Raw genomic sequence first — 49739 nt, 5'->3', positions numbered from 1 at the left:
TCCCATGCGGCGGCCCCACGCATGCACACCTGTCCGCCCATCAGCAGCGCCGGCAGCAGTTCGTGCAGCGCCACGTCGAAGTTGATCGTCGACGACTGCAGCAGCGTGTCCCGTGACGAAATGCCGTAGGTGCCGATGAAGTCCTCCAGGTGCAGCGAGAGCGCGCGCTGGCTCACCGCCACGCCCTTGGGCCGTCCGGTCGAGCCCGACGTGTAGATCACGTAGGCGAGCTGCTCCGGGTGGATCGATGCGGTGCGTTTGCGCAGCGCGCGCAGGGCACGCGGTGCATCCGGCCGGGCACGTCCGCCGGCAACCGCAGTGGCAGCTACATCGAACTGCCTATCGAACTGACCATCGGGCTGCCCATTGACCTGCCCATTGACCTGCTCATTGACCTGCTCATTGACCTGCTCATTGACCTGCTCATTGACCTGCTCATCCCTCTGGTCACCGCCCTGTTCATTGGCGTGTTCATTGGCGTGTGCACCAGCTTGATCACCAGTCTGCCTGTCGGCGTGTTCATTGCCGTCCTCACCGGCCTGCCCATCGACCGGTTCATCGACTGGCCCAACCTCCCCAATCCGCACCTGCACGCAGCCCTCAAGCACCGCCGACAGCTGCACCGCACTCGCTGCATCAACGATCACGCAGCGCACCCCCGCATCCTCAATCATGTCGCGCAACCGTGCCGCCGGATACGACGGGTCCAGCGGCACCTGCGCCGCGCCCGCCTTCCAGATCCCCAGCAGCGCCGCGGCCAGTCCCGCCGAGCGCTCAAGACACACCCCAACCCGGTCCTCGTGCGCCACCCCCGCGCGCATCAGCGCCACGCCCAGGCGGTCCGCCCACGCGTCGAGCTGCGCATAGCTGAGCCGCTCGTCGCCGCATATCACGGCCTGCCTGTCACCACACATCTGCGCACGCGACTCGAAACGCGCAACCGTCGGCACATACGCATACGACGCACGTTGCGCCGCGCTCGCAGCCCCCGCGCCTGCCCCCATCGACAGTTCACACAGACGCCGCTCGCCCGGTGCGCACATCTGTTCCAGCAGCTCCACGTAGTGACCGCTCACCCGCTCTATCGTCGACGCGTCGAACAGCGCCGTATTCCACGACCATTCGATCTCGATGCCCTCGCGCGGCAGGATCGACAGCGTCAACGGGTAATGCGTCGGATCCACCGACTCCGTCGCGACGATTTCCAGCGCGCCACGCTGGTCGCGCGCGGCCTCGTCGATCGGATAGTTTTCGAACACGAGCAGCGAGTCGAACAGCGATTCGCCCCCCTGTCCGGCCCATTGCTGGATGTGCGAAAGCGGCGTGTGTTCGTGCTGACGCAACGCAACGTTATGCGCCTGGATCGAACGCAACCAGGTAGACACCTGCTCGTCCGGTCGCGCGTCGACGCAAAGCGGCAGGCTGTGAATGAAAAGTCCAAGCATCTGCTGCGCGCCACGCAAGCCGGCCGGCCGCCCCGACACCGTCACGCCGAACGCCGCCTGTTGCCGATTGCCGTAACGCGCGAGCAACAACGCCCAGGCGCCCTGAGTAATCGTGTTCAGCGTCACGCCGAGCGTACGGCTAGCGTGCTGTAACAACTCCGACTGGCGCGCATCGAGTGCGATACGCCGTTGCGCGACACCGGGTTGCGGCGCCGCTGTGCGTCCGAGGCCGGATTGCAGCGTCGCGGGTTCGTCACGACGCGCGAGCTGCTCGCGCCACCAGGCTTCGCTGCCCGGTTGCGCCTGCAACCAGCGCACATAGTCTCGAAAGCGCGGCGCATTTGCCGGCAGCGTTCCTGCCTCACCTCCGACATTCGTCAAAGCGCGATACGTCTGGGCGATTTCGGACAACAGCTGCGCGCTGCTCCAGCCGTCCATCAACAGGTGATGATGCGTCCAGATCAGATCGTGCGCACCATCCGGCCGCTCGAACAACGTCACGCGCATCAACGGCGCGGCCTCGAAGCTGAAGCCCTTCTGCAGATCGTCGGCCCGCCACTGCGAAAGCCGCAGCGCATGCATATCGAGGTCCTGCGCGTGCAACGCGACGCGCTCGAACGGCAACCGTAACGCGCGTCTGACGACCTGCAGCGGCACGCCCTCGTATTGCCAGAAAAACTGCGTGCGCAAGATGTCATGACGCTCAACGGCCTGCTGCCACGCATTCTGCAGCGCGGCGACGTCGAGCGTGCCGATCAACGTCAGATGCAACTGGTTCGTATAGCTCTGCTGCGCCTCGTCGATGAGGCTGTGATAGAGAATGCCCTGTTGCAGCGGCGTGGCCGGATAGAGATCGGCCACATCATCGGGCAGATGCGCGGCCACTGTGTCGAACTGCGCGCGCGTGAGCGGCGCGAGGTCGAAATCGTGACGGGTCGGCACCGCCGGCATCGTCTCGCAATGCTCGATCAGACGCAGCACGCGCGCCTCGAAATCGCTCGCGAGGCGCACAATAGTCGCGTCGTCGACTACGTCGGGGCTGTAACGCCATGTGAGCGACAACCCTTCATTCGCGATCAGGCCGTTGACGTCGATCACATACGGCAGCGGCGAGCGCGCAGCAAGCGGCGCGCCCCCTGCTTCGGCCGCAAAATGAAACTGGCCGCCCTGCTCGAGCGACGTATCGAAGCGGCCCAGATAGTTGAAGCTCACCTGCGCGCGCGGCAGGTCAGCAAGCGTCCCAGCGCCACGCGTCGAGCGCGCGGCATCGGTCTGCGTGAGCCACATCCAGTGAATGCCGTCGAAGCGCACATCGCGCACGCGATCTTTCACATGCAGCAGCGCATCGGCCGGGTTGTCCGGCGCATCGATCCACAACGGATAGCGCGTCGTGAACCATCCGATCGTTCCGCTCAGATCGAGTTCGCCGACCGGATGCGTGCGGCCATGACTTTCGACGTCGATCAGCACGCCGGGCCGCTCACGCCAGGCACTCAGCGTCTGCGCCAGCGCCGTCAGCAGCAGTTCGTCCACCCGCAGTCGATAAACGCGAGTGGCGTGGTTCGACAGTCGGCGCGTGATGTCGGCGTCGAAGCCCACTTCACGGGTGCGGCTCGCACCAAACATAGCGGTGGTGCGAGCCTCATTGGACACGGGTAACCACGTGTCTGCATCAGCAAGCGCCGCGCGCCAGGCGGACGCGTCCGACATGACCGCATCCGATGCGGCATGCTCGCGTTGCGCCGCAACCCACGCGCTCCACGGTGTAGATGTAGCGGCGACGGTGTCGTCTGCTTCATTTTCATTGACAACGGCTGCGGCGTAGTCGCGTTCCAGTTCGCGCAACAGGATGCGCCACGACACCCCATCGACGCACAGGTGATGCACGACGATCAGCACACGTTCGCCATCGTCCATTTTCGCGTGCAGCATGCGGCACACCGGGCCGTGCTCGATGTCGAGGCTGCGTTGCGCTGCGTCGCACGCCTCGTCGAGACGGGAGACCGCGTCCGGCAATGCGCGTAGATCGAGGCTCTCGATTGCTGTGCCGCCGTCGAATGGCAGCACACGTTGTTGCCATTCACTCGCCTCCTCGCTGCTGTGTGCATCGGACGAACCGATGCGATTGACAGCATCGCGTGCAAACCGCAGGCGCAACGCGTCATGCCGCTTCTGCAGATGGCGCCATGCAAGTTGCAGCGCATGCACGTCGAGCGGCACTCCGGAAGTCAGCAGCACCGATTGATTCCAGTGCGATTCCCCACGCGGATGAAGTTCGAAAAACCACGACTGGATCGGCGTCAAAGGCATCGCGTCGTGACGTTCGATTGCCGTGCGCGAGCGCGGCTGATTGCGCTGCGCTTCGGCGACGGCTGCGAGTCCCGCGACAGTCGGATGTTCGAACAACTGACGCGGTGTGATATCCAGATTCGCTTCCTGAGCACGCGCAACGACCTGCAAACTGAGGATCGAGTCGCCGCCGAGCCTGAAGAAATCATCATGCGCACCAACACGTTCGACGCCCAGCACGTCACGCCAGATCTGCGCGAGTAACGCCTCGGTTGGTGTGGATGGTTCCACGTGTTCATCGGCAGGGGTTACATCCGGCGCCGGCAGCGCAGCACGATCCAGCTTGCCGTTGTGCGTCAGCGGCAAGGCGTCGAGCAGCACATACGCACCCGGCACCATATGCGACGGCAGCGCCTGCGCAAGCGCCTGTTCCAGTTGCGCGGCATCGCACGCAGTCTTTCCTTGCGGCACCACGTAGGCGACGAGCCGCCGCCCTTCATGCGCCAGCACCCGTGCCTCACGCACCATCGGCAGCACCGCCAGCACCGCCTCGATTTCTCCGAGTTCGATCCGGAAACCGCGGATCTTCACCTGCGCATCGTTACGGCCGATATAGACGATCCCGCCATCGGCTTCACGCCGCGCCACATCGCCTGAACGGTACAGTCGCGCGCCGTCCGCTCCCCACTGGTCCGGCACAAACCGCTCAGCACTCAGCCCCGGTCGCCCCAGATAGCCACGCGCGAGACCCGCACCGCCCACGTACAGTTCGCCCACCGCTCCGCGCGGCACCGGGTTCATGTCGTCGTCCAGCACGTGCAGCTGCAGATCGGCAAGCGCCTCGCCGATCACGCTGCGTGCACCCGCTCCCATCTCCTGTCTTTGCAGCCGACGGTACGTCACGTGCACCGTCGTTTCCGTGATGCCGTACATGTTCACCATCGCCGGCGCCTGCGCGCCGCACGCGTCGATCCATGCGCCCAGCAGCGACGGTTCGAGCTTCTCGCCGCCAAACACCACCACACGCAGTGCGTCGAGCGACGCGTCGCCCGCGCGACGGCATTCCAGATCGTGCTGCATCAGCGGCACGAACGCGGACGGTGTCTGGTTCAGCACCGTCACCCGTTCTTCGCGCAGCAGCGCATGAAAGGCACGTGTATCACGCGCACTCCAGTACGGCACGACCACGAGCCGTGCACCGTGTACCAGTGCGCCGAACAGCTCCCACACCGAGAAGTCGAACGCGTACGAATGGAATAGCGTCCACACGTCGTGCTCATCGAAGGCGAACTGCGCGCGTGTCGCCGACAGCAGGCGCGACATGTTCGCATGCGTGATGCCGACGCCCTTCGGACGGCCCGTTGAACCGGAGGTGAAGATCACGTAGGCGAGCTGCTGTGCGTCGATGGCGACATTGCACGCATCCGATGGCTCGTTGCCCACGCCATCGACCTGCACCCGTTCACAGCCGTCGAACACCGGATCGAGTTCCTGCAGCACGACACGCTGTACGCCCGCATCGGCGATCATGGCCGACAGACGTCCTGCCGGATAGGAAGGATCGAGTGGCACGTAGGCGCCGCCGGCCTTCAGCACACCGAGCAGTGCGGCCACCAGCGCGCACGAACGCTCGAGGCTCACACCAACGCGCTCGTCGCGCTGCACGCCGAGTGCAACCAGCCGATGCGCGATGCGGTTCGACCAGGCGTCGAGTTGTGCGTAGGTGAGCGATTCACCATCGCAGCACACGGCGATCGCATCGGGACGCATGCGTGCCTGCGCTTCGATCGATACCGTCACAGGTTCGAACGGTACCGCAATGTACCGTGCAGTCTCATCAGGCAACGCCACGCCATCGCCCAGCGCAAACGCACCAACACGCGTATCCGGCGCCCGCGCCGCCTCATCGAGTATCGACACATAGTGCGCAAGCAGACGCTCCACCGTCGATTCATCAAACACATCGCTCGCGAAGCTGAACGACAGATCGAGTGCGCCGTCGCGTTCCTCCGCGTGCAGCATCAGATCGTATTGCGTGCTGCCCGTGCCGGCGTCGATGCGCGTCGCCGATAGACCCGGCAGCCGCAGCGCGTCGATACCGTCGTCGACACGCAGATCGAACATCACCTGAAACAGCGGCGTTTGCAGCAGATTACGCTCCGGCTGCAATGCATCGACGATGCGGCCGAACGGCACGTCCTGATGCGCGTGCGCGGCCAGCACCCGATCCCGTACCTGCTCCGCGAGCTGAACAAAAGTCTCGCGCGCGCGCAGATCGCTGCGGATCACCAGCGTGTTGACGAAGAATCCGACAACGCCTTCCGTCTCGATCTGCTCACGTCCCGCAGCCGGAATGCCGACACGAATGTCCGGCGCGCCGGTGTAGCGATACAGCAGCACGTCGAAGGCAGCGAGCAAGGCCATGAAGAGCGTCACGCCCTGGCCGCCATAAGCGGCATGACCGTCACGCAGACGTTGCGCGACACCACGCGGCACGGTGTGCGACACACGGCCCCCGGCACCAGAACGTGCGTGACGCCGTTCGCGATCGACCGGCAACTCCAGCACCGGATGTGAGGTACCCAGCGTCGTGCGCCAGAAATCGAGTTGCGCGTCCAGCGCGGTTTCGTCAATACGCCGACGCTGCCAGGCAGCGAAATCGGTGTACTGGATCGGCAGCGAAGGCAACGCCGTGGCCTCCGATGCATCCAGCGCTGCCGCATAGAGTGCGCTGAAATCTTCGATCAACACCCGGATCGACCAGCCGTCGGCGATGATGTGATGCATCGACAGTGCCAGCACATGAGTCGTTGCATCGAGCGTGAACAAGCCGAAGCGTGACGACGGGCCGCCCAACAGATCGAAAGACTCCTGCGCGAAGGCGCGAAGCTGGCTATCGAGTTCGCTCGAGCGGTCCTGCAAATCGTATTCGCGCCACTCGAACTGATGCCCGACAGCCGCATCGGCAATCTGCTGACGCACGAGGCCACCCGCCTCCGTGAAATGCAAACGCAATGCGTCGTGGCGTTCAGCCAATGCGTCGAGCGCGCTGCGCAATGCGGGCAAGGACAGTTCGCCTTCCAGACGCAGCGCGCCGGCCACGTTGTAGGCGGCGCTGTCAGGTTCGAGCCGCCACAGCACCCACAGACGCTCCTGCGCATGCGACAGCGGTACAGGCTCGCCGGGTTTCGTGACACGAGGAATCGACACGTCCTGCGTCGCGGCAGACGACTCATCGGCGTGCGTCAGTTCGGCCAGTTCGTCGAGATAGCGAGCAAAGCGTTGCAACTCGGGATGATCGAAGACGGCCTGCAGCGGCACGTCGCGGCCCACCTCCCGACGCACGCGCGACAACACGCGCACAGCGAGCAGCGAATGTCCGCCGAGCCTGAAGAAATCATCATGCGCACCAACACGTTCGACGCCCAGCACGTCACGCCAGATCTGCGCGAGTAACGCCTCGGTTGGCGTGGTCGGTTCCACGTGTTCGTCGACCGTGGTTGCATCCGGTGCCGGCAGCGCGGCACGGTCGAGCTTGCCGTTGTGTGTCAGCGGCAAGGCGTCGAGCAGCACATACGCACCCGGCACCATATGCGACGGCAGCGCCTGCGCAAGCGCCTGTTCCAGTTGCGCGGCATCGCACGCAGTCTTCCCTTGCGGCACCACATAGGCGACGAGCCGCCGCCCTTCATGCGCCAGCACCCGTGCCTCACGCACCATCGGCAGCACCGCCAGCACCGCCTCGATTTCTCCGAGTTCGATCCGGAAACCGCGGATCTTCACCTGCGCATCGTTACGGCCGATATAGACGATCCCGCCATCGGCTTCACGCCGCGCCACATCGCCTGAACGGTACAGTCGCGCGCCGTCCGCTCCCCACTGGTCCGGCACAAACCGCTCAGCACTCAGCCCCGGTCGCCCCAGATAGCCACGCGCGAGACCCGCACCGCCCACGTACAGTTCGCCCACCGCTCCGCGCGGCACCGGGTTCATGTCGTCGTCCAGCACGTGCAGCTGCAGATCGGCAAGCGCCTCGCCGATCACGCTGCGTGCACCCGCTCCCATCTCCTGTCTTTGCAGCCGACGGTACGTCACGTGCACCGTCGTTTCCGTGATGCCGTACATGTTCACCATCGCCGGCGCCTGCGCGCCGCACGCGTCGATCCATGCGCCCAGCAGCGACGGTTCGAGCTTCTCGCCGCCAAACACCACCACACGCAGTGCGTCGAGCGACGCGTCGCCCGCGCGACGGCATTCCAGATCGTGCTGCATCAGCGGCACGAACGCGGACGGTGTCTGGTTCAGCACCGTCACCCGTTCTTCGCGCAGCAGCGCATGAAAGGCACGTGTATCACGCGCACTCCAGTACGGCACGACCACGAGCCGTGCACCGTGTACCAGTGCGCCGAACAGCTCCCACACCGAGAAGTCGAACGCGTACGAATGGAATAGCGTCCACACGTCGTGCTCATCGAAGGCGAACTGCGCGCGTGTCGCCGACAGCAGGCGCGACATGTTCGCATGCGTGATGCCGACGCCCTTCGGACGGCCCGTTGAACCGGAGGTGAAGATCACGTAGGCGAGCTGCTGTGCGTCGATGGCGACATTGCACGCATCCGATGGCTCGTTGCCCACGCCATCGACCTGCACCCGTTCACAGCCGTCGAACACCGGATCGAGTTCCTGCAGCACGACACGCTGTACGCCCGCATCGGCGATCATGGCCGACAGACGTCCTGCCGGATAGGAAGGATCGAGTGGCACGTAGGCGCCGCCGGCCTTCAGCACACCGAGCAGTGCGGCCACCAGCGCGCACGAACGCTCGAGGCTCACACCAACGCGCTCGTCGCGCTGCACGCCGAGTGCAACCAGCCGATGCGCGATGCGGTTCGACCAGGCGTCGAGTTGTGCGTAGGTGAGCGATTCACCATCGCAGCACACGGCGATCGCATCGGGACGCATGCGTGCCTGCGCTTCGATCGATACCGTCACAGGTTCGAACGGTACCGCAATGTACCGTGCAGTCTCATCAGGCAACGCCACGCCATCGCCCAGCGCAAACGCACCAACACGCGTATCCGGCGCCCGCGCCGCCTCATCGAGTATCGACACATAGTGTGCAAGCAGACGCTCCACCGTCGACGCATCGAACACATCGCTCGCAAAATCGAACGACAGATCGATACCGCGCTCGCTTTCCGCCGCATTCAGGCTCAAATCGAACTGCGCGGCATCCACATTGAGCGCCACACTTTCGACATCGAGTCCAGGCAGCGATGCACGATGCGACGGATGTTGCCGCAGGTTGAACATCACGTCGAAAAGCGGCGTACGGCCGGGTTCCCGCATCGGCTGCAACGCCTCGACCAGTCTGGCGAACGGCAGGTCCTGATTGCACTGCCCTTCGGCGAGGCGTGCCGACACCTGGTCGAGCAAGCCGGCATAGGTATCGCTCGCTCGCAGCGAAGTGCGCATCACAATCGTGTTGACGAAGAAACCGATCAGGCCGGTTGTGTCAGCGCCGTGCCGGCCCGCCACCGGCACACCCACGCGCACATCGCGCGAGCCGGTGTAGCGATGCAGCAGCACGTCGAAGGCAGCCAGTAACGCGGCGAATAGCGTGGTGCTGCGCGTGCCCGCGAAATGTTTCAGCGCATTCGCCGTCGCTGCCGGCACGCAGGCCGACACCGTACCGGCACGCGTGCCGGCCGCCGTGTCGCGCGCGCCGGTGCGGCTGCGGTCGAACGGTAACGCAAGCGCTTCCACGTCGACAGGCGCGAGCTGCGTGCGCCAGTAGTCGAGCTGCTCAGCCAGCGCCTCATCGTCGAACCATTCGCGTTGCCAGCGCGCGTAGTCGGCATACTGGATGCGCAACGGCTCCAGTTGCGCACGCGCTTCGAGCGTATGCGGCTCGCGATCATCCGACGTCACCGCGGCTTCGTACAGCGACAGGAACTCAGCAAACAGCACACCAATCGACCAGCCATCGGACACGATGTGATGCATTGAAATCAGAAGGCGCTGCTCGTCGCTTTCCGTTCGCACCAGATCGACACGCAGCAACGGTCCGTGTTCGAGATCGAAGGGCCGCCATGCAAGCTGGTCCAGCACAATCTGGATGGATGAGTCGCTCTGACCCGCAAGGCGCTGCTCCGCCCAACCGAATGCGGGCTCGTTGCTCACACGTTGACGCGGCTCGCCATCGACCTCCACGAAACGCGTGCGCAACGATGCGTGACGCGTCACCAGCGCGGCAAACGTGGCGCGCAATGCCGGCACATCGACCGCGCCTTTCAGGCGCAGCACGCCCGACATGTTGTACGCCGCGCTTGCCGGATTCAACCGCCACAGAAACCACAAACGCTCCTGCGCCGGTGAAAGCGGCGCGTCGGCTGACGCATCGTCCTGATCCGGCAATGCCACCACCGGCAACTGCGCGACGTCGAAACCATGCGCTCGCAGGCGCTCGCGAAATGCACGGCGGCGCTCGGGCGGCAAGCTCGCATAACGGCGCGAGATGTCGAGAAGCTCACCGGCATCATATGCGGGAGCAGTAGCAGTTGAAGCTGCTGCAGTTGCCGAGCCGGGAGACACCGTTTCATCCACTGCCAAAGACTTGATCAACGCATTCATTCGAGTTCTTCCAACCACGACTTCAAGGTTTGTTTGCCGACCGCACCGCTCGTTGCCGCCGCGCCCTGGCGCTCAGGCGAAGCGCTTGCGCCTGCCAGTTGCGAGGCCAGCGCGCGCACCGTCGGATGGGTCAGGACGAGCTTCGGCGAGAGCGACAGGCCCGCGCGGCGCGCTTTCGCGATCAGCTTCAGGCTCAGGATCGAATCACCGCCGGTTTCGAAGAAGTTGTCGAGCACACCAATGTCGCCGCGCTCCAGCACGTCATGCCAGATCGCCAGCAACTGCTCTTCGACGGCATTCGACGGCGCTTCGATGCTTCGCTGCTGCGGCGCTTCGTCCGCCAGCGCTTCGAGCGCGGCGCGGTCCAGCTTGCCGTTCTTCGTCAGCGGCAATTGCGCAAGCGTGACGATGCGCGCGGGCACGAGCGCATCGGGCAGCAAGGTCGCAAGGGCCTGCCGCAACGTTGCACCATCCAGCGCATCGCCGCATACGTAGCCGGTCAGACGGATACGCGCGCTTTCTCCAGCGCTGTCTCCGGCGCTGTCTTCGTTGCCCGCCAGCACCGCCGCATCGCGCACGCCGGGCAAGCCGCGCAGAACCGCCGCGATTTCGCCGGGTTCGATGCGAAAGCCGCGGATCTTCACCTGATCGTCGATACGTCCCAGCCATTCGATGCGCCCCGACGCCAGACGGCGCGCCCGGTCGCCGGTGCGGTACACACGCTCGCCCGCCGCCATCGGGTCCGGCACGAATCGCTCGGCCGTGCGGCCGGGCTGATTCAGATAGCCGCGCGCCAGCCCCGCTCCGCCGATGCATAGCTCGCCCGCCACGCCATGCGCTACCGCGTGGCCGTCGTGATCGACGATGACGAGACGCATTGCGTCGATCGGTTCATCGAGCGTCAGCGAAGCGGCTCGCGCCTCGTTGGACGCGACACCCGTAATGGCGCCGACAGTCGTCTCGCTCGGTCCGTAGTGATTCAGCAGCAGGCAGCGCGGCGCCAATTCCTGAATGCGACTGGCCAGCGAAACCGGTGTCGCTTCGCCACCGACGATCAAACACTGCCGCGGCAACACGCGTGCTGGATGTTGCGCCTGCAGCAGCGACGCGAGATGACTCGGCACGATCTTCAGCAGATCGATTTCATACTGGCCGATGTAGGCGGCGAACCGGTCCGGATCGAAGGCACAGTCTTCGTCGAGCGGATGAAGCGTCCAGCCTGCCCAGAGCGCGCCGAACAGCACCGTGTGCCCGAGATCTGCCGCCGGCGTCGAGACGTACGCCGCGCTTCTGACGGCGGCGGGCACACGCGCCACCAGCGAGCGCGTGTAATTGAGCAACGCGCCGTGGCTGATCGCGACGCCCTTCGGCCGTCCCGTCGAACCGGACGTGTAGATCACATACGCTGTCTGGGCGGGATGAACTGCACGGCCGGGTTCGACCCGATCGGCGAAGCCAGCGCCATCCGCGAAATAACGCGACGGCCGCACGGTCTCGACGTGTGCCGGCATCCACGATGGACGTTCGTCGCACACGCAAAGCGACGCACCGCAATCCTCGATCTGCCAGGCAAGACGCTGCGCGGGGTGGCCCGGATCCAGCGGCACATACGCGGCGCCGAGACGCCATGCCGCGAGAATGCCGGCCACGAGCGCGGGCCCGCGCGGCAGCAGGATTGCGATGTGAGGCTCCGCGATATCGCGCGGGCGTGGAGCCGATGCCTGTGCGTCCGGCACGGCCTGTGCGGCTGCGAGCCGTCGTGCGATCTGCCCGGACCACGCCCACAACGACGACCAACTGATACGTTCGCCGTTGAACACCAATGCGTCCGCCTCGCGCGTCCGATCGTCCGACGCACGCGCGGCGACAGTTTGCAGCAGCGTAGGCCCGGGCACAGAAGGCACGGAAAGCGCCGCCGCTAACGTCGATGTATCTGTCTGTTCATGCCAGCCGAGCGCGCCGAGTCGAGTCGCGGGCGAACCGGCCAGTTGCGCGAGCGCGGACTGGAACTGCTGCGACAGCGCGAAGACCGAATCGTCACCGATCACGTGACGGTCGTAGGCCAGCACCACTCGCGGCTGCGGGCCCGGCGACACGACAAGGCTCAACGCAAAATGATTGCGGCCGAACGTCTCCGCACCCTGCGCATTCTGCGCGAGCGGCAACTCGAGATGTGCCGCTCCGCGCAAGCCGTGCGGGTACTGCGTCATCCGCGGATCGATCGGGTAGTTTTCGAACACCACGACCGTATCGAACAGCGCCTGCTCGGCGCCGGCTTCGCTCACGGCCTGGATCGCATCGAGCGGCAGCAGTTCGTGCTCGCGCACGCTGCCGCTGTGACGCTGCAGCGCACGCAGCCAATCGACCACCGTACTCTCTGGACGAAGCTCGACACGCAGCGGCACCGTATTGATGAACAACCCGATCGACTGTTCGATACCGTCGAGCGGCGCACTGCGTCCGGCCGTCGTCATGCCGAAGACGACGTCGCGCTTGCCGCTGTGACGCGACAGCAGCCATGCCCACGCGCCCTGCATCAGCGTATTCAGCGTGACGCCGTGCGCACAGGTGCAATCGCGCAACGCATGCGTCAGCGCGTCGTCGAGGTCGGCGTGCTGTTCGGCATAGCGACTCCGGCCCGCGTCCGACGTCTCGCTTGTGCGTTCAGCCTGCGCTTGCGCGCGCCTCGCGTAAGGTACTGGTGTGCGCTCGTCGAAGCCGGCCAACGCATCGCGCCACCACTGCTCCGATACCTCGAACGACCGTTCCGCCAGCCAGTCGGCGTAACGGCCGAATCCTGGCGCCGCCACATGCTGCTGCGTCAATGCGGGTTTCGCATCGTCCGGTGCGGCGAGTCGCGCGTAATCCGCCGCGACTTCGTTGAACAATGCGGCAAGACTCCAGCCGTCCAGCTGAATATGATGGAAGCGCCATGCGAGCAGGTAGCGCTCGGCATCGGTGCGGATCAGCGCGATCCGCAGATCGGCGGCCTTCGCAAAATCGAATCCCTGTGCGTGTTCAGTACGCCATTGCGCCACGAGCGTGTCGCGCAGCGTCTGTCCATCCAGCCCGCGCCAGTCGCGATGATCCATGGCGAGCGCGGCTGACTTGCGCACCGCCTGCACGGGCACAGGCAGACCGTCCCAGTGAAAATCCGTACGCAGCATCGGATGCCGTTCAACGGCGTTCTGCCATGCCTGTTCAAACAGTTGGGGATCGCGGATCCCGTCGAGTGTGAACACGTGCTGCACATAGTACGGATCGGCCTCTGCGTGCAGCGCATGGGAGAGCATGCCACGCTGCATCGGCGAGAGCGGATGCAGGCTTTCTATCGCGTCGGGATTGCTGAAGCAGGCTTCAATGTGTGCCGCGTTTAATGCGGCCAGCGGGCTGCGTAACGCGAGTGCCGCTGCGGCCGACGATGCATCATCGTTCGCGCCATGCTCGCGCTCGCCGCCTTGCAGGTACGTGGCAAAGCGTTGCGTCAACGTATCCAGTTCGGCGGCATCGATACAGGCCGGATCGGCGTGCCAGTCGAACACCAGATCGCCATCGACGAGCATCGCGTCAAGCGTCAACCGAATCGTTGCGGCGTCCGGCCGGCGCGCCTGGCCCGTCATGCCGACCGGGTCCGCCGTGACCGACCAGAGCGGGCGTTGCGATGCCATGCCGGCAGCCGACACGTCGCCGAGATAGTTGAAGACCACTTCGGCACGCGGCAACGCGCGCGCCCCGTTGCGCAGTGTCGCGTCGGCGCTGTATTCGAGCATGCCCCAGCGCGCACCGTTCGCCGGTACGGTGGCAAGCGCCGCCGCAATATCTGCGGCATGCGCGCCGCGCGCGATCCAGAGCGGGAAGCGGCTGGTGAACCAGCCGACCGTTGTCGACAGATCGACCGATGCGGCACCCGGCAATTCGACCTGCCGGCCATGTCCTTCAATCTCGACAACGATCCCTTCGCAATGCGCCTGCCCGTGCGTGTCGTTGCTTTCGCACAGCGTGTTGACCAATGCGGCCAGTAGCACGTCGGGGCGACGGCGCGCCTCGTGCCATGCCGGGCTGACAATCCGTGTGGCCGCCATCCGTTGACGACGATGGTCCAGTTCGGCGAGCACCGTGTCTGTTCCAATGGTCGCGACGGCTGCGGACTTGATGGCAAAACGTGCTGACGATTTGGCTGCTTGCGCTAGCTGACGACGCCAGACATCGAGTTCGTCTGCAAGAACTGCAGCGGCCGTTGGTTGCTGTGCGGCATGCGTCTGCATCGACGCCCAGGCGCCGAACGATGTCGCTCGTGAACGCGACTCACCGTGTCGATAGAGCTGTTCAAGATCGCGCAGCAGAACGTGCCACGAGACCGCATCGACGGCGAGGTGATGAATCGCGATCAGCAGACGGTCGTGGCCCTCGCCGCGCAACAATGCTGCTCGCAGCAGCGGACCGTCCTGCAGCGAAAGACTGCCGTGCACCTGGTCGATCGTCTGCGACGCGTCGTCCGCGCCGCTGTCGAGTAGCAGCCGTACGCTGCGCGCTCGCCATGCATCGGTGGATTCGATGCGCTGCCGCCATTCGCCTGAAAGTGTCTGTGTGAACCGCAGTCGCAACGCGTCGTGCCGAACGACAAGCGCATGCAGCGCAGCTTCGAGGCGCGCCGTATCGAGCGGCTCGGACAGTTGCAGCATGGCCGCCTGGTTCCAGCGCGCCGGTGCATCCGGATAGTGCTCGAAGAACCACGCCTGAATCGGCGTCAATGGCACTGACCCGCCACGCGGTTCGTTAAAGAGCGCATCGTCGTGCGGAGTGATGTCAGCGTTTTCGTTCGCCACCAATTGCGCGAGACTGCGCACATCGGGTGCGGCGAAGACCTGCCGCGAGGTCAGGGTCAGGCCGGCGTCTTTCGCGCGCGCCACGAGTTGCAGTGACAGGATCGAATCGCCGCCCAGCGCGAAGAAGTCGTCGTCAAGGGCACAGTCGGGGCGATGCAGAACCTCGCGATAGAGCGTCAGCAGTTGCGCCTCGCGCGGGCTCATCCCTCCAGCCATCAATGCATCTGCAGGCACAGCTTCCGGCGGCTTCGGCAAGGCGCGGCGATCGAGCTTGCCGTTGGCCGTTAGCGGCAACGCGTCGAGCGGGATGAAAACACTGGGGATCATCACGGCCGGCAGCATTTCGGCCAGCACGCGCCGCAACGCTGCGGCATCGAACGGCGCGGCGTGCGCCGTGACCACGTAGGCGACCAGTTGCGGACCGACTTCGGCCTCGGAATCGGAATCGAAATCACCGGCCGGACGATGCGCAACAACCCATGCATCGGCGATACCCGGAGACTCGCGCAGAGCAGCCTCGATTTCGCCCGGTTCGACGCGCACGCCGCGAATCTTCAGTTGCTGATCGACGCGTCCGAGGAAGTCGAAGCTACCGTCCGCGCGCTGCCGGCACAGATCGCCGGTTCGATAGAGACGCGCGCCCGGTACACCCGAACGATCGGGCACGAAGACGGCCGCGCTGATACCAGGCCGGCCAATATAGCCGCGTGCAAGCGTCGGCCCACCGATGCATAGTTCGCCGACCCCGCCAACGGGAACCGCCTCGCCATGGCGATCCAGCAACACAGCCTTGCGATGCGTCAGCGCGCGGCCAACCGGCACCACGCCAGATTCCGTATCGCTAGCGGTGGTGGCATGCGCGAGCGCGACAACAGTCGTCTCGGTCGGCCCATAGGTGTTCACGAAACGCACGTGCCCGAGCGGGCCGCTCTGCCAGCGGCCCAGTAGATCGGCCGACACCGCTTCACCGCCCACCGTGATCGTGCGCAACAACGCGAGGCCGTCGACGTGCGTTCGACCCACAAGCGACGCTGTCCATTCACGCCAGTACGACGTCGGCAGATCGGCGAGCGTGACGCACTCGTCGCGCAGATACGCTTCGAGCATCTCGGGATCCCACGACGCATCGCCGCGCATCGCCACGGCAGCACCGACGGCGAGCGCCGGCCACAACTGCTCGATCGACGCATCGAAGCTCAGTGTCGAGAACTGCAACACGACATCATCGCGGCCGACCTCGTGCATCGCGATGAAGTCGTCGATATGGCTTGCGAGCGCGCGATGCGAAATTGCGACGCCCTTGGGCCTGCCCGTCGAACCCGACGTGAATACGACGTAGGCAAGTTGATCCGGATGCACACGTGCGCTGGCGTTGGCATCAACGTCCAAAGCTGAGGCAGTTGCGGCGTCACTGACCAGAATCAGCGTGCGACCGGCCAGCGCGGCGGCATGCCGTCGTGCATGAGCCTGATCGGTAATCACGATACGCACGCGGGCATCGTCGAGCATGTGCGCGATCCGCTCGGCAGGATACGCGGCGTCGAGCGGCACGTAGCACGCACCGCTTTGCATCGTGCCGAGCATCGCGGCAACCAGCGCCGGCGTGCGGCCTAACAGAATGGCGACCGATTCGTCGGCGTGGGCGCCGGCTGTGCGCAGCGCACCCGCGAGTTGCCCGGCGCGCACTGCCAGTTGCGCATAGCTGACCGATTCGCCATCGCAGCGCAACGCGGTGGCGTACGGCGTCTCGCGCACCTGACGTTCGATGCGTGTGGTCAGCGGCAGGAAGGCCGTCGCGCGTTCACACTGGTCGTCCAACGATGCAGCCGCACCGTCGACTTGCCACTGCGCGATTGCCATCGCCGGGTTCGCCGCGATCTGTTCGAGCAGCCCGACATAACGGCGCGCAAAGGCATCGATCGTGGCCGCGTCGAAGCGGCGCGCGAGATAGCTGAAAGACAGCGATACCCCGTCGCGCGCCGCCGTTACGTCCAGCGACAATTCGAACGGCACGTCACGCGCACGCAGATCGAGATCGCTCAAGGCGAGGCCGGCCGGCGCAACGGCATCCTGCAGCACCGCTTCCTCGAGGTTAAACATGATCTCGAACAACGGGCCACGCTCGCGCAATGCGTCGCTGACTCGCGGGAACGGCACGTCGGCGTGCCGGCGCGCCGTGAGCAGGCTGTCCTGCACCGCATCGACCAGCGACGCGAATGGCCTGGCACGCTCGACTTGCGCGCGCACTACCGTTGTATTGACGAAGTAGCCGACCACGTTCTCGAACGCCAGTTCGCGCCGGTTCGACACGGGCACGCCGATCCGGATATCGGACTGATTCGAATAGCGCTCGATCGCAACCGCGAAGGCGCTGAGCAGCACGGTGAACAGCGTCGTGCCTTCGTCGTTTGCAAGCTCGCGCAGCGCTACGGCCAGTTGCGCCGGCAGATCGACACGCAGACGGCCACCCTTTGCATGGCCTCCGCGCGGCAATGCATGCTGCGAGCGATCGGCGGGCAAGCGCGCGGCGGGACTCGCATCGCCTAGCGCTTCGCGCCAGAAGTCGAGTTGCTGGCGTTCGGCGTCCGATGCGGCAAATGCATTTTGCTGGGCGCAGTAGTCGGCATAGGTTGCCGTCGGCGATTCAAGATCGTCGTCCGACGTATACAGGCGCATCAGGTCCCGCATGATCACTGCGCACGAATGTGCATCCGCGATGATGTGATGAAGCGATAGCACGAGTGCATGCGAGCCCTCGACGCCGCGTACAAGATGCGCGCGGAACAGCGGGCCGCGCTCCAGATCGAACGGCGCATCGATCAGGGTCTGGATGCGGTCGTTCGTGTCGTTCGTGTCGTTGCGGGCATCCGTATTGACGATCTCGAGTTGTGCCGCGTGTGCGTCGAATGCAGCCCGCGGGTTCGCGCCGTCCGGCCGCACACGCATCGTCAGTTGCGGATGACGCTTCACCAGTGCCGACACGGCATCGCTCAACCTCGCCACGTCGAGCGCGCCGTCGATCTGGAACGCGCCCGACACGTTGTAGGCCGAACTGTTGGGCGCCTCGCGCCACAGGTACCACAACGCACGCTGTCCGGCGGACAGCGCCGAGGCATCGACAGCAGCCGCAATGCCGACCGGCGACACGCGTTCGCCTGAGGTTACTTCATGCGAGCTCTGGTCGAGCCACGCAGCCTGCGAGGCGATCGAACGCTGCGTGAAAACGAAATCGAGCGGCACGTCGCGTTTAAACGCAACACGGATGCGCGCGACCAGTGCGGTCGCCGTGATCGACTGGCCGCCGAGCGCGAAGAAGTCGACATCGCAGGACAAGCCGGCGTCGTCGAACACGGTTTGCCAGATCGACAGCAATGCCGCTTCAGTCGGCGTCCCGGCCTCCCGGCGCACACCGCCGCGCACAAGCGCGCCGGTCTCGTCGCGCGAGTAGCGTGCAAAGAGGTCGAGCGTCTGTTCGCGCCAGCCTTGTGCACAGGCGCTGCGCCTCAGTTTGCCGCTTGACGTGCGCGGCAGCGTGCCGGGTTTCAGGATCGCGATGGCGGCAACGGGTTCGCGATGCGCGTCGACGATGACCGCTTCGATCTGCGCAAACAGCGCGGCTTCGTCGAGATTGCGTGCGGTGACGCGTGAAATCTCCGCGGCGATGCCGATCCCCTCACCGTCCTTGCCTTGCGCAACCGCAAACGCCGCGATACGCCCGGGCCGCAGCGCGGCGACGCGGGCGGCTAGCGTCGCCTCGATATCCTGCGGGTAGAGATTCTGTCCGCGCACGATGATCAGATCTTTCACACGGCCGTTCACATACAGGCGCTCGCCAGACATGAAACCGAGGTCACCGGTACGCAGCCAGCGCTCGCCGTTCGCATCGCGGACGAACGTCTCGGCGCTCGCCTGCGGATTGTTCCAGTAGCCCTGCGCGACGCTCGGGCCGCCAAACCAGATTTCGCCAATGCGGCCGCTCTCGAGGTTCACCCCCGTTTGCGGATCGACGATGCGCACCGCGTGGCGCGCCTGCACGCGTCCGCCTTCGACAAGACGTGTAGCCCCGGCAAGCGACGCAGCATCGCTGGCATGGGCCCGCGCGGCGTGTCCCGCTGCAAGCGCGCTGCGTTCCGCGTCGAACAACGCGTAGCCTTGTCCCGCATCGACGCCGCTCACCAGCAGCGTCGCTTCCGCGAGCCCATAGCAGGGATACAGCGCGGTCGCGGCGAGCTTCGCTTCAGCGCCAATATGTGCAAACCCGTCGAGCGTCGCGGCGCGAATCGGCTCTGCGCCGCAGAATGCGACACGCCACGACGAGAGGTCCACACCGCTCAGTTGGTCTGCGCGCACGCGCTCAGCGCACAGTTGATACGCGAAGTTCGGACCACCGCTCACTGTTGCGCGATAGTGCGACACGGCCTGCAGCCAGCGCGCCGGCCGCTCGAGAAAATGAGCGGGTGACATCAGCACCACCGGAAAACCGACGAAGAGCGGAGCCAGCAGCCCGCCGATCAGACCCATGTCGTGATAGAGCGGCAACCAGCTCACCATGATGTCGTCCGCGCTGAAAGCCATTGCCTCGCGGATGGCGATTTCATTGGCGCTCACGTTGCCGTGGCTCACCATCACGCCCTTTGGCGCGGCCGTCGAACCTGACGTGTACTGCAGGAACGCGAGATCGTCGGCGGCGGGCGGCTGGACGGCAAAACCACCGGTGGCGCCCTGCTGCACCGTGTCCACCAGCAGCGTCGTACAACGCGTCGCCAGCGGCGAATCCGCGCTATCGACGAGATTCGACAGCAGCGCTTCGTGCGCGCGATCAGTGAGGATCACACGCGGCTCGCAGTCGTCGAACATCGCGCGCACCCGGTGCAGATGCTGTGGATTGGACGACTCGGGCGGATACGCGGGTACCGCGATCACGCCGGCATACAGACAACCGAGGAAACCGGCGACGTAATCGAGACCGGTGGGCAGAAGCAGAATCGCGCGGTCGCCGCGCTGCGCGTCGCGCGACAAACGCTCCGCGCAGGCCAGCGCGCGGCGATGCAACTGGCCGTAAGTGAGCACCTGTTCGTCGCGCTCGCCGTCCAAGAGAAAACGCACGGCGATGCGGTCCGGCTGCGTGGCGACGTGGCGCAGCATCATGCTCACAAGATCCTGCGCGGCCTCGGCAGGTGCAGATACGGCTGCCGCGATCGGTGCGCTAGTGTCCGCACCATCGGCCAGCACACGCCTGCTGCGCTTGAGGAACGGGCAGCGATCGCCGGCGGGCGTGTTTTCATCGGTGAGGAAATACTGCTTCCACTCCAGGTTGCCCGGGTCGCCGTAGAAACCGAGATCCGGATGCGCCGACACGTCGTCCCAGGTTTCGAGCCGCTTGCGCACCTGATTGCGCGCCTCACGGCCGATCACCTTGTTCGTGATCGTATCGACGAACACGCTGCGCGGCTGGAACAGCAAGACCATGCCGGGGCCGAGATTGCGGCTGTGACGCGTATGGAACGACGGGCACGCACAGACGACGAACATTTCCACGCCCGCGAACGAGAACTCCCAGTCTTCGTGCGAGGGTTCAGGCTGCGCGTCGGCGTTCGGATCGGGGTCGACGTTATGCAGCGTTTGCAGCGCGTTCCAGAACAGCGCGTGGTAGGCGTCGTGCGAAAGCGGCTCAGCGTCCGGCTCGAAGAACACCGCGATATTGTTCTTGCGATACTCGGGGCGCGAGGCCAACTCAGCGAAAGTCTGCATTGTTGCCGGCAGGTCCGAGATGTCTTTGCCGTTCACGAACGCATAGAACATCTCGCCGCGCCGTTCCGCCATGGTGCCGAAAAAGCACGGATAACCCGTGTCCATCACCTGCGTGCGCATCGTCTCGTACGACGCGTCGAGCCATGCAGGCAGCGTCACGCTTGCGCCCGTCTTCCTGCCTTCGATCACGCGGCTTGTCCAGTCGCCGGCGACGAAGCCCGCGTCGATACCGCGTTCGGTGTTGTCACCTGCTACCGATTTGTCTGCTTGCATTTCCTTCCTCGTGTTCCGAAAACGCCGACGCGCCCGCGCGGCCCAAAGGGCCGCACAAGGAGTGCGTCAGGACGTACCGATGCCGTTGCGCAGGCGAACGATTGCTATCCGCATGCGTACGGCGGGAATATTCGAGTGGGGAGACTCGGCGTCCTTCTGCGGGACGCCTGAAATGCGTGAACTGCGCTAACTACTGCGTCGTCACTGCGATGTTGTCGCGGCGGCGTGGCGAGCCGCAGCGTGGTGAACTGCGCGATGGTTCAGCGTGCAGGCGCCGAATCGAGTTCGGCCGTCAGGGCCTGAACCCAGTCGTCGGGAATGATGGGCTGGTGATACGTGCACTCGCCCGACACGACGGTCGAGCCATGCAGACGCCCGTCGGGGATCAGCACCATGTCGCCGCGATTCATCTTGAGCTGCATGCCGACGTTGCCCCAGAAAAGCATCTCGCCTTCTTCGATCGTGACGAGACGGTGGTCGTTATGCACGTGTGTCGTCGAACACATTTCGTGCGGCTCGACGAACGTCTCGCGGTCGATGTTGGGACATTCGGCGTCGATACGCGTGCTGATCTGCCGCGCAAAACCGCAATAGCGGTCGATCGCGGACAGCCAGCGCAGTTGTTCGCCGAGATCCCAGCGACCGCGCCCGGCGAGTTTGTCGCCGGCGTCGAGGCCCTGCAGGGCCTGCGCGTAGGCCAGCGGCCCGTGATGCTCGGCGACATGGGCGAGCGCGCGCTCGGCACGCGACACCAGTTCGGCCTTGAGCGCACCGGCATCGGCCGGACGTTTGCCGGCGGGCTGCAGATGCACGCATGCACGTTCGAGCGCGAGCCCGAACGCGAGCCATTCCGCCTGCGCGGCGAAGGCCGCACCGGTGAACGCAAACGCGCTGGACGGACGGCGGCCCAGCGCGCTCAGCAGATTGCATTTCGCGGTGCTGGTCGGCAAATAGAACTGCCAGTACGCATGCTGCTGGCCGGTCACACCACAGGCCGCCGCGACGCGTTCGAGCAGGCCATCGTCCGGAAAGCCGCCGTGCAGAACGGGCTGCGCGTCGTGCGGCAGCGTGGCGAAGAAGCCGCTCGCGTTCGCTTGTGCAAGCGTGCGGCGCTTGGTCGGCGCGAGCGCCCAGCGCTGAACCATGATGAAGCGCAGGCCCTCTTCGAGGTAGTCGTTGCGCATCAGCCGCTCGAACACGCCGTTCCAGAACGACAGTTCTGCATCGACGATGCGGCCCAGCTGCTCGCCGGCCGCCGCGAGACCGCGCGACGGATCGGCATCGGCGCTCAGATAAGAAAACGCATAAGCCTCGAGAAACGGCGCAATCTGCGCGCCGAGTGTTCGAACGTCGTCGCGGTAAAAATCCGCGAAACGCTGCCAGTCTTCCGGCTCGCGGCCTTGCGGCGCGCGCAGCACGTCAAGCTCGTAGATCGACAGCAGCGTGCGGTTCGACGCGAGCGCCGGCAGGCGGCTCACGTTATCGGCGCGCACCGGCTTCATGAATTTGAGGAACTCGAAATCTTCCGGCCGCAACGGCCGCCGATGGAAGTCGTCGTTCAGTACGAGTTCCTCGACGCTCGCGCTGCGGAACGCGTGAGCCTGCGCGAACTGCTTGATCAGCGAGACATAGTGCGCGCTCTGGCCGGCGAATGGAGTGAAGTCAAACAGGGGTGGCAAAGCTTGCGTCATGATCGGAAAATCCTGTCAGTTGCTGGAACCGGGTTTGAAGAAAACGGCAACGGCAATGGGCAAACGTTGGCGTTTGCACGATGAAGTGTGAGCGCCCGTCATGCCGCCATCGCGACCAGCACGCGGCGCTTGCCTTCGAACGGCGCGCGTCCGTGCGACATCAATACGTTGTCGAGAATCAGCAGGTCGGCGGCATGCCAGTCGAATGACAAAGTAGTGTCGCGATACACGGCGCGAATCTCGTCGAGCATGTGTGGGTCGATCGGTGTGCCGTCGCCGAAATAGGTATTGCGCGGCAGCGAAGCCTCGTCGACGAGTTCGAGCAGCGCCTCGCGGGTGTCTTCGGGCAGATTCGTCACGTGGAAAAGATGCGCCTGGTTGAACCAGACGGTCTCGCCCGTGACGGGATGGCGCCACTCCGATTGACAGATCTGGCGCGTGCGCAACGCTTCGCCGTCGTCGAGCCATTCGAAGCCGATGTCGCGTGCGCGGCAGAAACGTTCGACAGCGGCGTGATCGTCGGTGCCGAATACCTGTTGCCATGGCACGTCGAGACCATTGCCGAAGTTGCGCACGTACATGATTTTCCGGTCGTCGAAGCGCCGCCGCAGCGACGCATCGAGCCGCCGATAAACTTCGCGGCTATCCGCAATCGGGGTCTGGCCGCGACGCGTGGCAGGGGTCTCGCAGTAGAACAGAATGCGTGCCGGCCACTGTGTCGTGTACGACTGTTCGTTGTGCTGCTCGATCCACTGGCTCGCCGGATACTCGGTCGACGAGAACACGGCCTTGTCGACATGGGTACGCGGCGAGGAGCCGAATTCGTAGGCCTCGAGCGGTTCACCAAGCAATGCGGCGACCCGCTGCAACCCGTCCGCCCCCAACGCATCGAAACCGCGCAGCAACACGCCGCCGGTGTCCAGCAGCGCAGGTGTCAGCGAAGGAATCAGCGCGTCGATCGACTCCCCTGGCCGCGCCTGAATCACACGCAGGCGTGAGCCGTTCTGCTCAATCAGCTCGCCACTTGCATGTGGCACGTCACGATTCATCAAAGCGTCCATGACTCACCTTCGACGGGTGCGCGCAATCGTATGCGTGCGGCGGACAGCTCGCCGAGCACGGCGTCGATCACGGCATGGGCAGATTGCTCAATGTAGAAATGGCCGCCCGGAAACATCCGGCGGCTGAAGGCCGCGCGCGTGACGTCGGCCCATGCGTCGAGCGCGTTCGGGTTTTGCGAGACCAGATCGCTCTGACCGCCAAATGCGCTCACGCTGCAATCGAGCGGTGCGCGATGCGGGTCCGCAACGTAAGTGCCGCAGAGGTCGAAATCAGTACGCAACGTGGGCAGCGCGAACTCCATGAAATCGCGATCTTCGAGCAGTTCGGCGGGCGTGCCGCCCAGCCGGCGCAACTCGTCGACCATTGCATCGGCGGCACAGTCGCGCCAGCGCGTATCGATTTCGCGCTGCGACGGCGCCGTGCAAGCCGATACGCCGAGCCACACCGGCGAACGCCCGCTTCTCTCGCGCAACCGATGCGCTAACTCGTAACCGGCCAGCGCACCCATGCTGTGGCCAAAGATCGCGATATCGGCGGATGCGGCCGCGCGCGGCAGCGCCTCGACAAGTGCATCGACAAGCGCCGGCCACGATTGGGCTGCGGGTGTCGAACGTCGATTGCCGTGCCCTGGCGGATCGATCGGGCATAGCGTGATCCATGACGGCATCCGCGCGGACCAACTGCGGTACATCGCGCAACTGCCGCCGGCATACGGCAGACAGACCAGCGTGATCGGTGTGGACATGGGTCGCTCACGCCTGTCGCGTTAGTGCTGAGCTGTTGTCGCACCCGCGGCACCGGCGACGTCGGCGTCCATCGCCTGGCGCAAGCTCAGCGGACGCATGTCGGTCCACACCTGATCGATCCAGGCGAGGCACTCCTCCTTCTTTCCCTGTTTGCCGGCGAGCCGCCAGCCTGCGGGCACGTCCTTGTAATCCGGCCAGATCGAATACTGCTCTTCGTGGTTGATTACAACGTTGAAGGTGGTGTTCTCATCGCCCCAGCTCATCTCGCGCTCCTTTTGCAAATGCGAATCATTATTATTCAACATTTTTCATACGAGGTGCAAATGAATTTTTCATTTCCTTATCGCGGGGAAGAGAATGCGCTGAAAAACCGTGAGCAATGCAGAACGCTTTGACATGCAAACTGCATCAATCGCCCGATAGATAAGGTATCGAGGCGATTCGGCATCCTTAACGTAGCTGACATAGCATGCAGTATCGAGCGTGATTACAGGGCGAAAATAGGGGCCGTTGCTTGTCTTCAGTCGCCGTGCGGCGGCGGCACAACGAACGGCTGAACGCGCCGGTATGGCCTCTGTCTCCGGCCTGCGCGAAGCCTATTGCGCAAAGGCGTTTGTGCTGCGGGAGTGAGTCGAAAGGATAGAAATCAGGTGCAGCAAGAGAGGAAAGAAACGGGAAGGACCGGAATGAGAAAAGCCCCGTAAGTCGCTAGACTTACGGGGCTTTCTTTACTCAAACTCCTGGCGGAGACGGAGGGATTCGAACCCTCGATCCAGGTTTTGGCCCAGATGCTCCCTTAGCAGGGGAGTGCCTTCGACCTCTCGGCCACGTCTCCCAAACTTTCGGTTGCGCAGGGAGTCAGCGCAACGAAGCCAAGATAATAGCGGGCCGAACCGCGAAGGTCAATGTCTACCGCACATTTTTTGTGCCAGTTTTGTCATCGACGACGCAATTAATTCACATGACCTGCGTCACATGACCTGCGTGACACGACCTACGTCACATTGGCGCGCACACGGCCATGCAAGGTCACGCAAAAAGACGAGGCGCTCCTGTTCGTCCAACTCTGCGCCCCGCCCCGCGCAGCAATTACGCCTGATCCAGTTCGAACGCCTTATGCAGCGCGCGCACGGCGAGCTCCATGTACTTCTCGTCGATCAGCACCGAAATCTTGATTTCGGAGGTCGAGATCATCTGGATGTTGATGCCCTCTTCCGACAGCGTGCGGAACATCGTGCTCGCGATACCCACGTGCGAACGCATGCCGACGCCGACCACCGAGACCTTCGACACCTTCGGATCGCCCAGCACCTGCTCAGCCTGAACGTGCCCCTTCACCTGGCCGGTGAGGATGTCCATGGCGCGCTGATAATCACCGCGGCCGACCGTGAACGTAAAGGCCGTTTTGCCTTCGACACTCTGGTTCTGGATGATCATGTCGACGTCGATATTCGCGTCCGCCACCGGGCCGAGAATCTGATATGCGATGCCCGGCTTGTCGGGCACACCCATCACGGCGATACGAGCTTCATCGCGCTGGAACGCGATGCCCGAGATGACTGCTTTTTCCATGGTCTCGTCTTCTTCAAAAGTAATCAGGGTGCCCGACTTCATTTCAGTGTCGAGCGGGATCAGCGGATCGGTCAGGCTCGACAGCACGCGCGTCTTCACCTGATATTTGCCGGCGAATTCCACCGAGCGGATCTGCAGCACCTTGGAACCCAGGCTTGCCATTTCCAGCATTTCTTCAAACGTCACGCGATCGAGGCGGCGTGCTTCTTCCACCACGCGCGGATCGGTCGTGTAGACGCCGTCGACGTCCGTGTAGATCAGGCACTCGTCGGCCTTCAATGCGGCAGCGACTGCAACAGCCGATGTATCCGAACCGCCGCGGCCGAGCGTGGTGATGTGGCCGTCAGGGTCGATACCCTGGAAACCCGTGATCACCACCACTTTGCCCGCTTCGAGATCGCGCAGCACGCGCTCGCCGTCGATTTCGCTGATGCGCGCTTTCGTGAATGCGCTATCCGTTTTGACCGGCACTTGCCAGCCGGCATAGCTGACCGCGTCGACGCCGGCTTCCTGCAGCGCGATGGCGAGCAGCCCCGAGCTGACCTGCTCGCCGGTAGCGGCAATCATGTCGAGTTCGCGCGGGCTCGGCTGGCTTGTGATTTCTTTCGCGAGGCCGAGCAAGCGGTTGGTTTCGCCGGACATTGCCGACGGCACGACGACCATCTTGTGGCCGGCCTTGTGCCATTTCGCGACGCGCCTGGCGACGTTCTTGATGCGCTCGACCGAGCCCATCGAGGTGCCGCCGTATTTATGTACGATGAGTGCCATTGTCGTTCTGAACTGAAGGAGAAAACGCGCTGGCGCGCTGGAGACGACCGCACAAAAGCACAGGAGCGCAACGTCTTGTGAACGACGGCAAAGTGTGTGGCGGCGTAGATGCAGCGCGCGTGTAACACGCGCGGATTTGCCCGGGAATGATCGCTAGTGGCTTACCGGAAACGACGGATCACGCACGGAAACCGCAAAAGCGACGGCGAAATCGGGTCGGGCAAACAAGTTAAATTACCCGATCGGGCGCAAAAAGACAAGCCGAAATGCCCGTCGAATGGTCCCTATTCGCGGCTGAAAAGGCTTATCCGGTGTGGTTTTGCGCCCTGCTTTCGCGCCCTGCTCCGGGGATTCGCCGAATAGGTAAGTCGTGTGTCCGACCGGCCGGTCAGGCGATCAGCAGATCGTCACGCCAGATGATCCGGACGCGCTGGCCGGCCGCATCGATCTGCTCGGGCAACGCCGCGCGGTTCAGGCCGAGCAAGGGCACGAACAGCAAATCGTCGCCGACGTAAAGCAGCGGCACATCGCGCTTCCATGCCGGAATACCACGCTCCTGGAACAGGTTTTTCAGCGTGCGGCTCGGGCTGCTTTGCGCAGCGCTGGTACGCATCCGTTCGCCGCCGCTGCGCGAACGTGCGCTTAGCAATGCCCTGCGTAGCACGCTGACCGGAAGCGTATCGGGATCGTCCGACGCTGAATCGACATTGGAAGCGACGGCGACAAACACAAAAGTGCCGCGCCATTGCGGCAAACGCCAGATCGATTCACCCTGCCACGCGAGTTCGCTCACGGCGCGCTCAGCGAGCGCGGTTTCGTCAGCGGGGTCACTGCTATCGCCCGCCTCCCAGTAGATCAGACCGCGATAACTACGCAACGCCTGCCCTGCATGATCGATACGCAGGCTATGGCCTTCTCCGGCTTCCCCGACTTCGCGCAACTGCCGCAAAGCGTCGGTGAGACGCGCCGTCGATGCCGCAACGAGACCCAACGTGCGCATCCAGTAGCGCAGCAGGTTGAGCGCGCGATCGTCGTCGAGGGCGAGCAGCGCGTCATGGGATAGCGCACGGCCGTCATCGCGTACGGCTTCATTCAGATCGATGCGCGCGAGATCGTCGAGCAGACGCTGCGCCGATGCCGCATGCGCGGCCGTGCGCGCGAGCGCGTCGCGAAAGCCAGGAAAGTGGACGGCCAACGCCGGTGTCACCTCGTGACGCAATGCGTTGCGCGCGTAACGTGTGTCCGCGTTCGATTCGTCGTCGATCCAGCGCAGATCCCGGCCGCTCGCATACTGCTCGAGCTGCGCACGCAACAGATGCAGCAAGGGCCTCACTCGCACCGCGGAGGCGCCTGCCGGCAAGTACTCCGGCGCCATCGCCGCAAGTCCCGCGAGGCCTGCGCCGCGCAGCAGTTGCAGCAGCACCGTCTCTGCCTGGTCGTCCGCATGTTGCGCGAGCCATAGCGTGCGAACAGCGCGTGTTGCGCACATGGCGTCCAGTGCACGGTAACGCGCATCGCGCGCCGCGGCCTCGACACTCACACCCGCGTCACGCGGCACGTCGACACGCTGTGCCGCGAATTCAACGCCACGTTCCTGTGCAAAGGCTTCGCAATGCGCGAGCCACTCGTCGGCATGCGCACTGAGTCCATGATGCACATGCAGTGCAACGCAACGCGACGCGCCTGCGACACGCACCACCGCATCGAGTAGCACGCTCGAATCGACGCCACCACTGAACGCGACTGCAATGCGCGCATGCGCAGGCAACGCGGACAGCGCAACGCCGACCGCCTCGAGAACGAGGCGGTCGGCGTGCGAATCGGCGGTGGGAGTCACGTCGCTAGCGCTTTGCGCGCTGAAGGACGAAAGAAAACGCGCGCGGGCTTACGCACCCGGCGTCGTTTCCTTGAACTTGCCGTACGACATCAACCGTTCGAAACGGCGTTGACGCAGGTCGTTGATGCTCATGCCCTGGAACTGGCGCAGCGAATCGGCGAGCGCACGGCGCAACATCGCGGCCATGCCCTTCGGATCGCGATGCGCGCCGCCCAGCGGCTCGTTGACGATCTTGTCGATCAGGCCGAGCGCCTTGAGACGATGCGCGGTCAGGCCAAGCGCTTCCGCGGCTTCCGGCGCTTTCGCGGCGCTCTTCCACAGGATCGACGCGCACCCTTCCGGCGAAATCACCGAATAGGTCGAGAACTGCAGCATCAGCACGCTGTCGCCGACGGCAATCGCGAGCGCGCCGCCCGAACCGCCTTCACCGATGATCGTGGCGATCAGCGGCGTCTTGAGTTCAGCCATCACGTACAGATTGCGGCCGATCGCTTCCGACTGGCCACGCTCTTCCGCGCCGATGCCCGGGTAGGCGCCCGGCGTATCGATGAACGTGAAGATCGGCAAGCCGAACTTCTCGGCGAGACGCATCAGCCGTTCGGCCTTGCGATAGCCTTCCGGACGCGGCATGCCGAAGTTGCGCAGCGCGCGCTCCTTCGTGTCACGACCTTTCTGATGGCCAATCACCATGCAAGCCTGGCCGTTGAAGCGCGCGAGGCCGCCGACGATCGACAGGTCGTCCGCATAGTTGCGGTCGCCGTGCAGTTCGTGGAAATCGGTGAACAGCTCGTTCACGTAATCGAACGTGTACGGGCGCTGGGGATGTCGGGCAATTTGCGAAACCTGCCATGGGGTGAGGTTCGCGTACAGATCTTTGGTGAGCTGTTGACTCTTCTTGGACAGCCGCTCGATCTCTTCCGAAATATCGACGGCCGAATCGTCCTGCACGAAGCGCAATTCTTCGATCTTCGCTTCGAGTTCAGCGATCGGCTGTTCGAAATCCAGAAAGGTGGTCTTCATTGGTTGTAATCCTTGGACTTACCGGCAGCGCGTATTCTAACCGCGCTCGCCGATGTCAAAACCATCTCGCAACTATCAAATTTCAACAATCGATAGTTTTTTTAAACGGATCGCTTTCTTTTGCTTTAGTAGTCGACCGGCAACGGATCGAGACTACGCCACATATACCAGGTGGCGACAGTGCGCCACGGCTCCCAGTTTGCCGCGACCTCACGCGCTTCGCTGCGTGTAACCGGTTCGCCGCTGAAGTAATTGACGCTGATCGCGCGGATCAAGCCAAGATCGTCGAGCGGCAGCACATCCGGGCGCGACAGGTTGAAGATCAGGAACATCTCCGCGGTCCAGCGGCCAATGCCGCGGATCTGCGTGAGTTCGGCAATCACCGCCTCGTCGTCCATCGAGGTCCACTTGCCGACGTGCAACGCGCCCGACACGAAATGCTGTGCGAGATCGAGCACGTATTCGGCCTTGCGCTTGGACAGCCCGCACGCGGTCAGTTTGTCCTGACCGAGCTTGATGAACTGCTGCGGCACGAGCTTCGGGCACGCTGCCTCGACTTTCGCCCAGACCGCCTGCGCGGAAGCCACCGAAATCTGCTGCCCGACCACCGAACGCGCGAGCGTGACGAACGGATCGCCACGGCTTAGCAGATGCACCGGACCGAACTTCGGAATCAGTTTCTTCAGGATACGGTCGCGCTTGACGAGGTCCGCACACGCCTTGTCCCAATACGCCGGACGGGTGACTTCAGGCGTGAGGCCGCCGATCTGCACCGGCACCGCGAGTTCAGCAACATCCGCTGATTCGCCGCCCGCACCTGATGACGCACGCGTCTTGCGTACGACTTCGCCTTCGTGTCCTTCGTGTGTGACGCGCGTGAGTTCCTGCACGTCGCCGGCGAGTTCAGCAGGCAGCGCGCCATTGCTTTTTGCACGCGCAGTTTTGGCGCGTGTCGAAACAGGCGCATGCGCCGACGCGCCGTTCAATGCGCGCTTGACAGTAGCCTTCTTCGCGGCCCCGGTCGTTGCCGCTGCGCGCACGCCAGCCTTCGCCGCCGCCCCGGCGGCTTTCGATGCTGCATTCTTTACCGCGCTGCCGCCCGCACGAGTCGACGTTCGTGTCGACTTTACCGCGGTTGCAGCGTTTGTTTGAGACGTGGCTCGTTTAGCCGGCGTCTTCGTGGCCGTTGCCATCCTGCCTCCTGCCTGGCGAGTCGATCAGAGGGAAGTACGAGGTGCGCTCACACGCGCCGCCACTCGGTCAACCCGCCGGGTTTGTCTTCAAGTGCAACGCCGGCCTCGAGCAATTCGGCCCGGATCCGGTCTGCTGCTGCATAGTCTTTCGCCTGCTTGGCGGCCACGCGCGCGGCGATCTTCGCTTCGATCGCGGCGGCGTCGAGCGCACCCTCCGCGGCGGCGCCCGCAGCCTGCTGCAGGTATGCACGCGGCTCCCGGCCGAGCAAGCCGATCACAGCGCCCAGCGAGCGCAATTGACGGGCCAGCGCGGGGTCGCGCGTGCGGTTCACTTCAGTTGCCAACTCGAACAACACCGACACTGCAACCGGCGTGTTGAAGTCGTCATTCATTGCTGCCTGGAAACGCTGCGCATGCGCTTCGTTCCAGTCGAGCTCCGCGCCGTCCGGCGTTACGTCTTTCAGCGCGGTGTACAAACGCGTCAGCGCATTGCGGGCGTCGTCGATATGCACGTCGCTGTAATTCAACGGCGAGCGATAGTGCGCGCGTGCGATGAAAAAACGCACGACCTCGGCATCGTACTGCGCCAATACTTCGCGGATCGTAAAGAAATTGTTCAACGACTTCGACATCTTCTCATTGTCGATCTGTACGTAGCCGTTGTGCATCCAGTAATTGACGAAGGTTTGTCCGGTCGCAGCTTCGCTCTGCGCAATCTCGTTCTCGTGGTGCGGAAACTGCAGGTCCTGACCGCCGCCGTGAATGTCGAAATGCTCGCCGAGCAACGTGCAGCCCATTGCCGAGCATTCGATATGCCAGCCGGGGCGGCCGCGCCCGTACTTCGACTCCCAGCCGGTGTCGGCCGGTTCGTCGGGCTTCGCCTGCTTCCACAACACGAAATCGAGCGGGTCCTGCTTCGCGTCGTTCGCGGCGACGCGTTCGCCCGCGCGCAGATCTTCGAGCGACTTGCCCGACAGCTTGCCGTAGCCCACGAACTTGCGCACCGCGTAGTTCACGTCGCCGTCGCCCGCCTGATAGGCGTAACCGTTCGCCTCGAGCTTCTCGATCATGCCGAGCATCTGCGGGATGAAATCGGTGGCGCGCGGTTCCAGATCGGGCCGCTCGATGCCGAGCGCGTCCGCGTCTTCATGCAAGGCCTTGATGAAGCGGTCGGTCAACGATTTGATCGTTTCGCCGTTTTCCACTGCGCGCCGGATGATCTTGTCGTCGATATCCGTGATGTTGCGCACGTAGGTGACGTCGTAGCCGAGCGTGCGCAACCACCGCTGCACGATGTCGAACACGACCATCACCCGTGCATGACCGACGTGACAATAGTCGTACACGGTCATCCCGCAGACGTACATCCGCACGACGCCATCTTGCAGCGGCACGAAAGTTTGCTTGTCACGCGCGAGCGTGTTGTAGATGCGCAGTGATTCCATAGAGAACGGTGCGTGGGCCGAAAGAAATCCGCAATGTGTTCGTGCTGTTTCGTGCATGATGCGCCCCGCGAAAAGACGGCGGGTGCGTTGTGTACTGCCGCTTTGCACTACCTTTGCACTACAACACGCACAGCAGCAAACCGGTGCACCTGGTGCGGCGGTCAGGCTGCGTTCAAGGCGGAGACGACCACGAGTGGCGAAAAGACAGTTTGCGGTTCGACGGAACGCGCAGACCTTTTGTTAGAATGGGTCGGAGTATAACATCCAGACCCGAGCCTATGAAACCTTCCAGCGGCCGCGCGCGCAGCGCTGCGACCCTCGCCGCGACGGCATTCTGCGCCGTCGCCCTCACGGTCCTGCCGGGTGCTGCCGCGTACGCGCAGAAAGGCGCCGCGACCATGCCGCAGGGTCCCGCCGTGCGTGACAACACGCCGGAAATCGACGCGTCGATTGCGCAGAAGAACTGGGAAGCCTCGCTCACCCAGCTCGACGCGCGCATCGCCTCGAATCCGCATGACGCGCAGGCAAAGTTCAAGCGCGCCACGGTGCTGGCCCACCTGAATCGCGACGACGAAGCCATCACCGCGTTCACCGAACTCACGCAGCTGTACCCGGAACTGCCCGAACCGTATAACAACCTGGCCGCGCTTTATGCGAAGCACGGCCGTTATGCCGAGGCACGCGCCGCGCTCGAAACCGCGACCAAGGTGAATCCGGCCTACGGTCTCGCGTACGAGAATCTGGGCGATCTGTATCTGCGCATGGCCGACGCGGCTTACCGTCGCGCGCAAGGCCTCGGCAAAGCGAGCGCCACCACCACGCAGCGCATCGCCGACATCCAGAAGATCGTTTCGCCGCCCAGGAGCACGGGGCCGGCGAAAAAAGCCGCGGCACCTGTCGAGGCCAGCGCCGCGCGCTCCTCCGCGGACATGACACAAACGCCGAGCTTCCAGTACGGCGGCGCAAACGGCTCGCTCGCCATGCCGCCCTACATGGCGCCGTCGCAATAACACCGGCACCGTCTTCGGCAACACGTTTTTTCCAACCCTGAGGATCTTCATGAAATGGTTGATGTTGGCGCTCGGCAGCGCCGCCCTGATCGCAAACGCCCCCGCCTTTGCCCAGTCCGGTTCGCAGGCCGCGCATCCGTCCGTCCTCTTCAAGACCACGGAAGGCGACATCCGCGTCGAGTTGTATCCTGAGAAGGCACCGAAAACGGTTGCCAACTTCCTCGACTACGTGAAGTCCGGCCAGTACAGCGGCACGATTTTTCATCGCGTGATTCGCGGCTTCATGATTCAGGGCGGCGGTTATACGCAAAGCTTCGCTGAGAAGCCCACGCGCGCGCCGATTCCGCTCGAAAGCCGTAACGGTCTGAAGAACGCGGCCGGCACGCTCGCCATGGCGCGCACCAGCGATCCGAATTCGGCCACTGCGCAGTTCTTCATCAACACGGTGGATAACGCCGGCCTCGACTATCCGAATCCGGACGGCAACGGCTACGCGGTGTTCGGCAAGGTCACGAGCGGCATGGACGTCGTGAAGAAGATCGAAGGCACGGCCACCACCACACGCGGCCCGATGAGCGACGTGCCGCAAAAACCGATCGTGATCGAATCGGCCACGGTGGTCGGCAAGTAAGCAGGCAATAGAGCAGGAAGCAGCACAGGCACGCTGCACAGGAAGTCACTAAAATCTACGCCCCCGGCGCGGCCCGTCGTCATCTCACTTCATGACGAGCGGCCGCGCCTTTTACCCACCCCGTTCATCAAAGGATTCCATCATGGTTGAACTGCATACAAACCACGGCGTCATCAAACTCGAACTGGACGCTGAAAAGGCGCCGAAGTCGGTTGAGAACTTCCTCAACTACGTGAAGGCCGGCCACTACGACAACACGGTGTTCCACCGCGTGATCGACGGCTTCATGATCCAGGGCGGCGGTTTTGAACCCGGCATGAAGCAGAAGCCGACGGCAGAGCCGATCACCAACGAAGCGAACAACGGCCTGAAGAATGTCAACGGCTCGGTCGCGATGGCTCGCACGAACGACCCGCACTCGGCAACCGCGCAATTCTTCATCAACGTGAACGACAACGACTTCCTGAACCACTCGTCGCCGACGCCGCAGGGCTGGGGCTATGCAGTGTTCGGCAAGGTGGTCGACGGCATGGACATCGTCGAGAAGATCAAGAAGGTCAAGACGGGTTCGAAGGGCTTCCATCAGGACGTGCCGGCCGACGACGTCGTGATCGAAAAAGCTGTGATCGTCGACTAAGCGTCCGATCAGGGCCAACCCGTTTGAACTGATATCAGGCACCTTCAATGCTGCAAGAAACGCCGCTGCGAAGCGTCGCCGCGGGCGTGCCTGGCGAGGGCAAACGCCCGCACGCCGCACGCCCGTTTTTTTTCCTCTCCGATATTCATCTGAGCGAGGCGATTCCGCACACGGTCGCCGCGTTCGAACACTTCGTGCGCGTCACGGCCGAGCAGGCGGATTCGGTTTTCATTCTCGGCGATCTGTTCGAGTACTGGATCGGCGACGACATGCTCGTCGAGCCGTTCGTCGCGCGCATGGCGGCGTTGCTGCATACGTTGTCGGAACGCGGTATCGCGCTCTACATCATGCACGGCAATCGTGATTTTCTGCTCGGCAAGCGCTTCATGAAAGCGGCCGGCGCGATCTGGCTGCCCGACCCGTTCGTGATCACCGCATTCGGCACGCGGATCGTACTCGCGCATGGCGACGGCCTCTGCACCGCGGACCGCGGCTATCAATTTTTCCGGCGCTTTGCACGCAGCCGTTTGGCGCAGATGCTGTTTCTCGCGTGGCCGTTTCGCTGGCGTCAGGCGCTCGCGGAAAACATGCGCTCGAAAAGCCAGCAAGGCCGTTCGCGTCCGGTTTCGCCGAAGTATGACGTAACGCCGAAGGCCATCGCTGCGCTATTCAAGGTGTCGAAAACAGCCACGATCATTCATGGGCACACGCATCGTCCGGCGCTGCATCGTGAGCCGGGCGGCACGCGCTGGGTGTTGCCGGATTGGGATCTCGACCACGGCGAGCGCCGTGGCGGTTACCTGCGCATCGACGCGGAAGGGATTCGCGCGTTGCCGCTGAATTGACCAGCTTGACCTAGCGCTCCGCCACCGCCCCTTCCACCTTTCCTGCAATCGCGGCCGACAGGCGCCGCAGATCGAGCAGCGCCGCGTCGGCGCCTTGCAAACCTTCCAGACTGGTTCCCAGCCGCTCCAGCGCGTCGACGATTTCGTCGATACGCTTCGATTGCGTGGCAGCGTGGTCGATCAGGCCGTGAATCGCCAGCGATACTGGATCGTCCGCATTCGGCGTGATGCCGTAAGCGCAGAACCCGCTCTTTTCCGACGTGACTTTCGACTCACGCGACGCGCCATTTGCCGATGCGCTCGCCGCGGCTACCACGGCAGCCGCTGCCGGGACGATGATCCGCGCCGGATTACCCACCGCCGTGCCGCGCGCCGGCACCGGCTTCGTGACCACCGCATTCGAGCCGATTTTTGCGTCCGCGCCGATCGTAAAGCCGCCGAGCACCTTCGCCCCCGCGCCGACGATCACACCACGCTCAAGCGTAGGATGCCGCTTCGCTCCCCGCGTGAGCGACGTGCCGCCGAGGGTCACGCCCTGGTAGATCGTGCATTCGTCACCGACTTGCGCCGTCTCGCCAATCACGACGCCCATGCCGTGATCGATGAACACACGGCGGCCCAGCGTGGCGCCCGGATGGATTTCGATGCCGGTCATGAAGCGCGCCATCTGCGAGATGAAACGCGCGAGCCAGCGGCGTTTAGCTTGCCAGCAGGCGTGCGCGAGCCGGTGCAGCACGAGCGCGTGCAGACCCGGATAACACGTGAGGACTTCCCAGGCGCTGCGGGCGGCGGGATCGCGCTCGCGGATCGTGGCGATGTCTTCGCGGAGTCTCGTGAACATGGCAGGGACTATGTTGTGGGGGAAAGGACCGCCTGCGCGAAACACCACGCACGGCGGATGCTTGCCGCATAGCAGATCGGCAGCTTTGCTTAGAACGTTTCGAGCGATTGTAGGGCGATTGCGCGAAACCTGCCGGAAGCCCACGCTGCCGGCAAGGTCGTAGATTGATGGGCAGGGAGCCCTTAAGACGCGTCGCCGCCGGGCGGCCTGGTCTTCAGCAGAATATGTTTGGCGATGCCGCGCACGATATTCACTTCCTCGCGCTCCAGACCGGAACGTGCGAACAGGCGCCGCAAGCGGGACATCAATTTCTTCGGATTGGCCGGATCGAGAAACTCGAGCGCGACCAGCGCGCTCTCCAGATGCGCGTACATGCTTTCGATCTCGTCGCTTGCCGCCCGCGCGCCGACCGGCTCGCCCTGCCCGGCCGCCGCCTGAGCCACCGCGGAGGCCGCAGCCCCTGCTTCGTCCGAGGACAGGTACGTCGTGCGCAATTCATACGCCAACACCTGCACGGCCTGTGCAAGATTGAGCGAACTGTAGGCAGGATTGGCCGGAATATGCGCGAGCGCGCTGCAACGCTCAACGTCTTCGTTCGACAGGCCCGTGCGCTCGTTGCCGAACACCAGCGCGATCTCGCCATGTAGCGCCTGCTCACGCGCGGCGCCGGCCGCGGCACGCGGCGTCCATTGAGGCGGCCCGTATTCGCGCAGCCGGGCGGTCAGCGCAATCGACCAATGCACGCCATTCAGCGCATCGGCAAGCGTCGGTACGACGTGCGCTGACGCCAGCACGTCGTCAGCGCCGCTCGCCATGGCGATGGCTTCCGGATCGCTTTGCACGTGCGGCACACGCGGCGACACCAGCACGAGGCGCGAGAAACCCATGGTTTTCAGCGCGCGCGCCGCCGCGCCGACGTTACCGGGATGGCTGGGCTCGACGAGCACGAAGCGCGTCGACGTAAAACCGCCGCGCAGGTCCGCCACGGCGGGATCGGAAGAATGGTGGGTGTGGTCCACGATGAAACTCGACAAGCTAAAGAACGCGTATGGTAGCGCCAAGTAGCGCCAACGCTGCATCGACTCCGAAATACGCGTGTGCGCCGCGCCAGAACCGCGCCGTCGGACCGTTGCACGACATACCGGGCAGCAAGCGCTGCCGCGGCGCCCGGACTCAGGTAAAATACCAATATTCGCGCCCGGTTTTCTCCTGTGAAAGCTCCGGCGCCTCGTTCTTATCCAATTCGTCTCCGTCGGCGGAATGCGCACCCGGTTCGTTACCGGACGTGCGTTCCGTGCTGTTTCCGCGCCCTTTGATGGCGCTCAATTAGCGCTCATCCCGCGCTCATTTACCGGTAAGCAGCCGTGCTGCCCCGGCACAAGGATCCAGTCTCATGCATCCCATGCTCAATATCGCTGTGAAGGCCGCGCGCCGCGCAGCCCAGATCATCAACCGCGCGTCGCTCGACCTCGATCTGCTCCAGGTCAGCAAGAAACAGCACAACGATTTCGTCACGGAGGTCGACAAAGCGTCTGAAGCGGCGATCATCGACACGCTCAAGACAGCCTACCCCGATCACGCCATCCTCGCCGAAGAATCCGGCAAGTCGGACAACGAATCCGAATATCAGTGGATCATCGATCCGCTCGACGGCACCACCAATTTCATCCACGGCTTCCCGTACTACTGCGTGTCGATCGCGCTTGCCCACAAGGGCATCGTGACGCAGGCCGTGGTCTACGATCCGACCCGCAACGACCTGTTCACCGCCTCGCGCGGCCGCGGTGCGTTCCTGAACGACCGCCGCATTCGCGTCGCCAAGCGCGACCGCCTGGCTGACGGCCTGATCGGCACCGGCTTCCCGTTCCGCGAAAAGGACGGCCTCGAAGCGTACGGCCGCCAGTTCGCTGAAATGACCGAAGCCTGTGCCGGCCTGCGCCGTCCGGGCGCTGCCGCGCTCGATCTGGCCAACGTTGCCGCGGGCCGTATGGACGGTTTCTTCGAGCAAGGCCTGAATCCGTGGGACGTCGCCGCGGGCAGCCTGCTGATCACGGAAGCCGGCGGTCTGGTGGGTAATTACACGGGCGACTCGGACTTCCTGCACGTCGGCGAAATCGTCGCGGGCAATCCGAAGGTCTACGCGCAGATGATCCCGATCCTGTCGCGCTACAGCCGCACGCGCCAGCAGTCGGCTTAAGGCTCAGGTCTGGACTGGCCGGCCTGGCGCCGGCATCGGTAATACGCAAAGCGGCTTCGGCCGCTTTTTCGTTGGCTCGCCTGCATCCGGCAGGCGTTCGTGCTACAAAGCGGGATGCCGCGCCGGCACGTTCGATCGCCGGTTGCGTTTTGCGCGCTTCTTGCAGCGCCCTGCTTCGCGTCAGATTTGCGCGCAGCTTCCGATCCGCTTCATGAAAAAAGGCTTCTACACAATCATCGCGGCGCAGTTCGTTTCGTCGCTCGCGGACAATGCCCTGCTGATCGCCGCCATCGCCCTGCTATCGGTGATCCGTTCGGCCGCCTGGGTCACGCCGCTGCTGCAGATTTTCTTCACCGTCTCCTACGTGTTGCTCGCCCCCTTCGTCGGCGCGTTCGCCGACGCGATGCAAAAGCGCCACGTGATGTTTATCTCCAACGCGCTCAAGGCGAGCGGTTGCCTGATGATGATCGCCGGCGTCCATCCGATGATTGCGTATGGCGTGGTCGGCTTTGGCGCGGCCGCGTATTCGCCGGCCAAGTACGGCATTCTCACCGAACTCCTGCCCGCAGAAAAACTCGTCAAGGCGAACGCGTGGCTCGAATCGGCCACCGTCCTGTCGACCATTGTCGGCACGATGGTCGGCGGTGCGCTGATCAGCACGCTCGCCGACCGGTTCGTCGCGCATGCGCATCTGCCGCTGATCCGCTCTTCCGCCGATCTCGCGATGTTCGCGGTGATGGTTACGTATGCCATCGCGGCGGCGATCAACATCTTCATTCCCGATACCGGCGCGCGTTATCCGAACCGTTTGAACGAGCCGAAGAAACTGGTCGGCGACTTCTATCATTGCTTCAACGTGTTGTGGGCCGACAAGCTCGCGCAAATCGCGCTGTGGGTCACGACGCTGATGTGGGGCGGCGCGGTCACGCTGCAATTGCTGGTGCTCAAATGGGCCAACGTGAACCTTGGCCTGTCGCTCTCGAAGGCGGCCGTGATGCAAGGCGTGACAGGGCTTGGCATCGCCGTCGGCGCGGCTGCCGCGGCGGCGTTGATTCCATTGCGCAACTCGCTGCGCGTGCTGCCGATCGGCATTCTCACCGGCGCGGTCGCGATCGCCGTGGCGTTCTACAACCGGGACCTGTTTCCGGCGGGCGCCGGCATCCGTATCGGCTCGTACGTGCTGCCGATCTATATCCTGCTCGCCTATCCGCTGATGATCCTGCTCGGCGCGCTGTCCGGCTTTTTTATCGTGCCGATGAACGCGATCCTCCAGCATCGTGGCGCGACCTTGCTCTCCGCAGGGCATTCGATCGCGGTGCAAAATTTCAACCAGAATCTGGCCGTGCTGCTGATGCTCGGGGCCTACGCGATACTGCTCACCGCGAAGATGCCGGCGCAATGGATCATTGTCGTATTCGGCAGTTTCATCACGTTCATGATGTGGCTCGCAAAGCGGCGCAGCGCCGTGAACGAGCGCACGGTGGATATGCGCGCGCTCGTTGAAGAATGATGGCATGGCGAGAATCGCCCGGCTGGCGCGAGAATCTGTCTTGCTACAGATAAATTGCGTAACGCCTGGCCGTCCGGCCAGGGTCCGCTCGCCCCGCTGGCGGGTTAAACTCACGCCCTGAACAGCTAACGCAAAAGACACCACGGATGGGCATTCAAACCGCAGCGGCCAATGACGTCGCACAACACACGCCGATGATGCAGCAGTATCTGCGCATCAAGGCGGATCATCCGGGCACGCTGGTGTTCTACCGGATGGGCGACTTCTACGAGCTCTTTTTCGAAGACGCGGAAAAGGCCGCGCGTCTGCTCGATTTAACACTGACGCAGCGCGGCGCGTCAGCGGGCAATCCGATCAAAATGGCGGGCGTGCCGCATCACGCGGTCGAACAGTATCTGGCCAAGCTGGTAAAGCTCGGCGAATCCGTCGCGATTTGCGAACAGATCGGCGACCCGGCTACGTCGAAAGGACCTGTCGAGCGCAAAGTGATGCGCGTGGTCACGCCGGGCACGTTGACGGACGCGGCCCTGCTGTCCGATAAGAGCGACGTCTACCTGATGGCGCTGTGCGTCGCGCATAACCGCCGCGGCGTCGCAACGAGTGTCGGGCTCGCGTGGTTGAATCTGGCGAGCGGCGCGTTGCGTCTCGCCGAAGTGGCGCCCGACCAGGTGGCCGCCGCGCTCGAACGGATTCGTCCCGCGGAAATTCTGGTGGCCGATGCGCCCGCCGACTCCGCGAGCTGGACGCCGCCGGTCAACGCCGGCGCCCTCACCCGCGTGCCGGTGTGGCACTTCGATATTGCCTCGGGCACGCAACGTTTGTGCGATCAACTGGAAGTGGCCGGCCTCGACGGCTTCGGTGCGCACTCGCTAACGGCGGCATGCGGCGCGGCCGGCGCGCTGCTGCTGTATGCGGCGGCCACGCAAGGCCAGCAATTGCGTCACGTGCGCAGCCTGAAGGTCGAATACGAGTCCGAATATATCGGGCTCGACCCCGCCACGCGCCGCAATCTTGAACTTACCGAAACGCTGCGCGGCACCGAATCGCCCACGCTGTGTTCGCTGCTCGACACCTGCTGCACGACCATGGGCAGCCGTCTGTTGCGTCACTGGCTGCACCATCCGCCGCGCGAAGCCGCTGTGGCGCAAGCACGTCAGCAGGCCATCGGCGCATTGCTCGACGCGCCGATGGGCGCGGGCGTCGACACGCTGCGCGGCGCGTTGCGGCAAGTCTCCGACATCGAGCGGATTACCGGACGTCTCGCGCTGCTGTCGGCTCGGCCCCGCGATCTGTCTAGCCTACGCGATACGTTCATCGCCTTGCCCGAGTTGCGCACGCAACTCGCGGCCGTTTCGTCGAATGCGGATTCGCTGGCGCGTATCGATGCGTCGCTCGAACCGCCGCAAGCCTGCGTCGAACTGCTCAAGCGCGCCATCGCGCAGGAGCCCGCCGCGATGGTGCGCGACGGCGGCGTAATCGCACGGGGCTACGATGCGGAACTCGACGAGTTGCGCGATATTTCGGAGAACTGCGGGCAGTTCCTGATCGACCTCGAAACACGCGAACGGGCGCGCACCGGTATCGGCAACCTGCGAGTCGAGTACAACAAGGTGCATGGCTTCTATATCGAAGTCACGCGTGGCCAGACTGACAAGGTGCCGGACGATTACCGCCGCCGTCAGACGCTGAAAAACGCCGAGCGTTACATCACGCCGGAGCTGAAGACGTTCGAAGACAAGGCGCTGTCCGCGCAGGAACGCGCACTGGCCCGCGAACGCTCGCTTTACGACGCATTGCTGCAAGCACTGCTGCCTTTTATCCCGGACTGCCAGCGGGTCGCCGCGGCGCTCGCCGAACTCGATCTGCTCGCGGCCTTCGCCGAACGCGCTCGCGCACTCGATTGGGTCGCGCCGACGTTTTCGCCGGATACCGGCATCGAAATCGAGCAGGGCCGGCATCCGGTCGTCGAGGCGCAGGTCGAGCAGTTCATCGCTAACGACTGCACGCTCACACCCGAGCGCAAGCTGCTGCTGATCACCGGCCCGAACATGGGCGGTAAATCGACCTTCATGCGGCAAACCGCGCTGATCGCATTGCTGGCCTACGTCGGCAGCTATGTGCCCGCACGACGCGCGGCATTCGGTCCGATTGATCGCATCTTCACGCGAATCGGCGCAGCGGACGATCTGGCTGGCGGCCGCTCGACCTTCATGGTGGAGATGACCGAAGCCGCGGCGATCCTGAACGACGCAACCCCGCAAAGTCTCGTGCTGATGGACGAGATCGGGCGCGGCACGTCGACGTTCGACGGCCTCGCGCTGGCGTGGGCCATCGCGCGGCACCTGCTCTCGCACAACGGCTGTCACACGCTGTTCGCCACCCACTACTTCGAATTGACCCAGCTGCCCGCCGAGTTTCCGCACGCGGCCAATGTGCACCTGTCGGCAGTCGAGCATGGGCACGGCATCGTGTTCCTGCATGCGGTCAGCGAAGGGCCGGCGAATCAGAGCTATGGTTTGCAGGTCGCGCAACTGGCCGGTGTGCCGAACGCAGTGATTCGCGCGGCCCGCAAGCATCTTGCGCATCTTGAACAGCAATCGGCGGCGCAACCCGCACCGCAACTCGATCTGTTCGCCGCGCCCATGCCCATGCTGCTCGAAGACGCCGACGACGAACCCGGTGACAAACAAGCAGCAGCGGTTTCGCCGGCCATGCAGGCGCTCGTCGAGCGTCTGCGCGCAATCGATCCGAACGATCTGCGGCCGCGCGAAGCGCTCGATCTGCTATACGAACTGCACGAGCTGGCCGCCGCGCCGGATGCAGATCATTGACGCACACAGGCCCTCGCAGCGCCCGTGCAAAATTTGCCCGGCGCTGAACAACGCCCTCACGCTCACGGGTGGACTGGTGTCGCTTGCGTCGCTAGCCTCGTTTGTGGTGCTCGTGGTGAGTGCCCCGCTCGCGCATGCCGAAGCGCCGCGCTTCGCGTTCGCGGTCGTTGCCAGCACGATGCAAAGCCCCGCCGACGAAGCGCCCACGCAACGTCTGATCGACGCAATCGGCCGCGACCGCGACGTATCGTTCGTCGTCTACGACGGCAATCTGAAGGGCGCGAAAGAAGCCTGCCGCGACGCGCTATACGAACGCCGCCACGCGCTGCTCGAAACGTCGCGGCCTGCCCTCTTCTTCATTCCGGGCCAGCACGACTGGGCCGATTGCGGCACGGCTGAGGCCGGCGGCTTCGACCCGGTTGAGCGACTCGATCAACTGCGCCAGACCCTCTTCACCGACTCCACGTCGATGGGTCAGAACCCGATCGCCTTGACGCGCGAGAGTGAAGTGTCGCGCTTTCGTCCGTTCCGGGAGAACGTGCGCTGGCAAGTCGGCGATACCGTGTTTGTCGGTTTGAACGCGCCGAGCCCGAACAATCACTATCTGACCGCGGGCGGCCGCAATGGCGAGTTCGAAGATCGCGTGATCGCCAATGCGTTCTGGCTCGAACATGCAGGCGAATACGCGAAACGCCGCGATGCACGTGCAATTGTCGTGTTCATTCAGGGCGACCCCGATCCGGAGCGCTACGAACGGCCCGACCGTTTCGCGTGGCTGCGCTTTGCGCGGAACACGCGCCGCGACGGCTTTCTGGAATTCAAACGCAGCCTCGTCAAACTCGCGCAGATTTTTCGCGGACCGGTGCTGGTGATTCATTGCGACGACGAACGCGCGAGCGCCGGCTTCGTGATCGATCAGCCGCTACGCAATGACAAGGGGATGCTGGTGACGAACCTCACGCGTGTCGCGCTTGCGCCGCATGATCGTCTTAACCAGTGGATTCAGATTGAAGCGGATCTCGGCAAGAAACCGCCGTTCCGCGTGAGTGTGCGCGACGTGCCGAAGCAAATGCCAATGCCGACAGCGGCGCCGGCGCCGCAGCGCGAAGAGCCGGCCGCTTCGATGCCGGCCGTGCCGGCCTTAGGCCCCGCTTCCGAGTTGCCGCCGTTGTTGCAGACACCCGGGCAGCAACAACCCGATCAACAGCAACACAGATCGACGGACGACGGCAACGGCGAGTATGGGCCCGCCATGTCCGGCCCGCCCGCCTCGAGCGTTTTGCCGCACACGCCGAGTGCGCCTGCAGGCGCGCCCGGCACGCCCGCAAGCTCAGTGCAACGTGGGCCCTGACTTGTCGTCTTCGGCTTCGTCGTCATCGTCATCGAGGACTTCAAGGCCGTCGGCGCCATGCGCATGTTCGTGCTGGATTTCGTCTTCCGTAGCCGGACGCACGTCTTTCACGGTCAGCGCGAAACGCAGCGCCATGCCGGCGAGCGGATGGTTGCCGTCGAGCACGACTTTGTCTTCCGCCACGTCGGTCACCACGTAGACGAGCGAATCGAGATCCTCATCGCCTTCTTCCGGCGTGCCTTCGAATTGCATGCCGACTTCGAGCGGTTCCGGGAAACGATCGCGCGGCTCGATCTTCACGAGATCGGGGTCGTACTCGCCGAACGCGTCTTGCGGCTCGAGCTGGATCTGAGTCTCGAAGCCGGCCTCGTGGCCGTCGAGCTCTTCCTCGATCTTGGGGAACGTGCCATCATAGCCGCCGTGCAGATAGACCATCGGCTCGTCGCTTTCTTCAATCAGATTGCCCTGCGCATCCGACAGCTTGTAAGCGACCGACACGACGGTGTTCTTTGCGATTTTCATTCGATTCTCCAGAATACAACTCACATTATACGATGCCCAAGCGGCCCACTGACCACCCGGCCGATGCAGCTTCGGCACGGAATTCTTCACCGGCTTCAAAGCCGGCTCGCCCTATTCTCCCGCCCTCGCCCGACACGCCCACACCCTTGCTCGGCAACCTGACACCGTCGCAATTCATGCGCCGGTACTGGCAGAAGAAGCCGCTGCTGATCCGCCAGGCGATCCCGAACGTAGAGGCGCCGCTGTCGCGCGAGGAGTTTTTCGAGCTGGCCGATCAGGACGAAGTCGAAGCACGTCTGATCACGCACTTTCGCAACAAATGGCAGCTGGAGCACGGCCCGTTCGCGCCGGATGAACTGCCGTCGCTCAAGCAGCGCGCCTGGACCTTGCTCGTTCAAGGCGTGGACCTTTACGACGATCGCGCGCGCGCCTTGCTCGACCGTTTTCGCTTCGTGCCGGACGCGCGTCTGGACGATCTGATGATTTCGTTTGCGAGCGATGGCGGCGGCGTCGGCCCCCACTTCGATTCCTACGATGTGTTTCTTTTGCAAGTAAAAGGCAAGCGCCGGTGGCGAATCAGTGCGCAGAAAGATCTGACACTCCAACCGGGTTTGCCGTTGAAAGTTTTACAGCATTTCGAGGCGGAAGAGGAATGGCTGCTCGAGCCGGGTGACATGCTGTACCTGCCGCCGCATATCGCGCACGACGGTGTCGCCGAAGGCGAATGCATGACCTGCTCGATCGGTTTTCGCGCCCCGTCCGCGGGCGAGTTGACCGCGCAATTCCTCTATCATCTGGCCGAACGCGGCGACGCGGCCGCGCGGCCCGATGCGCTTTATCGCGACCCGCAGCAAGCCGCCGTCGACCGTCCGGCAGAGCTGCCCGCCGCCTTGATCGAACGGGTTGGTTCGATCCTTGCTGGCGTTAAGTGGAGTGAGCAGGACATTGCGTCGTTCCTTGGCACGTACCTCAGCGAACCGAAGCCGAGTGTCGTGTTTGATCCGCCGCAACGACCCCTCAATGAAGCGCGTTTCATCAGTCAGGCATCCAAGTCTGGCATTCGACTGGACCGCAAGACTAATTTGTTGTACAACCGCCGTTTTTTCTTCCTAAATGGAGAGGAAACGCCGTTTAATGGGGCCAAAAAGTGGTTGATTGACCTCGCTGACCACCGGTGTTTGAGTGCGAAACGCTTTGTAACACTCTCAGACGATTCGTCGGTGACAGCACTGCTTCACGAGTGGTATTGTGCGGGCTGGATACAAGTGGGCGAGCTTGCGTAACTCTGCCCGCCTGTTATACCGTACTGTGAAATTTTGTATGAGAAAGACAACGTATTGACCCCGGATTTATGGATTGTCAGTACGAAAGTGCATATAATTTCCGCCCAAGCCGTAGGGAAGATTCTAGCTCGTCAAAAGAGCGTCTCCACCAACGGCCCAGGTCGATGTTGGAGCACATTACCGGTATTATTTTGCGCTGTTGCTTACCTTTAACCATAAAAGGACGTGATCATGAAGAAATCCCTCCTCGTAGCATCCCTGTTGGCAGCTGTGGCACTGGCTGCATGCAACAAGAGCAACGATCAAGCCGCTGCACCGGCTGCTAGCGACGCTGCTGCCGCTTCGGCACCGGCTGCTGCTGCTTCGGATTCGGCTGCTGCTGCTTCGGGTGCGGCTGCTGCTGCGAGCGACGCTGCTGCTTCGGCTACGACCGCTGCTTCGGACGCAGGCGCTGCTGCTTCGGCTGCTGCTCCGGCTTCGGGCGCAAGCCAGTAAGCTGTCGCATAGGGTTCGCCTCTGGGCGAAAACTGCGCCAGGAAATCACCTCGATTTCCTGGCGCAGTAAAGCAAAACGCCACGGATTCAAATCCGTGGCGTTTTGTCATTTAAGCGCCGTTTTTTACAACGGCATTCGCTTAATCATCTGCTATTCAGCCGGCCTTGCGTTTTCTTCGAAGAATTCACGCACGACTTCGATCTCACGGGTGCGTTTGAATGGCGGCAGGCTCTGCCATATACGGCGCCCATACGGTTTGTCGACGAGACGGGTATCACAGATCATCAGCACGCCGCGATCGGTCTCAGCGCGAATCAGACGGCCTGCGCCCTGCTTCAGGGTAATCACAGCCTGCGGCAACTGATGGACGGCAAACGGGCTCAGTCCCTTCTTCGTTAGCGCATCGAGACGCGCCGAGAGCACCGGGTCATCAGGCGGCGCAAACGGCAGCTTGTCGATCACGACCAGCGAGAGCGCATCGCCCCGCACGTCCACGCCTTCCCAGAAGCTCTGGCTGCCCACGAGAATCGCATTGCCGTAAGCGCGGAAGCGATCGAGCAACTCAGTGCGGCTCGCGTCACCCTGCACGAGCAATGGATAGTCCCAGCCGCGTGCCTCAATGGTGTCGCGCAATTTGGCCGAGATGCGATCCACCGCGCGCAACGTTGTGCACAACATGAATACGCCGCCGCCCGATGCTTCGATCGCGGGCAATGCCGCGTCGAACACGGCGTCGGTGAACATCGGCGACGAAGGCTGCGGCAAATTACGCGGCACGTACAGAAGCCCTTGCGTCGGATAGTCGAAGGGGCTTGGCAGCGTCATCGAGCGCTTTGCGTTCAGGCCCATCTGTGCCGCGTAGTGCGTGAAGTCGCCGCGCACCGACAATGTCGCCGAGGTGAAGATCCATGCGCGCGGCACACCGGCGCGCTGCTTCGCGAAGATCGGCGCAACCGACAGCGGCGTTTCGTGCAACTGCACCGTATGCGCGAACACTTCGATCCAGCGCACCTTTTCGTTCGGATCGGTACGTTCGGCCTTGGCATCGTCCGCTGTGGCGTCAGCGGCTGCGCGCTCGGTCTCGGTGGGCGGCGTGGTCCAGCCCGCGAGCACGCCTTGCAGCTCGCGTGCGCGGCGCAGACACGCCCCGATCGATTCGGCCCGTTCGGCCTGACCGGCCAATGCGGACGTCAGTGCATCGAGTTCGGTCTCAAGCGTTTCGAGCGCAGGAAATAGCGGATGATCGTCGGGCAACTGACCGATCGACAAGCGCACTGTGTCTTCCTTGAAAGCGAGCCGCACGTCACGCGCCGCGCGCTCGAGCGTCGAGCCGAGCTTCACCCAGTCGACCGATTCACGCGCATGACCCAGACCCTCCGCCACGGAATCGCGCGCGAGTTCGAGAAATTGCGTGGTGGAAAGCGTCTCGCCGAAAAACAGCGTCGCGGTTTCCGGCAGTTGATGCGCTTCGTCGAAGATGATGGTGTTTGCCGTGGGCAGCAATTCGGCCATGCCGGTATCGCGCAACATGATGTCGGCGAAAAACAGATGGTGATTCACCACCACGATGTCGGCCTGCTGCGCCTCCCGGCGCGCCTGCATCACGAAGCATTCCTTGTAATGCGGGCATTCCTGGCCAAGACAGTTCTCACGCGTGGACGTGACCATCGGCCACACTGCCGCCGTTTCCGGCACGCTCGCGAGTTCGGCCTTGTCGCCGGTGCGTGTGATCTTGGCGAAGCGAATGATGTCCTGCAGATACGAGGTTTCCTGGCGCGACGGCAGACGGCCGTTATCCGCTGTGCGCTGCAGGTAGTAATGGCACAGGTAGTTCGCACGTCCCTTGAGCATCGCCACCGATACCGGCACAGCGAGCGCATCGCGCACGGTCGGAATATCGCGCTGAAAGAGCTGATCCTGCAAATGCTTGGTGCCGGTGGAGACGATCACCTTGCCGCCCCACAACATGGCCGGCACGAGATACGCATAGGTTTTGCCGGTGCCGGTGCCCGCTTCCACGATCAGCGTGTTTTCGCTGCCGTCGAGACCGCTCGATTCGTCGTTTTCAGGGGCAACAGTTTCCGCCTCCGCGCCTGGCGACTGCAGACGCCGCGCCGGACGCTTTTGCGCCTCGAACATCGCGGGCTCGGGCATCGCGCGGCCCGACGCTTCCATGGCCGCCGCGACGGCGCGCGACATCTCGATCTGCGACGCGCGTGAACGATAGCCGTCGATCTGACGGGCGAGCAGGCCGTTGTCAGCGAAGATATCGTCCAGCTCGGCGACGCGGCGTGGATTCAACGACGCGGAGAGCGCAGACGCGGGAGGACGCGGCGTTGGCGTGCTGCCGGCCGGTGCGCCGGCCGCCGGAGCGTCCTCGCCCGCCGTGGCGCGTGGTGAAGTTTCAAGCGGTGAATTCAAGGCAAGCGTTTCCTGCAAAGTCCGGCGCGCGCGGCGCGACCCGGCACCTGCCAGGGCGCGAACTCAGGCGCGTGCGTCCGGTTCGAGCTGCAATTGCAGCAAGATGATGGTGTCCTTGACTTTGAGTTTGCGCTTTTTCAGGCGCTGCAACTCGAAGTCGTCGATGCCGGGCTCTTCCGACATTCGGTCGATCAAGCGATCGAGCCCACTATGCTCCGATTCCAGTTGCAGAATACGGTCGCGCAATGTGTCCGCGGTGATGACGTGATGTTGATCGCGCATGCTCGCCTCCTCTCGTAAGCGGCACGGGCGGCGTATGCAGCCCGATGCCTGAGGTTGCTGTCCGGCTTAAAACGCGTTACGACGACTGCTGCCTGGCTACTACCCTACCAGAACCCGCCACAGCAAACCTACTGTTGCTCCTGCTGCTGCTTTTGCTGTTCTTCAAGCTGCTGTTGCTCTTTCAACTGGTCCTGACGTTTCTGCTCGGCTTTCTCGGCCGCCTGCTTCTGACGAGCCTCGACGTCGGCTTTGTGCTGCGCCGCATCGGCCTGCTTCTTCTCGAAGGTCTGCTGCTTCTCGACACGTTCCTGCGCCTTTTGCGCGCCCTGCT

At 63.7% G+C, this 49739-nt stretch carries 28 protein-coding genes and 1 tRNA gene (1 of these 29 cut by a window edge); 10 read left to right on the top strand and 19 right to left on the bottom strand.

What is annotated here, in order from left to right; all coding sequences use genetic code 11:
* The 12 genes from R8871_RS30125 to cysS form a co-directional block, all read right to left on the bottom strand.
* On the bottom strand, nt 1-10367 hold a 10367-nt coding region (locus R8871_RS30125; protein WP_175053723.1), incomplete at its 3' end, for a non-ribosomal peptide synthetase.
* Nucleotides 10364-21217, bottom strand: coding sequence for a non-ribosomal peptide synthetase (locus R8871_RS30120; protein WP_175053722.1), 10854 nt, complete (start codon nt 21215-21217; stop codon nt 10364-10366). The genes R8871_RS30125 and R8871_RS30120, both read right to left, overlap by 4 nt.
* 260 nt (nt 21218-21477) lie before the next feature.
* Nucleotides 21478-22908: a cupin domain-containing protein gene (locus tag R8871_RS30115; protein ID WP_175053721.1), complete on the bottom strand. Its 1431-nt coding sequence runs from the start codon at nt 22906-22908 to the stop codon at nt 21478-21480.
* A gap of 98 nt (nt 22909-23006) precedes the next feature.
* Nucleotides 23007-23969: a TauD/TfdA family dioxygenase gene (locus R8871_RS30110; RefSeq protein ID WP_246287849.1), complete on the bottom strand. Its 963-nt coding sequence runs from the start codon at nt 23967-23969 to the stop codon at nt 23007-23009.
* Nucleotides 23957-24715 (bottom strand): thioesterase II family protein, encoded by a 759-nt coding sequence (locus tag R8871_RS30105; protein WP_175053720.1) that lies wholly within the window; start codon nt 24713-24715, stop codon nt 23957-23959. Before R8871_RS30105 ends, R8871_RS30110 begins: the two co-directional genes overlap by 13 nt.
* Nucleotides 24716-24736: 21 nt before the next feature.
* Nucleotides 24737-24979 (bottom strand): MbtH family protein, encoded by a 243-nt coding sequence (locus R8871_RS30100; protein WP_175053719.1) that lies wholly within the window; start codon nt 24977-24979, stop codon nt 24737-24739.
* A gap of 478 nt (nt 24980-25457) precedes the next feature.
* Nucleotides 25458-25551, bottom strand: a tRNA-Ser gene (locus R8871_RS30095).
* Nucleotides 25552-25805: 254 nt separating this feature from the next.
* Nucleotides 25806-27056, bottom strand: a complete 1251-nt coding sequence (locus R8871_RS30090; protein ID WP_175053718.1) for an aspartate kinase — start codon at nt 27054-27056, stop codon at nt 25806-25808.
* Nucleotides 27057-27444: 388 nt separating this feature from the next.
* The gene (gene tilS / locus R8871_RS30085; RefSeq protein WP_175053717.1) at nt 27445-28893 is read right to left on the bottom strand and encodes a tRNA lysidine(34) synthetase TilS; all 1449 of its coding nucleotides are present in this window, start codon (nt 28891-28893) and stop codon (nt 27445-27447) included.
* A gap of 48 nt (nt 28894-28941) precedes the next feature.
* On the bottom strand, nt 28942-29913 hold the full coding sequence (locus R8871_RS30080) for an acetyl-CoA carboxylase carboxyltransferase subunit alpha (protein WP_007181378.1): 972 nt from the start codon (nt 29911-29913) through the stop codon (nt 28942-28944).
* A gap of 125 nt (nt 29914-30038) precedes the next feature.
* Complete coding sequence (locus R8871_RS30075; protein WP_175053716.1) at nt 30039-31106, bottom strand: DNA-3-methyladenine glycosylase family protein; 1068 nt, start codon at nt 31104-31106, stop codon at nt 30039-30041.
* A gap of 47 nt (nt 31107-31153) precedes the next feature.
* Nucleotides 31154-32551: a cysteine--tRNA ligase gene (cysS, locus tag R8871_RS30070; RefSeq protein ID WP_175053715.1), complete on the bottom strand. Its 1398-nt coding sequence runs from the start codon at nt 32549-32551 to the stop codon at nt 31154-31156.
* Nucleotides 32552-32829: 278 nt separating this feature from the next.
* Between cysS and R8871_RS30065 the strand changes: the two genes are divergently transcribed.
* From R8871_RS30065 to R8871_RS30050, 4 genes are all read left to right on the top strand, one after another.
* A complete protein-coding gene (locus R8871_RS30065; protein ID WP_175053714.1) occupies nt 32830-33561 on the top strand; it encodes a tetratricopeptide repeat protein in 732 nt (243 codons plus the stop codon).
* Between the two features lie 49 nt (nt 33562-33610).
* Entirely contained in the window at nt 33611-34192 is a 582-nt protein-coding gene (locus R8871_RS30060; RefSeq protein WP_097389655.1) for a peptidylprolyl isomerase, read from the top strand.
* Nucleotides 34193-34334: 142 nt separating this feature from the next.
* Entirely contained in the window at nt 34335-34829 is a 495-nt protein-coding gene (locus tag R8871_RS30055; RefSeq protein WP_074283023.1) for a peptidylprolyl isomerase, read from the top strand.
* 47 nt (nt 34830-34876) lie between these two features.
* The gene (locus R8871_RS30050) at nt 34877-35674 is read left to right on the top strand and encodes a UDP-2,3-diacylglucosamine diphosphatase (RefSeq protein ID WP_175053713.1); all 798 of its coding nucleotides are present in this window, start codon (nt 34877-34879) and stop codon (nt 35672-35674) included.
* Between the two features lie 10 nt (nt 35675-35684).
* Here R8871_RS30050 and cysE read toward each other — a convergent pair whose 3' ends face one another.
* From cysE to R8871_RS30035, 3 genes are all read right to left on the bottom strand, one after another.
* Nucleotides 35685-36515, bottom strand: a complete 831-nt coding sequence (cysE, locus tag R8871_RS30045) for a serine O-acetyltransferase (RefSeq protein WP_175053712.1) — start codon at nt 36513-36515, stop codon at nt 35685-35687.
* Nucleotides 36516-36697: 182 nt separating this feature from the next.
* Nucleotides 36698-37534: an RNA methyltransferase gene (locus R8871_RS30040; protein ID WP_175053711.1), complete on the bottom strand. Its 837-nt coding sequence runs from the start codon at nt 37532-37534 to the stop codon at nt 36698-36700.
* Between the two features lie 154 nt (nt 37535-37688).
* Nucleotides 37689-37841 (bottom strand): hypothetical protein, encoded by a 153-nt coding sequence (locus R8871_RS30035; protein WP_175053710.1) that lies wholly within the window; start codon nt 37839-37841, stop codon nt 37689-37691.
* A 67-nt stretch (nt 37842-37908) separates the two neighbouring features.
* On the opposite strand from R8871_RS30035, the gene R8871_RS30030 reads away from it, so the two are divergent.
* The 4 genes from R8871_RS30030 to R8871_RS30015 all read left to right on the top strand — a co-directional run bounded on the left by R8871_RS30030 (nt 37909) and on the right by R8871_RS30015 (nt 44404).
* Entirely contained in the window at nt 37909-38712 is an 804-nt protein-coding gene (locus R8871_RS30030; protein ID WP_175053709.1) for an inositol monophosphatase family protein, read from the top strand.
* A 211-nt stretch (nt 38713-38923) separates the two neighbouring features.
* On the top strand, nt 38924-40222 hold the full coding sequence (lplT, locus tag R8871_RS30025) for a lysophospholipid transporter LplT (protein WP_175053708.1): 1299 nt from the start codon (nt 38924-38926) through the stop codon (nt 40220-40222).
* Nucleotides 40223-40368: 146 nt separating this feature from the next.
* Complete coding sequence (gene mutS / locus R8871_RS30020) at nt 40369-43053, top strand: DNA mismatch repair protein MutS (RefSeq protein ID WP_175053707.1); 2685 nt, start codon at nt 40369-40371, stop codon at nt 43051-43053.
* A complete protein-coding gene (locus R8871_RS30015; RefSeq protein WP_175053706.1) occupies nt 43040-44404 on the top strand; it encodes a hypothetical protein in 1365 nt (454 codons plus the stop codon). The genes mutS and R8871_RS30015 overlap by 14 nt, the downstream gene beginning before the upstream one ends.
* Here R8871_RS30015 and R8871_RS30010 read toward each other — a convergent pair.
* Nucleotides 44384-44926, bottom strand: a complete 543-nt coding sequence (locus tag R8871_RS30010) for an FKBP-type peptidyl-prolyl cis-trans isomerase (RefSeq protein WP_093633511.1) — start codon at nt 44924-44926, stop codon at nt 44384-44386. The two genes, R8871_RS30015 and R8871_RS30010, sit on opposite strands and share 21 nt — an antisense overlap.
* 32 nt (nt 44927-44958) lie before the next feature.
* Between R8871_RS30010 and R8871_RS30005 the strand changes: the two genes are divergently transcribed.
* Both R8871_RS30005 and R8871_RS30000 read left to right on the top strand, forming a co-directional pair.
* Nucleotides 44959-46209 carry a cupin domain-containing protein gene (locus tag R8871_RS30005; RefSeq protein ID WP_175053740.1) on the top strand — a complete coding sequence of 417 codons (1251 nt, stop codon included), beginning with the start codon at nt 44959-44961 and terminating at the stop codon, nt 46207-46209.
* A gap of 231 nt (nt 46210-46440) precedes the next feature.
* Nucleotides 46441-46704, top strand: coding sequence for a hypothetical protein (locus R8871_RS30000; protein ID WP_175053705.1), 264 nt, complete (start codon nt 46441-46443; stop codon nt 46702-46704).
* Between the two features lie 151 nt (nt 46705-46855).
* Here R8871_RS30000 and R8871_RS29995 read toward each other — a convergent pair whose 3' ends face one another.
* The 3 genes from R8871_RS29995 to R8871_RS29985 form a co-directional block, all read right to left on the bottom strand.
* Entirely contained in the window at nt 46856-49126 is a 2271-nt protein-coding gene (locus tag R8871_RS29995; RefSeq protein ID WP_175053704.1) for an ATP-dependent DNA helicase, read from the bottom strand.
* A 63-nt stretch (nt 49127-49189) separates the two neighbouring features.
* On the bottom strand, nt 49190-49408 hold the full coding sequence (locus tag R8871_RS29990) for a DUF465 domain-containing protein (protein WP_093633515.1): 219 nt from the start codon (nt 49406-49408) through the stop codon (nt 49190-49192).
* Between the two features lie 128 nt (nt 49409-49536).
* Nucleotides 49537-49739: the final stretch of a hypothetical protein gene (locus R8871_RS29985; RefSeq protein WP_175053703.1), read on the bottom strand. The gene runs 724 nt beyond the window's last position; only the last 203 of its 927 coding nucleotides appear in the window; its start codon lies off the right edge, out of view — the gene reads right to left on this strand; the stop codon is at nt 49537-49539.

The sequence above is a fragment of the Paraburkholderia sediminicola genome, assembly GCF_902859805.1.
Lineage (GTDB): Bacteria > Pseudomonadota > Gammaproteobacteria > Burkholderiales > Burkholderiaceae > Paraburkholderia > Paraburkholderia sediminicola.
Note: the sequence above shows the minus strand (reverse complement) of the source record. Positions and strands in the feature narration are given on the sequence as shown.

Bases quoted from the DNA above. Each gene is read 5' to 3' on its own strand.
- R8871_RS30010 (WP_093633511.1), bottom strand. From the start codon at position 44,926: ATGAAAATCGCAAAGAACACCGTCGTGTCGGTCGCTTACAAGCTGTCG.
- cysS (WP_175053715.1), bottom strand. From the start codon at position 32,551: ATGGAATCACTGCGCATCTACAACACGCTCGCGCGTGACAAGCAAACT.
- R8871_RS30000 (WP_175053705.1), top strand. From the start codon at position 46,441: ATGAAGAAATCCCTCCTCGTAGCATCCCTGTTGGCAGCTGTGGCACTG.
- R8871_RS30105 (WP_175053720.1), bottom strand. From the start codon at position 24,715: ATGTCCACACCGATCACGCTGGTCTGTCTGCCGTATGCCGGCGGCAGT.
- R8871_RS30065 (WP_175053714.1), top strand. From the start codon at position 32,830: ATGAAACCTTCCAGCGGCCGCGCGCGCAGCGCTGCGACCCTCGCCGCG.
- R8871_RS30050 (WP_175053713.1), top strand. From the start codon at position 34,877: ATGCTGCAAGAAACGCCGCTGCGAAGCGTCGCCGCGGGCGTGCCTGGC.
- R8871_RS30075 (WP_175053716.1), bottom strand. From the start codon at position 31,106: ATGGCAACGGCCACGAAGACGCCGGCTAAACGAGCCACGTCTCAAACA.
- R8871_RS30090 (WP_175053718.1), bottom strand. From the start codon at position 27,056: ATGGCACTCATCGTACATAAATACGGCGGCACCTCGATGGGCTCGGTC.
- R8871_RS30015 (WP_175053706.1), top strand. From the start codon at position 43,040: ATGCAGATCATTGACGCACACAGGCCCTCGCAGCGCCCGTGCAAAATT.
- R8871_RS30100 (WP_175053719.1), bottom strand. From the start codon at position 24,979: ATGAGCTGGGGCGATGAGAACACCACCTTCAACGTTGTAATCAACCAC.
- mutS (WP_175053707.1), top strand. From the start codon at position 40,369: ATGGGCATTCAAACCGCAGCGGCCAATGACGTCGCACAACACACGCCG.
- R8871_RS30060 (WP_097389655.1), top strand. From the start codon at position 33,611: ATGAAATGGTTGATGTTGGCGCTCGGCAGCGCCGCCCTGATCGCAAAC.
- R8871_RS29990 (WP_093633515.1), bottom strand. From the start codon at position 49,408: ATGCGCGATCAACATCACGTCATCACCGCGGACACATTGCGCGACCGT.
- cysE (WP_175053712.1), bottom strand. From the start codon at position 36,515: ATGTTCACGAGACTCCGCGAAGACATCGCCACGATCCGCGAGCGCGAT.
- lplT (WP_175053708.1), top strand. From the start codon at position 38,924: ATGAAAAAAGGCTTCTACACAATCATCGCGGCGCAGTTCGTTTCGTCG.
- R8871_RS30110 (WP_246287849.1), bottom strand. From the start codon at position 23,969: ATGGACGCTTTGATGAATCGTGACGTGCCACATGCAAGTGGCGAGCTG.
- R8871_RS30115 (WP_175053721.1), bottom strand. From the start codon at position 22,908: ATGACGCAAGCTTTGCCACCCCTGTTTGACTTCACTCCATTCGCCGGC.
- R8871_RS30055 (WP_074283023.1), top strand. From the start codon at position 34,335: ATGGTTGAACTGCATACAAACCACGGCGTCATCAAACTCGAACTGGAC.
- R8871_RS30120 (WP_175053722.1), bottom strand. From the start codon at position 21,217: ATGCAAGCAGACAAATCGGTAGCAGGTGACAACACCGAACGCGGTATC.
- R8871_RS30030 (WP_175053709.1), top strand. From the start codon at position 37,909: ATGCATCCCATGCTCAATATCGCTGTGAAGGCCGCGCGCCGCGCAGCC.
- R8871_RS30080 (WP_007181378.1), bottom strand. From the start codon at position 29,913: ATGAAGACCACCTTTCTGGATTTCGAACAGCCGATCGCTGAACTCGAA.
- R8871_RS30005 (WP_175053740.1), top strand. From the start codon at position 44,959: ATGCCCAAGCGGCCCACTGACCACCCGGCCGATGCAGCTTCGGCACGG.